This window comes from Mycobacterium asiaticum, from assembly GCF_001673365.1.
GTDB lineage: Bacteria > Actinomycetota > Actinomycetes > Mycobacteriales > Mycobacteriaceae > Mycobacterium > Mycobacterium asiaticum_A.
In genome coordinates this window covers 55,813-111,928 of sequence record NZ_LZLS01000086.1, presented here as the reverse complement: position 1 = coordinate 111,928, position 56,116 = coordinate 55,813, and the positions used below count along the sequence as shown (strand labels likewise).

Sequence of the window (56,116 nt, the reverse complement as noted above, 5' to 3'; positions counted from 1 at the left end):
GGCGATCACCAAACCTTCATAGGGGTGCAGCGCCTGGTGGATGATCTCCTCGCACACGTAGGGACCGTAGGAATCCGCTGTGTCGATGAAGTTCACGCCGAGCTCGACCGCACGACGCAGCACCCGCACGCATTCTTCGCGGTCCGCGGGCGGACCCCAGACCCCTTTTCCGGTGAGGCGCATCGCGCCGAATCCGAGCCGGTTGACCGGCAGGTCACCACCGAGCGCGAAGCTTCCGGATTTTTCTGCAACCATGGCTCGAACCCTACGCGTGGCAAGCTGGCTTTGTGGACCTCAAAGCGCTGGCCGACCAACAGCTGACCTATGACGAGGTGGGTGCGACGGCAGCCGCGCAGTTGCCGTCGGGTTACGGCCACATGAGCGCCTCGGCTCAGATCGGAACCGGCCGGGAACGTTTCGAACAGGCGGCCGACGCCGTCATGCACTGGGGCATGCAGCGCGGGGCCGGTCTGCGCGTGACCGCTAGCTCTGAGACGGTCGCGGTTTCGACGGTGGTGGTGGTCAAAATGCTGGGTGTGCTGCGTGCGCCGTGCCGGGTGGTCTACGTGCTCGACGAGCCCGACGTGCGCGGCTTCGCCTACGGCACCCTGCCGGGTCACCCCGAGTCAGGCGAGGAACGTTTTGCCGTCCGTTACGACCCGAACACCTCCGCGGTGTACGCGGAGGTGTCGGCGTTCTCCCGCCCTGCGACCTGGTGGAGCAGGCTTGGCGGGCCGTTTGTCGCGGTGGCTCAGCGGGTGATCGCCAAGCGGTATCTGCGTGGCGTCTGACGGCTTAGACGTGAATCCGTCCCGCGTGCACGCCCTGCGCCAGCCTCGCTAGCGCGAGTGCGCCGACCAGCAAACCGAAGTCACGCAGTGCGACGTCGTAGAACCCTGGGCCGGTGACCAGGTCGAGGATGATCCCGGCCAACCAAGCCGCGACCACCCAGGCCCCGAACCGCGGCGCGACCGCGACCAGAATGCCTGCCACGATCTCGATGGCCCCGACCAGATACATCGCCTGATCTGCCGTACCGGGGATCAGATTGTCGATCCAGCCGGCCAGATACATGCTCCAGCGATGCGGATGGGTGAGCACGTTGAAGAACTTGTCCAGGCCGAACAGGATGGGCGCCACCGTGAACACCGTGCGAAGCAGCAGATAGGCGGAGTAGGCCGGGTCCTTCAACTGGTCGGTGAACGCGCCCGGACGGGCGCTTTGCTGAGTACTCATGGTGCCTCCCATTTCTAACGGATAATAATTAGAACGTTAGAAGCTGTAGACTGTAGCGTCAAGGGTTTTATCCGTTAGATTTGAGCTCAGCTATGAACATCGAACGCGACGCCGCCGGTATCGGCACACTCACGGATCCGGTACGCCATCAGCTCTACGAATACGTCTGCTCGCAGCCGGCGCCGGTGAGCCGCGACCAAGCTGCCGAAGCCGTGGGCATACCCCACCACCAGGCCAAATTCCATCTCGACCGGCTCGAGGAGCAGGGTCTACTGGAGTGCGAATACGCCCGAGTCACCGGACGGTCGGGCCCGGGGGCCGGACGCACGGCAAAGCTCTACCGCCGGGTCGGTCGCGACATTGCCGTCAGTCTGCCGCAGCGCGAGTACGAACTGGCCGGACGGCTGATGGCCACCGCCATCGCGCGCGCAGCCACCACCGGGGAGCCCGTTGTGGAGGTACTCAACGATGTCGCACGCGAATGCGGACAGAGCATCGGTGCTGCCATCGACAAGCCGGCAGACGGCGCCGCCGCGCTCGAGCTGACGCTGGGTGTGCTGCGCAAGTACGGCTACGAGCCGCGCACCTGCGACGGTGAGGTCGAACTGGCGAACTGCCCGTTCCACGCCCTGGCCCAGGATCAGACCGAACTGGCCTGCAACATGAACCACGCGCTCATTACCGGCGTCGCCGATGCACTGGCTCCCTACGGGCCCGACGCACGCCTGGAGCCGCGGCCGGCGCGTTGCTGCGTCGTGCTCACGTCCACCAGCGCTGCAGCAAACTCTGCGCACCCGTGCACATCGCGTCGATGACCTCACGCACCGAGGCGTCGTCGCGGATCATCCCGACACCCTGACCAGCGTCCACGCCGGCACCCGACACCTCGGCGCCCAGCGAGGCGGTCAACACACGCGAGGGAAACCGTTCCGGCCACGGCAGACCCGCGGCGATGTCGTATTCCCGGGTGATCCGGGTGTCTGTTTCCGCCGCGTCGATCAGCGCGCGCCGGCTGGCTTCGTCGGTCAGCGCCTCGGGGCAGGCGGCCAGCCGGGTGCCCACCCATGCACCGCTGGCACCGGCGGCCAGCACCGCGGCCAGGCTGCGGGCCGAGGCGATCCCGCCGCCGGCCAGCACCGGGACGGAATCCGAAACGGCTTCCAGTACCGCGTCCAACAGCGGCAGCGTCGCGACCCGAACTTCGCCATGGCCGCCCCCTTCGGCCCCGCGCGCGACGAGCATGTCGACACCGGCATCGGCAGCGCGGCGGGCTGCTGCGGCGTCGTAAACCTGCGTGATGGTGGGGATTCCGGCATCATGTGCCGCAGCGACCCAGGACCAGTCGGTGCCGAAACTGACCGATAACAGCGTCGGCCCGGCGGCGAGCGCGTCGTCGAGCAACCCCGGTTGGCCGCGCATGACCCAGTCGACCAGGCCGATCCCGAACCGGCCGCGCACGTGCTGCAGCTCGGCCGCCAGCGATGCTCTGGTAGCCATGCTGCCCATGCCGACCATGCCCAGCCCTCCGGCTGCGCTGACCGCGGCGGCCAACCGCCCACCGGCCACTCCGCCCATGGGCGCGTTGACGATCGGTACCCGCAGGCCGAAGTCTCGCGACCAGGGCGTAGCGAGCACAGCTAGTGCGAGGCGCCGGGCTGCGACTTCAGCACGGTCAGCATCACCACGGAATCCTCGACCGCGTGCAGCGCATGGCGCACCGGCGGAATGGCAAGGTAATCGCCGGATTTTCCGTCCCACGCGTCGTCGCCAGCGGTGAGGCGCACATGGCCCTGCAACACCTGCAGGGTTGCTTCGCCGGGACTGTCGTGCTCACCGAGGTCGTGGTCGGCCAGCAGGGCCAACACGGTCTGGCGGAGTTCGTGGGTGTGGCCGCCGTGGATGGTGTGGGCGGCGCGGCCGCTGTGCGACTTGCGTGCCTCGGCCAGCTTCTCCGATGCCAGACCGGTCAGCGAAATGGATTCCATTGCAATCACCTTTCAGCCATTCAGGATGAGTATCCCTGCCACGAGCAACGCCACCACTTTGATCGCCTCCAGACCGATGTAGACGTAGTGAGCGCGTGATCGCGGCGCATCCAACCCGGCGAGCACCTCGTCGGAACGGCGGGTCAGGCGCGGCCGCACTGCCACTAATTGGATGGCCAGGACGACAGCGGCAATGGTAAACGCCACGACGATCCGCGCAGGTGTCGGCCCGGCGACGACGATCGCGCCGATGACCAAGGCGAAAATGACTTCCACGGTGTTCAGTGCACGGAATACCAGGCGGCCGATACCCAACCCGATCTGCAGTGTCACGTTGGGCGCCCGGAACTTCAGCGGAGCTTCCAGGAACGAGATGGCCAGCACCATGCCGAGCCAGACGAACGTGACCGCCACCTCGATGGCAGGCCCGGCGTTCACTGTCCCGCTTCCGCCGGCGCGAGGTGGACCAGACACAGATCGGCTTGGACGAACGCTTCGAGGCGCTCGACGGTGACCGGCGCGTCCCACGTTTCCAACGCTCCGCGCATCAGCCCCAAGTGGATCGGGCACACCACTCCGGGCTGCTTCTCGGCGAGTTCGAGGAACGGGCAATGCCGCAGTCCGACTTGCTGACTGCCGTGTCGTTCGGGTTCGAAACCGATCTCGTCGAGCGCGCCCACCAGATGCTCGATCGATTCGTCGACTCCCGGGTTACCGGCGGGTGGCTCGAGTTGCTCGCCCCATGCCCGTCCGGCGGCGATCGCGCTGGCACCCGAATCATCTTGCGCCGCAAGGCCAACAGCGAGGATCCCGGCGAGCATTCGGTACTGCCGGGTGCCGCCGCGGTCCATCTGTGGCACCGCCCGGAACATCAGCGGCGGACGCCCCGGCCCGCGACGATCCGGCTTCACGTGCTCCACTTGGCCGTCTGCGATAAGGCCGTCCAGATGGAATCGGACGGTATTGGGGTGCACAGCAAGCTTTTCCGCGATAGCGACGATGCTCAGCGGCGTGCGGGACGCGCGCAGAATTCGCAGCACCGACCGGCGGCGACCAGTCGATTCCTGGTCTGAAGCGACCACGTGACTCACCCCTTTTCCCGAACGTCCGACAGCAGCAGTTTACACAATCTGGTTGTAATAATTGCTGGGCTGCCCAATAACCTCGACGGGCGCCGGGTAAGGTCGACCTAACCCGAATCTTACGGAGAGGCGCCTCATGGCTAGCAGGGAAAAAGAAGATGCCCTACCACTGTCCAACCGGGACGACGAGCACGTCCAGGGCCACTGGCTGCTGGCCCGGTTGGGTAAACGGGTACTGCGCCCCGGCGGCATCGAACTGACCCGCACCCTGCTGGCGCGCGCCGAGGTCGCCGACGCCGACGTGCTCGAATTGGCCCCCGGACTGGGCCGGACCGCCACCGAGATCATCGCTCGCGGCCCGCGTTCCTACCTCGGCGCGGAAGCCGACCCGGACGCGGCCAACATGGTCCGCGGAGTCGTTGCCGGCCACGGCGACGTCAAAGTCACGGACGCCGCCGAAACCGGCCTTCCCGACGCCAGTGCAGACGTGGTGATCGGCGAAGCGATGTTGACCATGCAGGGCGATGCGGCCAAGCACGCGATCGTCGCCGAGGCGGCTCGGGTACTTCGACCGGGGGGACGCTATGCGATCCACGAACTCGCACTGACACCCGACGACATTCCCGAAGAGATCACCACCGACGTCCGCCAATCGCTGGCTCGATCGATCAAAGTCAACGCCCGCCCCCTGACGATCGCGGAATGGTCGGCGCTGTTGGCCGGTCATGGGCTGGTTGTCGACCATGTTGCCAAGGCACCGATGGCGCTGTTGCAGCCGCGGCGGGTAATCTCCGACGAAGGCTTGCTAGGAGCGCTGCGCTTCGCCAAAAACGTCCTCACTCAACCGGATGCGCGCAAGCGGGTCTTGGGCATGCGCGCCACTTTCCGCAAGCACCGGGACCGGCTGACCGCGGTCGCGATCATCGCCCAAAAGCCGGCCCAAGCCGCCTAGCCCGCCAGAGTCCGCTGGGCGCGCGCCAGACTTTCTTCGATCAACACCTCGGCCGCCCCGAATTGCTGCTTATCGGGAATATCCGCAGCCTCCAGATTGCGCGCCATGCGCGCCCGGTGCACCTGCAGACCGGACAGCAGTTCGCCGCATTGCGATCCGGCGACAATGGTGTGTCGGGCCAAGGTGCGCAGGGTGTCCCATTCCGCGTGCCAGGCGCCGTCGGGGCGCTCGTCGTTGGCCAGTGCGGCGGCGGTGTGCAGCGTGGCGGCCAGCGGCGGTGCGGCTATGGCAGCACGTCGAATCAGGATGGACAGCACCGGATTACGCTTGTGCGGCATCGAGGACGAGCCACCGCGGCCCGCAGCGGCCGGCTCGCTGAGTTCGCCGATCTCCGGGCGCGTCATGGTGACGACGTCCGAGGCGATGCGGCCCCAACTGTCCGTGCACCCGACCAACGCATCGGCGGCCGCGGTGACCGGCGTGCGGATCGTGTGCCAGGGCGGGCGAAAATCGAGACCCAAAGCGGTTGCGGCATTTAGCGCTACCCGCTCGGCAAGTCGCGCCGGATCTGTCGCACCGCCGGCTTGCGAGGCCAATTCGACTGTGGCCGAATAAATCCCGACCGCACCGCCGAACTGGGCCGGCGTGGACAGTCGGCTGATCCGCTGATAGGCGTCGACGACGCCGTCCAGCCAGCCAGCAACCTTGGCGCCGAACGTGATTGGTGCGGCGTGCTGGGTCAGCGTCCGGGCGATCATCGGCGTGGCTCGGTGCGTCATCGCCAGTGCGGACAGCGTGGCAATCTGCGTGTCCAATTCCGCGGTGAGGTGGTCGATGACGGCGCGCAATGCCAGCATCAGCGCGGTGTCGACGACGTCCTGACTGGTGAGACCGCGGTGAATCCACGGACTGAGCACCGGCGTCGCCCGTTCACGCAGCAACGCCACCAATCCGATTACCGGGTTCCCGCCGTCCTCGGCGCCGAGGGCGAGCAACTCACAATCCGGCTCCCCCACCAGGTGTTGCAGTTCGGCGTTCTTAGAGGGCGCCAGTCCGGCGGCACTCAGCGCGCCCAGCCATGCCGACTCCACCGCCACCATCGAGGCCAACAACGTCTGGTCGGTCATGTGCGCTCCAGCGCGCTCGTCTCCGGGCCACAATAGGTTGGTCATCGCTGCCCGTCCTCGTATGCCAGGAACACCGTTTCGGCGGGCCCTTGCAGGTGGATGTCGAACCGGTAACGCGTTCGGCCCGAATCGTTTTCGGCGATACAAAACAAGGTCGGGCGGCGCTGCGGTTCCACGACATCCAACACCGGATCGGTGTCGCCGCCCGGCAGATAAGCGCGGGTGAACAGGCGGTGCAACAGACCCCGGGCGAAGATGGCGACAGCGAAAAACGGCGGCCGACCGGCGCTCGTCGCCCCGGGTATCACCGTGGTAAACGCATAGCGCCCGTCCGCGTCGGTCGCCGCCCGCCCCCAACCGGTGAAGGTCCACCCGTCGCGCCGCAACGAGCCCGAAGCCCGCGGGATCCGACCGGCGCTGTCGGGCTGCCAGATCTCGACCAGCGCATCGGGTACCGCCTCGCCGAGACCGTCGTACACGGTGCCGTACAACTCGACGGCACCCGGAAAGTCCGCGCACACCAGTTCACCGCCGCGGCTGAACGGCAGCCCGATGGCGAAGAAAGGCCCAATCGTTTGCCCTGGCGTGCAACCGAATTCGCTCATAGCCCGCCGCCACGCGACAGGACCAGATCCCACCGGTAGCCGGTCGCATACTCCGGTTCGGTGACATTGTGGTCATAGTCGGCGATAAGCCGTTGGCGTGCAACGGGATCGACGATCGATTGAAAGATCGGGTCCAGCTCGAACAGCGGGTCAGCGGGAAAGTACATCTGGGTGACCAGCCGCTGGGTGAAAGCGGTTCCGAACACCGAGAAGTGGATGTGCGCGGGCCGCCACGCATTGTGGTGGTTGCGCCACGGGTAGGGGCCGGGCTTGATCGTCTTGAATCGGTACGACCCATCCGGTCCGGTCAGGCACCGTCCGGCACCCGTGAAATTCGGGTCGAGCGGAGCTGGGTGCTGATCGAGCTGATGGCAATAACGACCACTGGCGTTGGCTTGCCAAATCTCCAGCAGCTGACCGGGCACCGGGCGACCGGATTCGTCGAGCACCCGTCCGGTGACGATGATGCGCTCCCCCAGCGGTTCGCCGGCATGCCCGGCGGTCAGGTCGGCATCCATCGGGTCGACGTCCTGGTGGCCGAAGCATGGTGCCCAGCGCTCGATCTCGTCGGGATCCACCGCGAGCAGTGGATTCTTCGGATGACGCAAGACGCTGCTGCGATACGGCGGGTAGTCCAGCCTCGGCTGAGTCTGTTCCCCACCCCGCCGCGCATAGTCGAGCGCGATGTCGGCGATCTCCGCCGAGATCTCGCCCTGCGACACGACACGCTTCGATGCGGCCCTCACGAAACCAAACGCTACTAGCTCGCCCTCCTTCCGCGAGCCGAACCTGGCTGCCATTCTGGCCGCGGAAATTCGCAGTGCCGTTCGGCTCGCGAACATGGGGTAGTACCTCCCCTCTACTGAGCGGAGATATCCTCTGTATAGCAGAACCAAGGATTGCGGAGGCCCGGTGACCAATCAGCTCTTGGAGAATGTTCGCCGCGGCCTGATCCCGGCCCACATCTACAACGACAAGGACCTGTTCGCGCAGGAAAAGGAACGGCTGTTCAGCCGGTCCTGGGTATTCGTCGCGCACGAGTCCGAAGTCCCGCACGACGGTGATTACGTCGTGCGGCGCGTGCTCGACGATTCGTTCATCATCACCCGCGACTCCGAGGGCGACGTGCGGGCGTTCTTCAATATGTGCCTGCACCGCGGCATGCAGGTGTGCCGCGCGGAGATGGGCAATGCCTCCAATTTCCGCTGTCCCTATCACGGCTGGACCTACCGCAACGACGGTCGACTGACCGGATTGCCGTTCCACCGCGAGGCATACGGCGGCGACGATGGCTTCGCCAAAGGCCAAACCCTTTTGCCCGCACCGAATCTCGATACCTACAACGGACTCATCTTCGTCAACCTGGACCCGCACGCCCAACCGCTGACCGAATTCCTCGGCGACTTCGCTTTCTATCTGGACTTCTACACCAAACAGAGCGCATCAGGCGTGGAAGTGCGTGGCCCACAACGCTGGCGGATCAAGGCGAATTGGAAGATAGGCGCGGAGAATTTCGCCGGCGACATGTACCACACCCCACACACGCACGCCTCTATCGTCGACATCGGCCTCTTCCGAGAACCGAAGGCGCAGAAACGCAAGGACGGCGCCACCTACTGGACGCAGCACGGCGGCGGAACCACCTACAAGTTGCCGCCGGGCACCTTCGACGAGCGGATGCGCTACGTCGGCTACCCCGAGGAGATGATTGCGCGGATCAAGCAGGTCTGGTCGGCACGACAGCAGCAGGTCGTCGCCGATGACGGCTTCATGTTCTCGGCCGCCACCTGTTTTCCCAATCTCAGCTTCGTGCACAACTGGCCCAAGCTACCGGGCAGCGAACAGGTGCTGCCGTTCATCTCCATCCGGCAGTGGCAGCCGATCAGTGAAAACGAAACCGAGGTGTGCTCCTGGTTTGCCGTGAACGCGGCGGCGCCCGAGCAGTTCAAGAAGGACTCCTACAAGGCGTACCTGATGTGTTTCGGGTCGACGGGCATGTTCGAGCAGGACGACGTGGAGAACTGGGTTTCGTTGACCACGACGGCGGGCGGTTCGATGGCGCGACGGCTGCTGCTGAACAGCCGGATGGGGCTGCTCTCCGACGACAGCCCGGTGATCGAGGCGTTGGCACCGGAGTCCTTCCACGGGCCGGGACGCGCCCAGGTCGGCTACAACGAATACAACCAGCGCGAGTTGCTCAAGTTATGGGCGGAGCATCTGGCATGAGAAAACCCCTCCCTTTCAATGACATTCGCCATCTACAGGCGCATCAGTTCCTGGTGGACGAGGCCTATCTGCTCGACGCCCAACACTACGAGGCGTGGCTGGACACCATGACCGACGACATCCGCTACGTGATGCCGGTGCGCGTCACCACGGCCCGCGGCGCCGGCTTCGACACCGCTCCCGGCATGGCTCACTTCGACGAGGACAAGTACTCGTTGAGCCAGCGCGTGGCACGGATGGGCACCGAGCACGTCTGGGCCGAGGATCCCCCGTCGCGGCTGCGCCACTTCATCACCAACGTGCGCACATTCGAATGCGACGAGCCGGGACAGCTGCGCGCCGAGTCCGCAGAACTGCTGTTCCGCAGCCGCGGCGACGTCAACGACAGCGCCTTATTGTCCTGTGGGCGCGACGACCTACTGCGCTGGGATGCCAGCACTGAGGCGTGGAAGTTGGCGCACCGCAACATATTTGTCGACGAGTCGGTGCTGCGGATGCAGAATTTGGCGGTGTTCCTGTGAACCCCGTCGGTGAGCCCATCACCTTCGCCAACGAATTCACCGAGGTGGTGGTGCAACGGGTGGAAACCCGCAACGGATCACGGTTGCTGATCAGCGCACCCAGGACGGGGCAGTCGATCACCCTGGACGCGCTCGAGGTGGAGGCACTCACCTGGCAGAACACCCGTACGCTGACGGCCATGGTCGGAAAAGCCGGAGACCCGCTGCTGCCCGACGAGCCGGAGAGCCACGATGACCGGATGGCTTGAGGGTAAGCGCGCGCTGGTGGTGGGCGCCGGCTCGGGTATCGGCCGGGCAGTTGTCGACGCGTTTCGCGCTGAAGGTGCGAAAGTCGCCGTCCTGGAACGTGATCCGGACAAGTGCAGCCGGCTGCGCGACGAGCTTCCCGAGGTCCCGGTGGTCGACGGCGACGCCACCACTCCCGAGGCCGACGACCGGGCGGTTGCGGCGGCAGTGGATGCCTTCGGCGGCCTGGACACCCTGGTCAACTGCGTCGGGGTGTTCGACTTCTACCGCGGCCTCGTCGATGTCGACGCGACCGATCTGGCACCGGCGTTCGACGAGATGTTCCGCACCAACGTGCTGAGCCAATTGCAGTCGGTCAAAGCCGCGTTGCCGGCACTGCAGGCACAGGCGGGATCTTCGATCGTGTTGACCGAGTCCACGTCCGCGTACTATCCCGGACGCGGCGGTGTGTTGTACGTGTCATCGAAGTTCGCGGTACGGGGACTAGTGACCGCCTTGGCACACGAACTGGCACCAGACATTCGGGTCAACGGCGTTGCCCCGGGCGGAACGCTAAATACCGACCTGCGGGGGCTGGCCAGCCTCGGCCTGGACGGCATCCGCCTCGACGACTCCCCCAACCGCGCAACCGATTTGGCCGCCCGCACTCCGCTCAACGTCGCCCTGTCCGGCGAGGACCATGCGTGGAGTTACGTGTACCTGGCTTCGGAACGGTCCCGCGGGATCACCGGCGAGACCATTCATCCCGACGGTGGATTCCGACTGGGTACGACAAGATGAACTGGCTACCCGAGCGCACTCTGGTGGCCCAAGGCTGCCGCGTCGCGGCGGCCCGCGGTCTAGTTGACGGCATTCTCGGCCACCTGAGTCTGCGAATCGACGAGGACCGCATGCTCATCCGCTGCCGTAGCGATACCGATACCGGACTTGCTTTCACCAAACCCAGCGACATCCGGCTGATCACTTTCGACGGAAAGGCCGGAGCCGCAGGCGAACTCGACGGCTACCGAGTACCCAACGAGTTGCCGATCCACGCCGAGACGATGCTAGCCAGCGCGCGGCACCGGGCCGTGGCGCACCTACACCCCCCGGACGTCGTTGCCGCGGACCTCGCCGGCATCACCATCCGACCCATCTACGGCGCGTACGACATTCCCGGCTCATGGCTGGCCCGCGCCGGTGTACCCGTCTACCGACGCGCCGTGCTGATCCGAAACTCACAGCTGGGCAAGGAGATGGTGGCCGCGATGGGCAATGCGCCGGTGGTGATCTGCCGCGGGCACGGCATCACCAGCACCGCCGACAGCGTGCAGCAAGCCATCCTCCAGGCGATCAGCCTCAACGAGTTGGCCCGCATGTCTCTTCGGGTGCGCATGGCCGGCGGCACGCTGCACGTGATCGACGACGCCGACTGGGATGAGCTGCCGGACTTGGGATCTGGTTTCAACGTCGAGTCGACATGGCGGCATGAGATTGCCCGACTGAGCCGGGATCAGCCCAGCTGATCACCAATCTGCTTGGCTGCCTCGACGAGCGCGGCAGCAACTGACCCATACTTCGAGCTCGGCAAGCGGTTCTGCGGGGCAGCGGCGTTCAGCGCGAGCCGCAGTCCGGGCGCGCGAGTCGGTATCGGCACCGCCACCGAGGCGACACCTTCCTCGCTCTCTTCGCGATTGGTGGCGTATCCGCGCTCCCTGATGCGGGACAATTCTGATTCCAGTTTGGCGCGGCTGATAATCGACCGGGCGGTGACGGATTCCAGGGTTTCATGCGGAAATAGTTGCCGCAGTTCGGGTTTCGACAGCTGAGCAAGCAAGACCTTGCCGGTCGACGTGCAGTGCGCCGGCATCGTGCGCCCCAACCGGGAGGCCACCCGTACCGCCTTCGGTCCCTCGACGGCGGCGATGAAACGGACGCTGGCACCGTCGAGAATCCCGGCGTGAATCGATTCGCCGAGTTGTTCGCTGAGCCCACGCATTATTGGCATCGCGGTGCGCTGAATGTCGATGCGCCCGAAGATCGCAAACGCCACGCTGGTCAACGCCGGACCGGGCAGATATGCCTTGGTTTCCGGGTCCTGGCGCACGAAGCCGCGGTAGGTCAACATCGCCAGCAGCCGGTGGGCGGTCGATGATGCCACGCCGAGGTACCGGGTGGCTTCGCTTAGTCGGATCTGCGGTTGCTCGCCCAACAGCAGCAACAACTTCAGCGCATTGTCGACCGACTCGATCGGGTACTGCGGCGCCTCATTCCGCATCTGGCGAGACTATCCCGTGCTGCCGGCACACCGAGAACGCAACTGCCGGCGCGCCCGCTCCACGCCGTCTACCAGCAATTTCGGCCCCGACGCTGTTCCGCCGAAAGTGCTGGCAACAAATGCTCCAACGACAAATTTCTTCGGAAACGCACATACAACGCCTTCGTTTTCTGTACCTTTCTCCCAGCGTCGCGTTGTTGAAGGGTCGGGGAGTCGAGCTGGTAGACAGCGCGGCGCGCCATTCGAGAGGACCGCGCCATGAGTTTTTTCTCCCTCCCCCCTGAGATCAATTCGCTGCGTATGTTCGTCGGCGCGGGATCCGCACCGATGCTGGAAGCAGCGACGGCCTGGACAGGTCTGGCGGAAGAGCTGAGCACCGCCGCGTCGTCGTTCGCTACCGTGACTTCGGATTTGGCCGCTCAGGCGTGGCAGGGTCCTGCAGCAGCGGCGATGACGGCTGCCGCGGCACCTTATGCCGGTTGGCTCAACGCGGCGTCGGCCAGTGCGGCCAGTGCTGCCTCTCAGGCCAGCGCGGTGGCGAGCGCATTCGAAGCGGCGCGAGCAGCGATCGTCCACCCACTGGCGATCGCGGCTAACCGCAACGCCTTCGTGCAGTTGGTGGTCTCCAACCTGTTCGGGCAGAACGCGCCCGCGATCGCGGCCGCCGAAAGCATCTACGAGGAATTCTGGGCCGCCGACGTGGCCGCGCTGCTCGGCTACCACGGTGGGGCATCGGTCGCGGCCGCGGGACTGTCGCCCTGGCAGGGACCCCTGGCAGGTCTGGCCGATTTGAACACCAGCATCGGCAACACCGGCTCATGGAACCTGGGCATCGGAAACCTCGGGAACACCAACTTCGGCAGCGGTAACTGGGGCAACACCAACTTCGGCAGCGGCAACGACGGCAATGCGAACCTGGGCAGCGGAAATCTCGGGAACGCCAACCTGGGCAGCGGCAACTGGGGCAACGGCAATTTCGGTAGTGGGAACGTCGGCTATACCAACTTCGGCATGGGCAATTTCGGCAATCTCAACTTCGGCAGCGGGAACGGCGTCGGCTTCAACGGCCCCTACCAAAACGCCAGCGGTAATTTCGGTAGCGGGAATGTCGGCGACGGAAACCGCGGCTTCGGAAACTGGGGCAGCAGCAACTTCGGCAGCGGCAATTTCGGCTCCTTCAACTTCGGTAGCGGAAACATCGGCGACTCCAACCTCGGCTTCGGCAACAAAGGCAGCTTCAACTTCGGCTTCGGCAACACCGGCAGCAACAACGTCGGCTTCGGCCTCACCGGTGACAACCAAGTCGGCATCGGCGCACTGAACACCGGCCTGGGGAACACCGGCTTCGGGAACACAGGCAACAACAACATCGGCTTTTTCAACTCGGGTGACAACAACATCGGGTTCTTCAACTCGGGCAACGGCAACCTCGGATTCGGCAATGCCGGTAGCACCAATACCGGCTTCTGGAACGCAGGCTCGGTCAACACCGGTTTCACCAATGGTGGGAACCACAACTTCGGCAACGGCAACTCCGGCGAAGGCAACATGGGCTTCGGCAACGTCTTTTACGACAATGTCGGCTTCGCCAACGCGAGTTCCGGAAATACCGGGGCGTTCAACAGCGGCTACTTCCCCGACTTCGCGCCCTATGACACCGGCTTCGGAACCAACACGGGATTCTTCAACTCCGGCTACTTCAACACCGGCATGTTCAACGCCGGGAGTGTCAACACCGGCATGTTCAACTCGGCCAACTTCATCACCGGCCTGGGCGCTTCCGTCACCCCGATCGGCGCCGTCAACTCCGGGTTCAACACCGCCGGCACCTACGTATCCGGCTTCTTCAATACGGGTAGTGCCACGTCCGGTTTCCAGAACGTGTCGGCGGATTCGTTCGGTATGACATCGGGTGGGCACAACGCGGGATCCCCTGGGAATGTGGGGTTCTACAACACCGGCTACGGCAACGCCGGGTTCTTCAACAGCGGCGATCACACCGCGGGGATCGGCAACTCGGGCATCTACAGTTCCGGCGTGAACGTCTCCGGCACCGGCAGCTCCGGTGGCTGGAATACCCGGGACGACGAGTCAGGCTTCTTCAAATAGCCTGCATCGCTTGATCTTTGGCCCAGCGATAGTCGGCTTTGCCGGAAGGTGACCGCTGCAGCTGCGCGCGGAAGATCACCTGCTTGGGCAGTTTGTAGCGGGCGATATGGCGCGAAGCCTCGGCGATGATGCCCGCGGCGTCCGCCGTTGCGCCCTCGGCTAATTGCACCAGCGCGACGACCTCGTTGCCCCATCGCGAGCTCGGACGCCCGGTGACGATGACGTCGTAGACCGCGGGATGTGCACTGATCGCGGCTTCGACCTCTTCGGCGAAAATCTTCTCCCCGCCGGAGTTGATGGTCACCGAGTCCCGACCCAGCAGCTCGATCTGGCCATTGGCGTGCCAGCGTGCCCGGTCGCCAGGTACGGAGTGTCGGATCCCTTCGATGACTGGGAAGGTTCGCGCAGTCTTGACCGGATCGCCGAGGTATCCCAACGGAATTGGGCCCTGCTGGGCCAGCCAGCCGATCTCGTCGTCGCCCGGCGACAAAATCCGAGTCAGGTCTTCGCTGACCACAACCGCCCCCGGGTTCGGCGCGAACAAACCCGACGCCGCCTGTAGACGGCTGGACACCTGGCCCATTTGCGATCCCGACTCCGAAGAACCGCCCGCATCCAGAATTGTCAAGTGCGGCAACAACTCCACCAAGCGTTGCTTGAGTGGCGCACTCAACGCGGCACCACCGGTGACGAGGACGAACAGCCCGGACAAGTCGTAGTCACCGGCCTCGAGCTCTTCGATCAGCGGCCGCCCGAAAGCGTCTCCGACGATCGACAACGACGCCACCCGTTCCCTACTCGCGATCGTGAGGAGTTCGGCCGGATCGAAGTGGGTGGTGGTCGGCGCCATGACGAAAGGCCTTCCGGCGCATAGGTTTATCAGCGCCGCCCATTGCGCCGCACCGTGCATCAGCGGCGCGGCCGTCATCGAACCGGGCCCGTCCGGGAGCGACCGTTCGACTATCTGCTCCAGGCTGCTCACCACTTCGCCGGTGCCGAAGGTCCGCCCGCCGATCGCGTTGACGTAGATATCATGTTGGCGCCACAGCACCGCCTTGGGCATTCCGGTGGTGCCGCCGGTGTAGAGCATGTAGAGATCGTCCGGCGACGGAACGAGCGACAGCGGCTCGCCCATAGCCGAGGCAAGCAGCTCCTCGTAGCGCACAGCCCCCGGTAGTGGCTGGTTCGAGGACTCGTCGTCAACATGGATCAGCCGGATCGGACGCGGCACCCGCGCCAGCGCCTCCCGTAGTACCGGCGCGAACCGCGCCTGGTACACCAGCGCGTCCGCGTGCGCGTTGTCGATCAGGTACACCAACTCGTCGGCAACATAGCGGTAATTGACGTTGAACGGGGCGACCCGGGCCAGGTACGAGCCCATCATCGCCTCGAGGAACTCGTTGCAGTTGGCCAGGTACAGACCGAGGTGGCTCTGGCCGGATTCGTGCGGGGCCAACTCCGATCGCTCACGCCGGACGCCCAGCCCCCAGTCGTGCAGCGCCCGGGCGAAGCGACGGGCGCGTTGCTCGACTTGCGCGAAACTCAATCGCCGGTCGCCGAACACGATGGCTTCGCGGTCCGGGTTGGCCGCGGCCACTGCCGAGAACACCTGGGCAAGGTTGAATTCCACGGGCACTCCTGCGCTGTCGTCCGCCACGACAGTATCGAGCCCGATCTAGCGCGTAACCGGCGCCGGTCAGGCATCCTTTATCCATGGATGTCGCGTCCCTGCTGCAGTCAATCCCGCCCCTCGCGGTGTATCTGGTGGTCGGCGGTGTCGTCGGACTCGAAAGCCTCGGCATCCCGCTACCCGGTGAGATCGTGCTGTTCAGTGCCGCGTTGATGTCGTCGCATCACGAACTGGCGGTGAACCCGGTGGGCGTCGGAGCGGCAGCCGTCATCGGTGCGGTAGTGGGCGACTCGATCGGTTACTCGATCGGTCGCCGGTTCGGGATGCCGCTGTTCGACCGGCTCGGCCGCCGATTCCCGAAGCACTTCGGCCCCGGCCACGTCATGCTTGCCGAACGCACCTTCAACCGCTGGGGTGTGCGCGCGGTTTTCTTCGGCCGCTTCATCGCCTTGTTGCGCATTTTCGCCGGGCCGCTGGCCGGAGCGTTGAAGATGCCGTACCCACGGTTCTTGGTGGCCAACATCTCCGGCGGCATCTGCTGGGCCGGCGGGACCACCGCGTTGGTGTACTACGCCGGCGTGGCCGCCGAACGGTGGATGTCGCGGTTTTCCTGGGTCGGACTCCTCGTCGCGGTCATCTTCGGCATTACGGCCGCGATACTGCTGCGCGAACGAACCTCCCGCGCGATCGCCGAACTCGAGGAAGAACACCACCTCAAGGCGGGCACCGCGGAACCGGAAAAAGCCGTTTGAAGTAGCAGTCAATTCGCGGTCATCGCGGCCGATGTTGCTCGATGAGGCTGCGCGCCATCTCCTTGGCGTGCTGAGCGGCATTCATGTCCCCGACGGCCGCCAGAATCATGGCGCCTTTCATCAGGATGTGCCAGGACGACGCGAACGTCTCGACGTCACGCAACCCGGCGGCCAGAGCGCGATGCCGGACGATGTCGCGGACGTGGTCGATGTGGGCGATGCTGGCCTGGCCTGCGGGATGATCGGCGCCCAATTCGAGCAGCACGTTAATGAACGAGCAGCCCTCGTAGCCGTCGCGGTTCTGGAACCACTCGTGCAGGACGTCGAAGATCGCCAGCAACTGTTCTTCCGGAGTGCTCCCGCGGGAGGCGGACTGCTGCTCGATCAACCCGTGCGTCCACAGCTGTTCCCGCCGCTCCAACACGGCCAGCACCAGCTGGTTTTTGGTCGCGAAGTGCCGATACAGCGTCGCCCTGGCCACCTGGGCACGCTCGATCACCTCGTCGGTGCCTACGGCCCGGATTCCTCGCCTGCTGAACAACTCGTAGGCCGCGCCGAGTATCCGTTCACGGGCGGGCACGGCCGGCTTACCAGGATCCATGACCTCGGGCGATGGCATAGCGATCCTCACCATACTCATATATCGATCGTGTAGACAGACCGCCCTGTCTTGTTATAGAACTGATACTCACAAGGCGATTAATCTGTCTGTCTTCAGACGCGAAGGGCGGGCATCCATCGCGGCGTTGTCCCCAACGCCGGCCGATTAGGAGCGCACGATGAGCCTGGTCATTGCAGAATCAGTTTCCACACACCTGACCCTCAGTACCCGTCTGGTCAACGAACTCGGCGACGCGTGCAGCACGCTGCGCGCGATAACCAACCGCAGCGGCGAGGCGGTGATCATCCACGCCGGCGGTGAGGTCGACGCCTGCAATGAGCACACCTGGCGCAAGTTGGTGACCGAAGCGGCCGCCACCGCCTCCGCACCGGGGCCCTTCGTAGTCGACGTCACCGACGTCGACTTCCTGGGCTGCTGCGCGTACGCCGTGTTGGCCGAGACGGCCGAGCAGTGCCGGGAGCGCGGCGTGGAGTTCAGGCTGGTGACCAACACACAAATCGTTGCGCGCGTCGTGCAAGCCTGCGGGCTGGGTGCGCACCTGCCGATCTATGCGACCGTGGACGACGCTCTAGCCGCGGCCGGGCCCAGTGATCTGAAGCTGACCTGATCGCTGCTATGCCGCGCCGTCGCGGCGAGCGCCGCTGGTAGCGAGTTCGCGGGCCGATCCCGCCGGGGGTGGTCCGACCTCCAGCACGGAGCGCACCGCCGCACGCAGGTAGTCACGCAAGATCGGCAGGCTGTACCGGTCGCCACGCAGTGCGATCCATTTCGGCAGGTCCACGATGCAGGTTGCGATCAAGTCGACCGCGCAGTCGTCACTGCGGCCCCAGAGGCTGTCGGCAAGCTGTGCCATCACCCCGGCCAGTTCAGCCTGCAGCGCTTGGAGTTGCTCGGCGATCTCGTCGGGCATCGGCTGGCTCACCACATCTTCGCGACGCACCGTCATCAGGCAGGCCGACGACCCCGGATACATCCCGGGATAGATCAGCGACGTCTCCGCCGCCGCATACACCGCATCCAGCGGTTCATTGCCGGGCTGCGCTTTGGCCTCCTCGATCAGGCTGGTCAGCTGGTCGAGGAAACGGCGTTCGGCACGGATCCAGACGCGGCCGAGCAATCCGCCGCGCGACTCGAAGGTCCGGTAGATCGCGCCGTTGGAAACGCCGGTGGCCTTGGTGAGGGCACGAATCGTCACCGCTTCGATGCCGTCTTGGGCGACCAGGTCTTCGGTGGAATCGAGAACGTAATCGTGCTCCTGCAACCGTGGACTCAACACTGCTAGAACGCTCCTTCATACCGACGCACCTCAACTGGTACGTACCCGAGGAGATGCCCGAATGCGCGGCCTCTCGACGAGGCCATTGTCCCCAACTGTTCCGGTTCCTACAGCAAAATCGCCGACATGGTCAAACTCTTAGACACGTTTGTCGTGCACCCGCGCGGGTAGGTTGCGGGCATGGGCACGCGGCGCTCGGGTAGCGACGTTCCGACCGTCGGGGTGGAAGAGGAATTTCTGCTCGTCGACCCGGATACCGGTGAGCCTGCCGCCGCCAACCGCGAGGTAGCCGCCGAGGCCGAACGGCGCGGCGTCAAGCTGGACCTGGAGCTGGCCAGCTGTCAGGTAGAGACCACCTCGAGCGTTGCGTCGAGGAGCACTGAATTGCGCGACGAACTCATGCGGTTGCGGACGGTCGCGGCCGAGGCAGCGCAGGCGGTCGGCTATCGACTGCTGGCTCTCGGGCTGCCGCCGGTGACACCGCACGAGTTCCCGGTCACCGACACCGCCCGCTATCGGCAGATCGGCGAGCAGTTCGGCATGGTGGCCCACGAGCAGGGCATCTGCGGTGCTCACGTGCACGTGCAAGTACCCGACCGGGCGGCCGCCATCCACGCCAGCAATTGGCTGCGGCCGTGGCTGCCGATTTTGCTGGCGTTGTCGGCCAACTCGGCGGTGTATCGCAACAGCGACACGGGTTACGCGAGTTGGCGCAGCGTGCTCTGGCGACGCTGGCCGGTCGCGGGGGCGCCGCCGTTCTTTACCTCGATCGAGGAGTACGACCGCACGGTGCGCATGCTTGTCGATACCGGCGTGATCCTGGACGACGGGATGGTCTATTGGGATGTGCGGCCGTCGGCCGATTTTCCGACGGTGGAGGTGCGGGTGGCCGACGTGCCGGCGACGGTCGCCGACACCGTGCTGCTGGCGACGCTGATCAGGGCGGCCGTGATGACGGCAATCGACGAGGGTGAGCAAAGTGCCGATCGGCTACCACCGGCCGCGTTACGGGCGGCGTATTGGAAGTCCGCCCACGACGGGCTGGCGGGCAACACGCTGGATCTGGTCAATGGCCGTGGGGCTGTATCGGCACGCGAGCAGTTGAGCGCGCTGGTGCACCGCGTGCGCCCGGCCTTGGACGCGCTCGGCGAATACCACCACGTGGTCGACGAACTCGATCGCGTCACCACGCTGGGCAATGGCGCCATGTTGCAGTTGCGGGCCTGGGGTGAGCGCGGCGAGGCTAGCGACGTCATCGAGGCAGCAGCCGCAACCACGCTCAGCGGCTGAACGGCCAGGTCTTTACACGGTCAATAGGCGATACAAGCCGATCAGCCCGACCACAACGATGGTGGTGCGCAGCGCTTTCGACGACAGCCGCCGACCGTAGCGCGCCCCGAGCCAGCCACCGATCAGCGAACCCCCCGCGATCAGGCCGACAACCGGCCAACTGATCCGGTGCCATGCCACCAACGTAAAGGCAACGGCTGCAACAACATTGACCATTAGGGTGAGCAGGTTCTTGGCAGCGTTCATACGCTGCACGGATTCTGGCAGCAGCGCGCCCATCACACCGACCAGCAGAATGCCTTGCGCGGCGGTGAAGTAACCGCCGTAGACGCCAACGGTGAACGTACCCAACACAAGTGCCGTCATGCGCCTCGGCGTGATGTGATCGGCGGCGCGTCCCGCTGCCTCGGCCCGTCCCCGCGCCCACGACTGGATTCGCGGTCCGATTACCACCAGGATCAGTGCCAGCACCAGCAGCACCGGCACGATCATGGTGAACACCGTTTCGGGCAGATGCAGCAACAGATACGCGCCCACCGCCGCGCCGAACACCGATGCCGGGATCTGCCAACGCAACCGGGCCCACTGGCCGCGCAGCTCGCGTCGATAGCCCCAGGTGCCCGACACGCTGCCCGCCACCAGGCCCACCGCGTTGGACATGGTCGAGGTGACCGCCGGGTAGCCCAGCGCGACGAGCGTCGGGAAGGTGATCAGGGTGCCCGAACCAACCAGCGCGTTGATCGTGCCGGCGGCCAGACCCGCAAGTCCGATCAAGAACATGTGGGAAATCGACACCCGAAAACCTTAGGGGGCGCGGGCACATGATGACGATCGAACCCGGGTGACCTTCTGAATCTGCCACAAAGCCGAAATCAGCGGGTGCCCGGAATCGACCCGGGCACCCGCTAATTCGAAGCTAACTACCCGTGTAGGGCAGGTTCGGGATGTTCGGCAGGTTGGGAATGTTGTTCAGCGACGGCATGGGGCCACCCTGCTGGAACAGCTGGACCGCAGCGTCCTGCCCGTTGGCGTTGGCAACCCAGTCACGGACCATGAAGTACAGGTTGGTGCTGGCCCGGGTGGCCAGTTGGGCCGCGACGTCGTATTCGTTCAGGTTCGTTCCCGGGACGGGCGTGCTACCGCGGGGGGTGTGTGGGCCGTCCTTGTTCAGCACGGAGTGGCACTCCTGGAATCCGGGCGGGGGGCCGCCGGCCGGGCAACCCTCGAGCGGGAACTGCTGCGCGAAGTCGATGTTGTAGTAGCCGGTGTGCAGGTCAGCGGGGAAATCGGCCGGGTTGCACACCGGGAAGATAGCTGGTGCGAGCCGGTCCAACTGACCAATGGCGATGTTGTCCTCGACCCAGTTGGAGTGCGCGTAGAGGTCCTGCTGGGTGTGCAGCAAAGCTCCGAATGCGGCGCGGGCGCCGGGCCCGTCTGCTTCCACGTTGCCGTTAAGCACTGAGCCGCTCAGGATCACCGGCGAGAAGACATCCCAGGCCTGGCGCGCCCGGTTGCAGATGTCGACAGGATTGATCGAGTTGTCCAGGTGCCGGAACTCGTCGGTGGCGAAGGCGTCACTGCCCATTGCGCCACCGCCGGGCGGCGGCCCGATCAGGATCTGGTTGATGGCCAACTGGCTGACTTGGTCGGCCGGCAGAGCGTTACGCGTGATCGTCTCGTGGTACTTGACGTAGAACGCGTGCGCCGTTGGCGGGCCGAAGGATACGACGGCCGCCATGGCTGCCAGTATCGCCACGAAAACCCCCAGCGGGTGTTTGCGGGTTAGCGTCATGAGAACTCCGTGCTAGTAGGGACCTAGTAGGAACTGATGTCGTGCGCTTTCGTAGACGTTTCCTCATGTACCTTACGAAATCAATAAGAACTACAGGTACGGCAGCGTCGCCGTCCGGTTGGTCTCGACCGTGTCCGCGAGTAACTCGGCGAACTTTGCCTGCAGTGCCGCGGTGGCGTCGCCCACGGGCTTGTCGCAGAAGCGGCAGCGCGCCGTGAAGGTGACCTGCTCGCCGTCCTCCGGCCAGAACCGTCGCGGCCCGACCGATGCGCCCGGGTCGTACTGGACCGACTGGTACGCGCTCTCGCGCAGGATTCGGCCGACCGGATGGGTCTGCGGGCATTCGAGTTTCAGCGTGCCGATGCCTTCGGAGAAACTCACGCCGCCCGCCTATACGTCAGAAGTGGTGTAGCGGGTCTTAACCGGGGGCGCGGCCAACAACGGCGGTAGCTCCGTCACCTTGCCCTCGCCGGCGCGGAAAGCCCGGTAGGCCTCGTCGTGCTCGACGGACTCCCACAACTCGTAGATCAACCAGTGCGCCTCGTCGTCGGTGTCGACCCACACGTCGGTCTGCAGATTCCCGTCGAACGCGCGGGTGACCTCCAGCGTCTTGTGCATCAGTTCCTGCCCGGCGGCCACCGAGTCTGGTTTGAATCTGAGCTCGAGAATCACCGTGATCGGCATCGTCGCTTCCCTTTCGGCCGGCTGAGCAACATCGCGATAGTACTTCGCGCAGCTCGGCTAGCCGTGGTTGCCTGGGTGGCCGTCGCTGCCCGCGGCTCCGTTGGCGCCTATCGCTGCGCCAGCACCGTTCCCGCCAGCGCCACCGATTCCGCGCGCACCTCCGGCGCCTCCGGCCCCGCCCGCTCCGCCCGTGCCGGTGCTGCCGAAATTGCCTGCGCCACCGAACATTCCGCCTTGACCCGGCGCTCCGCCCGTCGACCCGCCAGCGCCGCCGTCGCCGCCGTTGCTACCTGCGCCGCCGGTCCCGCCGGTGCCGCCGGTGCTGCCGATCGGGCCGTTGAACACACCGGCGCCACCCTGGCCGCCCGCGCCGCCCTCGCCACCGGCGGCGCCGGCACCCCCGAGGCCACCTACGCCGGCGTCGCCGCCGTTACCTCCGGTACCGAAGAACTTCGCCCCGTTTCCGCCCTGGCCGCCCGCGCCGCCATTGCCGCCGTGACCGGCGGTACCTCCGGCGCCGCCGTTACCTCCGCCGCCACCGGAGATACCGGTGCCGCCCTGGGGATAGCCCTGCGAGCGTTGGTAGCCGAACCCGTCGCCACCTGCGCCGCCGCTTCCGCCTGCTCCGCCCGGCGCTGCCGCCCCACCGACGCCGCCGGTTCCGCCGATGCCGCCGTGTCCGCCGTTACCGAAGATCAGGCCGGCGCTGCCGCCGTTTCCGCCCGCGCCGCCATTTCCGGCATTGCCCCCGGATGCTCCCGCGGCGCCGTTTCCGCCGTGCCCGCCAAGACCTCCGTAACCGGTGCTGCCCATTTTGGATGCCTGGCCATAGCCGCCCGCGCCGCCGTTACCGCCAACCCCGCCCGGCGCCAGCGCGTTGCCGCCGTTCCCGCCGGAGCCGCCATGTGCGATGCCAACATCCGGGTACACGTTGCGGGCAAAGGCACCGGCACCGCCGTTGCCGCCATTCGCACCGTTGCCGCCGTTGCCGCCGTTGCCGCCGATCGCGCCAGACGCCGAGTCGACGCGGGCGTACACGGTGCCGCCTGCCCCACCGTCGCTTCCGTTGACCGTGACGCTGCCATTGGCACCTTGTCCGCCGTTTCCGCCTGCGGCAGGCGAGTTGGTGACGGGAAAGTCGCCGGTGCCAAGTGAAGTTCCCAGCGTCCCAGTCCCATTCGGGTTCACGGCCGTGACGTTCGGGTTGACCCCGTTCGCCCCGTTCCAACCTGTGCCGCCTTGGCCGCCATTCCCGCCGTTGCCGAAGAGGTAGGAGTTGCCGCCGCTGCCGCCTTGACCAGGGTCGATACTGCTCACTGTGTTGCCCGTGTAGCGGCCGGCACCACCCTGACCGCCACCGCCGCCGTCACCGTAGAACTGGCCGCCGTTGCCGCCGCTGCCGCCGTTCATGCCGTCGCCACCGAGCCCTCCGGCACCGCCGTGCCCGACCAGGCCGGCCGAGCCGCCGTTTCCTCCCAAGCCGCCGCGGCCCGACAGCGCGCCGGCTCCGCCGGCGCCTCCTGCCCCGCCGTTGCCGTAGAGCCATCCGCCAGCGCCGCCGGTACCGCCCGCAGCTGGGCTGGCGGTGGCCGTGCCGGTTCCGCCTGCGCCGCCCGCGCCGCCGTTGCCGATGAAACCTCCGGCACCGCCGTTGCCGCCGGTCTGGCCGGCTGCGCCCGCGGCGCCTCTGCCGCCGTCGCCGCAGAGCCAGCCGCCGTCACCGCCATTGGTGCCAGGAGCAACGGCATCGACACCGTCGCCGATCAAGGCACGTCCGGTCATAGCGATAGCGGGAGCGTTGATCGCATCCAGCACAGGCTGCAGCCCGAAGACGTTGACGGACTCGGCGGCGGCATAGGAGTTTCCGGCCGCGCCCAACGCCACGACGAATTCACGCTGAAGTTCCGCCACTTGCGCGCTGATCGCCTGATACTCGCGGGCATGGGAACCGAACAGCGTCGCAATGGCCGCCGACACCTCGTCGGCGCCGGCGGGGACCAATGCCGTCGTCGCCGCCGACGCCACCTCGCCCGCGGTGTTGATATCTGACCCGACTCCCGCCAAATCGGCCGCTGCCGCCGCGAACGCCTCGGGCAGCGCAATCAGGTACGCCATGCTTCAACCTCCGCCGGAAGTGCAGGGCCATCCAGCGCGGTCTACGACCGCAACCCTCTAACGCACCGACGGTGCCGAGCCGAGATTGAGCAAATATTGGGACAGCATTGAATGCACTGGTTGAGCTGTCATTTGGGGCGGCGACGTCTGCTTCGATGCCCTGCTGCGGGTGATTCAGGAGTGGTCCCGGCTGGGATCGAACCAGCGACCTTCCGCGTGTGAAGCGGACGCTCTTCCACTGAGCCACGGGACCGGCGCCGAGAGGCGAACGACGTCGAACACTAGCACGACAGAGGTGTCGGTCTCGTGGGCCAGGTGCGCTTGAGGGCGCTTCGGACTAGTCTCGACACGGCGCGGACCTAGGAATTTGTGTGGGCGCGCTCACGTGGACTATCGTCGTGCTTCGCACCGGGCGACGATCTCGTCCGTTGCGCGCGGATGTAGCGCAGTTGGTAGCGCATCACCTTGCCAAGGTGAGGGTCGCGGGTTCGAATCCCGTCATCCGCTCGAAGGTGCAAATGGCATCAATCCCAGCGGTGGAGTGGCCGAGTGGTGAGGCAACGGCCTGCAAAGCCGTGCACACGGGTTCGATTCCCGTCTCCACCTCCAATTTCTATCCCCCAGCGCGATTAGCTCAGCGGGAGAGCGCTTCCCTGACACGGAAGAGGTCACTGGTTCAATCCCAGTATCGCGCACCATGTTTCACCTGCGGTTTCATCCGCAAAATCGGCCCGCGTGAACTCAATGTGAACTGCTCGGCGCAAACCCGAAAGGTTTCGCCTTGTCCACTACCCTGCCGATACGGCGCTGAGTGACCACCTGCACGACGCCCGTAAGCATCTGCACGCCTATGTCGCGTCGTTGAGTCCCACCGCGATGTTGTCGGCGCCCTCATCAACGACGTTGACCGGGTGTTGGCCGACGTGACTGCGGGCCCGCGCCGCGATCGTTCTCGCCGGCGTGGGCCGGCCTGGTCGACGCCTATCTCGCGGTCGAGGCGCGGCACCCGACGCGGTTTGGTCGGCTGCGATCGCCGGCGCGGATTCACGCGTCCGGCTGATGCCACGACAGGTCCTCAGGGCCTGGGCTGTTCGTACAAACGGCAACGCCCGATGAGGATCTCTGCCAGCCGTTGAGGTTCGCTCACCATCAGTATGTGGCAGGTATCGATCTCAATGAGGGTCTGCACTCCGCCAAGCGCGGCGATGCACTCGCGTTGAATCTTCATCGAGACGGCGCGATCACGCCGAGTGAGTATCCACGTACGTGGCACCTCGTCGGGCATACCACTGCGGTCAACTTTTTCAATCATTATTGAGGGTGATTCCTGACAGGACCCAGCCAGCGTGAACCTGCGCTGTGCAGGAGTCATTCCGTTGCAGAATACAAACCTCGCCAACGCAGTAGGCAAACCTCCCGGGCGTAATGAACGGGATTTCTGCACATTACGTTTCGCGGTGCGACGTGCGTACCAGCTCAGCGCCCCGGGTAACGTGTCCACCAGGGCGCTGCCGTTGGTTGGTACTTGCGCGGTGGCCAAGATCATCTCCCGCACGCGCGCCGAGCCAAGCTTGGTGACAACACCGGGGACGATCACCCCCGCCAGCGAATGGCCGACGATCACGAGGTCGTCGAGCGCAGCATTCTTGATGTCCGACACCACCGAATCGACCCACACATCGATACAAGCCGTGATGAGGTCACCGCCTTTATTTCCCCGACCCGGCAAATCAACGGTGAGCAACTTTATTTCTGGCTCCAGGATGCGGAGCACGTCGATGGTGGGCTCCCAACAATCAGCGGTGAACCCGCCTCCGTGCACGAGAACCAACGCGGGCAATCCCATCGCCAGGTCCTCCTTCAGCGTCGTGAGCCCAGGACCGCATCGTAAAGCGTTGCCACGACGGAGCGGTATACCGCGGTCGACAACGACGAGATTCGGGCCGCGGCGTTGTCTGCGCTCTAGGCGGCGATGGTCAGCTTCGCCACGCGCGCGTTGTGCATGACCTTCCAGCCCAGGCGCCATGTCACCCGAACGGCGATCGCGTCACTGGAAAAGAGGCGTCTTCGCTTCTCGCGACCCGGACTGCCGACTGCGCCCCGATCACCGCGGACCTGTCGACGACCAGCAGCGCGCCGGCGGGCATGGCCGGCGTGACCAGCACCGGCAGACCGAGCAACGCGCGTTCTCCGGCCGCGGTGCCGGCGCCGAGCAACGCTTCGTTGGAGTCGGTGCCGCGCTTAAGCTTTGACAGCGCCGCCCACGCATCCGGCGCTGCGATGATGTGCGTTGCCGTGCCGCTGTCGGACTCGATGAAGGACACCGCGTCGACCAGCTGATCGAGGTCACCCCGATCGGCGTCTTGAAGTCGATGATGCCCGTCGTGTTGAGTAGCCCGGTCGGACCGGGCGCTGCTTCGACGTTGCCGAGGTAGGCGGCGTTCGCCTTTCTGACGACGCTGCGCGACAGCGAATCGACAACCATCCGCGCCGCCTCGAGCTGCGCCAGCGTCTCGAAGCTGTACTTGCCGAGCGCGGCGACCTTGCCGGTCAGTACGACCACTTCGTCGAACTCCTGGTTCGCGTCGGGAATCTCGGCGCCTTCGGCGACGAACCCGACGACGCCATCCTCGGCGACGAAAGGGACCCGGATGGCCGGCTCATCGCCTTCGATCTGCCCGACGACGGTCGCCGTGTTCAGGTCAGAGCGTCGGGCACGACGTCGGTGGGCACGAACGCGGTCAGGTCAGGAGCCCACGCCTTGGGCGATGTGGGTGTGGTCTTGGTTGCCATGATGAACCTCGCAGGAGAGTAGCACAGTCGGTTAAGTTCCGCTGGCCTGCAAGGCTTTTCGCGGTTGCCCTCCTGGGGCTGCGCTGCAGCCGGGGCGTCCCGCGGGGATCACCACCCGGCCACAGCACCCTATTCTATCGGTCGTCGGCGTCACGGCCCATGACGACGCTGACCATCGCGGACTTCCCCGATGGTTTGGCGGGACGTCCGGGGCTGCGGCCCTCGTTCGGCACCCGCGGGCCGACGGGCGGCGCCGCGATCCCCAACTGCTACCGCGCGCTCGCGATCGCCACGGACACCTTCGCCGCGTCGACCGTGCCGTCGTCGTCTTCGTCGTCCTGGTCCTCGGCGACTTCGGAGGCGTCCTCGCTGTCGCTGTCCGGGGTCTGGGCGTTCTCCGGGTCGTCGGTTGCCCTCGCTTCGCTCGGTTGCCACGTAAATCCTGCTGGTCGCTTTCCGTGGACTGTCCGCTTGCCGCCGCGTTCGTTGTTCGACGGAAAGGTTCGGCTTGTCGCGGTGGACGAGTGCGGCATCGGCAGGCAACCTCCGCCAACGACATCATCAAGCAGGCGGTAACTGATTACCTGAAAATCCATGCACGGACCGACATGGTTGCGCCGCCTTCGAAGACGTTCTGAAGCAACACTCGGTCGCGTTCGAAAAGCTGGAGAACCTCTGAGATGACGATCTGGTTGAGCACTGACGACGTGCAGCAATTCAACGCGCGGTTCGTAGGTGCCGACATGCTTCGGGACTTGGACTCCTCGAGTCCGCAGTCCTGCGGCCCCAAGCCACCACCTTCGGCGACGACGCCTACCCAACGACCCACGAGAAAGCGGCAGCTCTACTTCACAGCCTCACTCGCAATCACCCATTCGTTGATGGCAACAAGCGCACCGCGTGGCTGCCACCGCAGCCTTCTATCAGGTCAACGGGTACGTCATCGCCTACGATCTTGACCCCGGCCGAGTGGTCGAACTCGTCGTTTACGTCGCAGAGGGACTAGTGGACGTGCCGAACATCGCCGCCACCCTCAAAGGGTGGGCAAAAACGTTCCCGCCACCGGCGGAATGGATTGACGACGACCACGACAACACGGGCGGCCGCCACCACCGTGGTGACTGATCGGCGCGTCCAGAGGGTCCAACCCGCGCTGTAGTTGGACGTCCACCGTGGACCGCAAGTGGCGAATGATAAGGCTCACCAAGACACGAAAAACGTTGGCGGCGGCCAACCACCTGTTGCAGCTATGACGTTGGCAGACTTGGCAATCCAAGGGTCGCGATAGTCTCCGCCTCCGCGGATCGCTACCTAATGCACGCAGCAGCAATCTTCGATGGGCGGCATGATCGCTCAGTCCCTCGCGGCCCACTGGCCTAACCGTATGGCCACCTTGACCTCAATCTTTTCCACCACCGGCGCGCCTCAAGTCGGTCAGCCCGCACTCTCAACGCGCCTACGAATGGCGTTGCCGCCAGCCAGAACTCGCAGTCAAGCGGTGAACAGACGCCTAACCATGATGCGCCACAACGCAGGCACATCGATGCCGTTAGACGAAGCCGCGGCCGCGACCTACGCAGCAACTGCATGGGACCGCCCCGGAAGGCGCTGCGAATCACCGCCCCTACATTGGTGATTCACGGCGACACCGATCGGATGGTCCATCCGAGCGGGGGAAAGCCACCGCCGATGCGATCCCCGACGCATGGTTGATCACCGTCAACGCGATGGGCCACGACATCGCTCTGGGCACAATCCAAACCTTCGTCCACCTCAATCACGAAACACAGCTACGCGGAGAAATCGAGCCTGCGATGACCGCAGAAGATCAGTCCCGACGCGGGCCGGCTCCCATCGCCGGTGCGACCATTGGCGCCCCGGGATCAAAACCCATCAGCCACAGGGACTTACCCCCTATTCGCCCAGAAGGTTCGGAGATCACAAGGAGTTCGCGATTGTTTGCGCCTAGTAGCGTTTTCCTTCGTCCGTGCGGTTGCGAACCTGCCTTCTGCTGGCAGCATTCTGCACACGCGGCCCCAGGGGTGATTGGTAGTCTGCTGTGCCGATGCTGCGCTAGTGACAGGAGGACAAGCCGTGAGCACCGTGCTGGAGTTGCAGCTGGAGGCGTTGGGGAGATTGCGGCCCCTGCTGGGACAACTCGGTGGGCTGCTACGCGCATCTGCGCAGGGTCCGCACGCGGGAGCTACGCCGGACCCCGGAGCCGATTCGCCCTCGTTGGTAGCGGCGCGGGGTGTCAGCGGGGAGACTATCCCGGGTCTGCAGAACACCATTGCGGATCGGTTCATCGAGGTCGGAAATTTGATAGAGGTGGCTCGCACACAGTTCGCCCGGGCCGAGAGTGACCTCACCTCGGTGATCACCAGCGCGGGCTCTCTATTGCCAAGCGGCTGAATGGGACACACGACAGCACTACGAACATTGAACAATCGGGAGATGTTGCGCACGCGACTGCCGTCGGGTTTGCATGCTGAAATCGAGGTGGCGATGAGGTTGGCGTTGGTGCGATGGTGACGCGCCGCCAGATTGATGCCGCAAACCCGCAGGCTGTGCTGGGCATGATCGATTCGTGGAAGAGGTCGGCCACGGATATGCTCGACAACGCCACGACCTACCGAGGCGCAGTGACGATGCCAGGTGGCCAGCCGTGGTCGGGACAGACCCGCGATGCCGTCGTGGCGATGGCGGGGAAGGACTACACCGCTATCGATGGACTTCATGAGTCCGTCAACCGGATGAGCGACGCAGCGGCCCATGGGATTAATGACAGCGTTATTCCCAGTTTGAACGACGTTCGCGCCAAGATCGCTGCTGCAGAGCACGAGGGTTTTCGCGTGAACGACGACCTGTCCGTGGCCCAGCCGCAAGCGCCGATAGCCGATATCATCGATCCCAAAAAGAAAGAACAGGGCGAACGCTACGAGCGGGAGATCAAAGCCGCCGCGCAGAAGTGGTGGGACGCTGAGCAGGCAGTAGCCAGACAGATCGACAACGACAAGAACGGCCTGGCCGCTGCGTTAAATGCCGTCGGAGCGCTCAACGCGAACGAAGGCGGCGGCGACGGGACCAATCTGGTCAATAATCACTTCTTGTCCTCACAGGAACAGCAGCGACTCCTAGCCGCCGGGACCCTCACCCCTGATCAGCTGGCCCGGTTGGCCAGAGGCGAACGAGTTGAGGTCGGAGCAGGCCGAATGGCCTACCTCTATCAAATGTCGCAAGCGCTAAACGGCAAAAGCCCAGCCGAGATCAAAGCGCTCATGGACGGGTTGTCGCCCCAATCGCGGGCCGCCCTATCGCAGGGGTTGGCCATCGTGTCCAACCACCACGCCCTGTCCGGTGTGCACAACCCGCAGGGTGTCACCGACGCGACCCGCGAGGACTTCATCCCGGCCGCCGGCAGCCTCGCCAACTTGCCTAAAGGCATCGTCTCCGAACTCACGCGCACCGATCGAATCACCAAGGGCATCAACGCTGACGGACTCCTGGTCGGGACGACCAACCTGCACGGCGTGGCCGGGCTGCAGGACCTCGCCGAGGTGTTCCGACCGGCAGGCACCGCCTACCTCAATGGCAGCGAGGCCACCCAGTCGATGTTGGCCGCGGCCAGCCAGTATGCGGCCGCCGATGCAGGAGTACGCGGAGATCCGCATGCTGCGATATTTAGCGATCAGCATGGCGCCAGCCCCGCCATGCCCTCAGACCCCAGAGGCGCACTCGCCGGTGTCATCGCCGTCGCAGGCAACGACCATGTGGGCATGCACGACCTCGCCACCGGAGCGAACAGTCATGAATTCCTGCAGGGACTCTTGCAAGAGAATTGGGGCAGCCACTCCGATCAAGTCGGCAATGCATTCCGCTGGATGGGTGATGACCCGCACAATCCCATCAACTCCGGCACCGCCGACGCCGTCTCGCACTACATCAGCGACCCCGCCAACGACTTCAAGCACATGCCCGGCGGTGGCAACTTTGGTGCAGACAACCCGGCGCTGGCCCAGGCACTCGCCAAGGGAATCGGGCCGTATCTCGCCTCACTAGCCGGGGCGGACGCGTCACTGTTCGACACGCCAGGAATACACCCCTTCGACAACCAAGGCCAAATGGCCAACCTGTTCGCGGTACTCGACCAAGACCATATCGCCGGTGCAACGATCAACAACGCCGCCGCCCAACTACAGCAATACCTCGAAGTCAACGCCGCACAAACCGGTCACTACTACGGGGCGGAGATCGCCGAACGGCTGCACGCAGCCATGAACCAAGGCGGCCACGACTACAGTAACTTCAGCCAACTCAGCCAGGTATACGCCGCCAACCAAGCCAACGCCGCTAGAGGCGCCCTGTGGGACACCGGCTACGGAGCCCTAGCCGGCGTCGCCGGATTCGTACCCGAAGCTAAACTCCCCGCCGCCATGGCCGCCGTCATGAACCCAGAGATGAAACTCGGAATGCTCAACCCCGTGGTAGACCCCACCACGATCGCAGGCGACCACTACATCACCAACTGGCTCGACACCCACGGCCCCAACAACCCGAACAACCAGCACCTAGCAATATTGCAGGGCCTCATTAACGGCAACCCCATAGCCGCCCACGACCCGGCCTTGACCCCCTACCTCACCCACGACGACAACGGCCTACCCACCATCGACCACGGTAAGGTCTTCTACGACTTCCGTAACAATCCGCAGAGCATGGACGACTGGTACAACAGCGTAGCGGCGCGGTATGGCTTTAACCCTGGCTTATGGGCAAGTGAACACGACGCCGGCGGCCGCACTGACTGGGGTCCACCCCGATGAGCTGGGTACGGCCGTCACAGCGCGTTCTGGCATTTGGCGCGGTGGTAATTGCGTCCATGGCGACGGCAGGTTGCGGCACTACTCGTGCGCCGGGGCCAGAATCGTCACCCAATCCGGCACAAGAACACAATCACGTCAGCCAACGCTGGATCGACAACCCTAGCGTTAACCTCATGTCGCCCGAGGGCACTTTTGTGCGTGCCTGGCTGGAATCAATACATCGCCTCGGCAACGGCGGCGGACACGGGCAAACATTGCTGGCCGACGGTTACCCGGGTTTCATCCGCGCATTCAATAACGTTCGGGATTACACCAGTGCCGGCAGTGGCGGCCCACTCATTCCTGGTACAACTCTGGTTGGTACGGAATACCAGGAGATTGTGTCGTTTCGCCGCGACGGCAACCAATTCACGGCGGCAGTCTGCACTTACAGTTCGGTGGTTGCAATAAAGCGGGGCGACGAGTTCACCACGAGTGGAACAAGCCCTTCATACCATGGTGAATCATTAAGTTTCGGACCCGATCCCGCCTTGGCCCCGACAGACCAACGTGTGCCGAAAGCCAACCAACAGGGCCCCGCCGCGGCGCCTACCGACAACGTATTCGGCACCTGGATTGCCACGCACTATACCCACGGCGTTGACGAATCCGGCATCGACCTCAACGCCCCCTGCAACAAACTCGCACCCGGCACCCCGCCCGACTGGCCGAACGGACGCTACGTGACGTCAACGCCGCCCCCCGTTCTGCCGCCGAGCCCCGGCTGGCCAGAAGGTGGCTCTGCCTAGCTGCCTAGTTGCCCGCCAGCTACCGCGATGTGGTGGGCCGTCTGACCCGTACCACATCCGCGCGCCGCGATATTGCTGCCGGACGACAGTTGGATACCGATCCACTCATCCGAGTCCCCGGCGACGACGAAGTCGATTGACATCCTCCGCAATTAGCCCGTCGATACGCCCACCCAGCTTCACCTGAGACAGCGGCTCCGCATAGTTGAAATCGGCATCGTAGACGTAGTCGCCGTCGCCTGTAATCCTTACCCAGACAAGGAACTTACTGTCCCAATCCACACCCCACGCGCGCGCGGGCCGGCAATGCGACTGAACGGTCGCTAACGCCGCCACATCGGCGCTCGGTACCCTGCGAACCGCCGAGACTGCCACTGGAATCTGCACGGACATCGCATAGTCGTCTTCAAGTCCGGTGGCGGGTCCAGTGAAGTAGCCGACATATTCCGGGATAGCAATCCGGTTGCGCGAACCAGGATTCGACAGCTCCACCAAGTCGGCGATTGCCGGACCTAATCCATATGCCGATAGCTCATACACATCGACAACGTCAGCCTCAGGCCGTTGAGTTGCCACAAAGCCCGTGTCGCCGACGCGGCACGCCATAATGCGGGCGTCTGGTCGTTCCTCTTGACCGTAATGAACCCGGCACTCGACCCAGATGTCGGCATCCACATACGCCGACATCCAAGGGCCGAAGGTGCGAAATTCTCCGGTGTTGAATCGATCTAAAAAGGTTGTCGCAACGGATGACTCGGGTTGGACGATCGCGGCGGAGTGTTCAGTGAGAGCGAACGGATACGGTAGCTCACGTCCTTCCAATTCACAGATTGCAGCCAAATCCATGACAGTGATGCTGCCAATCACGTCGCGATTCCCATTGTTCACAGAGGCGCGTCCTTCGAATCTCGTAGTCCCTAAATACGGCGCGTGCAGCACCCTAGTCCACATCCTCACCAGGACTGACTCCCAGACATTCTGGGCCGGTTTTGTGCAGCGTCATCCCGTCACAGTCGGTCAAGAGCGATCCCAACGATCGACCGCCGCCACCTCGTCAAGCGGTTTGCGCCGCACCTCGTGATGGGCGCCCTTGGGCCAGCCGACCGTGAGCAGAGTCGCGATCAGCCAGTCGTCAGGAATTCCGACCATGGACCGCAGTTGGTCTTCACAAGACCCGTGCCACAGCGTGATTGCCGCGCCGAGGCCTTGTGCCCGAGCGGCCAGCAGGAAGTTCTGCACAGCAGGAAAGATCGACCCGCCTTGCTGAAGCTCGGTGGTTCCTCGCTGCGGTTGGACACAGAACAGCACCAGCACCGGCGCTGCGCCGCCAACCCCATGTGCTCGGCCATCGTTCGCAAAACGCGCGATTTGGGATCGTTATCCTCGTCCGCGGGCATCGCAAACCGATAGAACTGCGTCATCACTTCCCAGGTCTGATGGGCCGCGGCCGTGACCACGTCGCGCAAATCACTTGATTTGAGTACGACGAATTTCCATGGCTGCTGATTGCCACCTGATGGAGCCCAACTTGCCGCGCGCAGGCAGATGTCGATGGCCTCGTCGGAGACAGGTTCGTCGCGATAGCGCCGCACGGCCGACGCGGTGCGCATGACCTCCCAAAGATCGGCGGACGGCCGTGGATCGCTCACGGCTTTGCCGTCGCGGGCAGCACTCCCCGCCAGCTTCCGCCGCGCATGGGACCGGTGATCAGTGGCAGATCGAGCGTAGAGAGCAATCCGGGCGGGGCGGCCATCACGGCGGGTATGGCGTTGAGTTCGCGCATCACGGTCGCATAGGTGAGGCCACGCATGTTGTTTCCGCGGCCATGCATTTCGATGTCGACGGTGTAGGTGGGCATGCCGTCGATGATGACCCGGTAACCACCATGCGGCGATGGGTGCCGGGGCCACTCCGGTGCGGAACCCTCCCCCATGCGAGTGATGTGTTCCAAGACAATTCGTTCTTCTCCGCCGACCATCCCGGCGAGCTTGAACCGCATGCCGCCCATGGTTCCAGGCTCGATCGGCCCCGATGCCACTTCGTAACGCTTTGTGACCAGCCACTTTTCGATCGTCGTTTCGACCTGGTCCAGTGGAAGTCCGACGCCGTCGGCGACCAGGTGGACGATGGGAGCCCACAATGCGGCCAGTCGCTCGGGGTCGAACAACGGCGCGGGATGATCCGGCGGATGTCCGAATCCCATGAAGTCGAACATGATGTCGGGCTGGTTGATCGGGCCGTAGTCGAGTATTTCGAGCATGGTGATTTTGTCGACGCGACTGCTGAACCCTGTCATGGTCAGCGCGATCACGTCGTTCGCCCAACCGGGGTCGACCCCGCTGTTGAAGAAGCTGGTGCCGCCCTCCGCGCAAGCCGCCGCGAGCATTTCGACGGTTTCCTTGTCGGCGGCGGGCGGGTAGCACATCGGCACCAGCGAGGTACACACCACATCCTTGCCTGCGCGCAGACAGCGCGCGATGTCTTGCGCCGCTTCGTGATAGCGATAGTCACCAGATGCGAAGTAAGCCACCACGTCAGCGTCCACGGCCAGTGCGGCATCGATGTCGCGGGTGGCGATGACGCCGGTCGCGGGCATCCCGCACAGGTCGCCGGCGTCCTTGCCGTCCTTGGCTTCGGCGTGCACGACTACCCCGGCAAGCTCCAGGCCGGGGTGCGCGATGAGTGCCCGCAAGGCACCGACTCCAACCTGGCCAGGGCCCCACAAAATGACGCGCGGCTTAAGTGGATCGTCCGCCATCTGCACCCCTTCCGACCGTCACCGATCGATCGTGAGAACATATCCTCTCGTCTAGAGATAACACGATTCCCGGACGGGGACGAGACGGTGGAGTCCTACCGCGTTAGCTTCTCTGCGCCGTACGGCTCCGACTAGCGGAGGCAGTGCGAGAGGCCGTCTTGCGCACGGGCTTGGCCTTGGCGGCGGTGACAGGTGGTGTGACAGCCTGTTTGCACCACGCCCACAACTGGTCCTCGGTGAGCCGGGAACCCTTGCCGCCCAAATGGAAAACCCCGATTTGAGCGAGGGCGGTCAGCGTGCTGTTCAGCAATGTGGTCAGTTGCGCGGGGGTCAGATCCGTCCGCACCAGACCCGCCCGAGCACACGAGGTGATGATCTTCGTCAGCAGCTTCAGATGAGGCTCCCACGCCTTGGCGAAGTCGTCCGGCCGCTCGATTTCAAGGCTCAGGTTGTAGATCGTCACGATCCGGCCGCCCACGGCTTCCGATGACTCCGCGCGGGAAAGCACACCGCGACAGAAGGCTTCGAGCTGCTCCATCGGGCCGTCGGCCGCCGCGACGTCCTGCCGGATAGCCTCGGTGAACTGACTCGTGACGTTCTCATAAAGCGCCAACATCAGTTCTTCCTTGCCCGCGAAGTGTTGGTAGAACGCGCGCAGGCTCAGATTCGACCGGTCGATGAGGTTCTGGATCGTGAAGTCGGCCTTACCCGACTCCTCTACCAACTCCAGCGCGGTAGCCAGAAAGCGCGAACTGCGCGCGAGAGCACGCGCTCTCGCCGTGCTCAAGCGCCGCTCGATCGTGCGCTGCTGCCACGTGCTCGACCGCTCGATGTCGGGGTCGACCAATTCCAAGCCGGTTTCAGATTCGGGACCGGTGGGCTTCTTCGCAGACATAGTGCCGTTCAGAATACGCGCCAGACGTGAGAAATCAGCAATCTACCTACACGCGTATGTTGATTGTCACTCTGCGCAAGTACTGATTTGCGAGAACGTCCGTGCGCTGACTACGCAGTCACGGTCATCAGCAACGGAACGGATGCGGTACCGTGAAAATGGCGATTCTCTTTTACCAAAAACAGTACCGGTCGAAGGAGTGCAGGGTTGAGTGCAGACATTCTGATCGTCTCGCCGGATGACCACTTGGTGGAACCGGCCGATCTCTGGACCAGCCGGCTGCCGGAGCGCTACCAAGACGTCGGGCCGCGCATCGTTCGCACCCGGGGGCGCATGGACCCGAGCGTCACTTCCGATGTCGCCTTCGTGGAGGACGACGAGGGCCGCGACGCCGACATTTGGCACTACGAAGATGCGATCATCCCCATCCCGCTCATCAGCGCAGCCGCGGGCTACTCAATCGACGAGCTCACCACCGACCCGATCACCTACGACGAGATGCGCCCGGGCTGCTACCGTCCGGCGGATCGGCTTGCCGACATGGATATCGCCGGCATCGAGGCTTCTGCCTGTTTTCCCAATACCCTCGTCCGCTTCTGCGGTCAGCGCTTCTTGTATGGCAAAGACAAAGAACTCGCCAAGCTCTGCGTCGAGGCTTACAACGACTTTCAAATCGACGAGTGGGGCGGCAGTTCGAACGGCCGGTTGATCCCTTTGGGCATCATTCCGCTGTGGGACGTCGAGCTCGCCGCGAAGGAAGTCGAACGGGTGGCCGCCCGCGGTATGCGCGCGGTGTGCTTCTCCGAGTTGCCCTCTCGCTTGGACTTGCCATCCATCCACAGCGGCTACTGGGACCCGTTTTTTGCCGCCTGCGAGCGAAACCAGGTGGGCATCATGCTGCACATCGGCTCGAGTTCTTCGCTCACCAAGTCCTCTCCGGACTCACCGCATGTTGTGACCAGCGCGCTGATGGCGGTCAACTGCACCATCGCCTTGGTCGATTGGCTGTTCTCCGGCAAGCTCATTCAGTTTCCTAATCTCAAGCTCGCGTTCGCCGAGGCGCAGGCGGGCTGGATCCCCTACTACCTGCAACGAGTCGACGAGGTTTGGGAGGACCGTCGGGCCTGGGGCGGTATTCATCCGCTGCTCACCGATCCGCCAAGCAGCCAGGTGCCCGGACGCGTTTACTTCTCTACGTTCGGCGATCCGGTCGCGTTCCGCATCCTAGATCTCGTTGGGCTCGACCAGCTCATGTTCGAGACCGACTACCCGCACAATGACACCAATTGGCCCAGGAGCCTGGAAGTCGCCAACAAAGCGACAGAGGGCCTGGACGAGGAGACCAAACGAAAAGTGCTGTCCACCAATGCGAAGAGATTCTTCGGCATGGTCTAAGCCGCGCGTCCCACCATGCGCTACAGCGCTTTCCAATCCGGCTTGCGCTTCTCGAGGAAGGCACGCGGCCCCTCGATGGCGTCCTTGGTCAGGGCAACCTTCATGCGGTAGTTCTCGGCGAGCAGTTCGGCCTCGTAGATGGGCAGCGTCAGGCCCTTGCGCACCGCCATCCGTGAACCCCGCACCGCCAGCGGCGCATTGGAATTCACAATCTCGGCGATTTCCCACGCTCGCGGCATCAATGCGTCGTGCGCTACCACCTCGGTGAACACACCCAGGTCGTAGGCGCGCTGCGCGTCGAGTTGTTCGTGCTTGCCCATCAGGATCAGTCTCATCGCCACGGGCAGCGGCAGGATCCGCGCGAGCCTGACCCCTTCGCGCCCGGAAGTCACGCCGATGCTGACATGTGGATCCATCAACGTCGCGCGTTCGGAGGCGATAGTGATGTCGGCGGTAGTCACCAGATCCATCCCGGCACCGCAGGCAATGCCGTTGACTGCACAGATGATTGGCTTGGTCATCTGCAGCCAGGGTGGCGTCGCCTCCTGCGGTGCATCCCACTGTCGCATCGAGCTGAGGATCGGCTCGCCCTGATTGTCGATCCCAGCCGCGTTCTCCATGTCGTGGTCGGCCGCTTTCTTGACGTCGGCTCCGACGCACAAAGCACGACCCGACCCGGTGATGATGACCGTCCAGATTTCTTGTGAACGTTCAATTTTCGCGTATGCCACGGCCAATTCGGCGATCATGTCGTCATTGATCGCGTTGAGCACCTCGGGACGGTTCAGGGTCACACACGCTGTGTGCCCTCGGGTTTCGACCTCGATCGTGTCGTATTGCGTCACTTGGCGTGACCCCCGTTCTCCAAAAGCGTTGCGGCGTTAGGACGAAACCCGACAATTTCATCGAACCTGTCGCAGTAGCGCGGCCACACATCGGGATTCAGCAACCGCGTGGGCATACCGCCACCGAAGATCTTCTGCCACTGCGTGGCAGTGGCAACGGCAAGGTCGCGTGCAGCCTCGACAGTGATCCCGGCGGTATGGGGCGTCGCGACCACGTTATCGAGATGCAGCAGCGGGTTGTCCTGGCGAGGCGGTTCCTCGTGGAACACATCAAGGGCCGCTCCCGCGATGCTTCCACTATTGAGCGCTTCCAGTAGGGCCGCTTCGTCGTGGACAAGTCCGCGCGCTGTGCTGATGAAGAATGCGGTCGGCTTCATCGCGGCGAACTGCGGCTTGCCGATCAGCCCCTCGGTCTCACTGGTCAATGGGCAGGCCACCTGTACGAAGTCCGAACGCTCGAGCAGCTCGAGCAACGGGACGACTCGCACTCCGCGCGCGTGCGCACTGACCTCGTCGAGGTAGGGGTCGAAGACCAGGACCTCCATGCCGAAAGGGCCACACAGCTCGACGAGTCGGCCTCCGATGGCTCCGAGCCCGATCACGCCGAGCGTCTTCCCCAGTAGCTGACTCCCCCGCAGTACCAACCGGTCCCGAAGCGGGCCGGCCCGCAGCATCCGGTCGGCGGCCGTGATTTTCTTGGCCAGGTCGAGCATGAAACCCAGCGCGTGCTCGGCGACGGCCTCCGCGCCGGGACCGGAGTTGTTGCACACCGCGATTCCGGCGCGCGTGCACGCGTCAACGTCGATGACGTCATAGCCGGCGCCGGCCGAGCACACGGCAAGCAGCTTTTCACAACGCTGCACCAGCGCCTGTCCCACGAGCCACTGGGCACCATTCGCGCATCCGGCTACGTCGGTCCGGGTGGCCACTTGGTATCCGTGTGCGGATTCCAATGCGGCCCAGCTGATCTCGTCATCCGCATTCAGGTCGAGCTTGACCAGGTCGATATCACCGCGTTCGAGCATGTCCCCGGCGACGGGATCCGTCCACCGTTCGTAGACCAGACGCGGACGGATGCTCACGTGTTCTTGGCTTTGGGTTTCACCTGCGCCGCCTTGAACATCTCGGCCAGTTCGACGTTGACGTTCTTGTAATCGTTGCGCGCGATGGCGCCGTCGCGGCCCTCGACCACGTCGTACCCCAGCCGCAGATCCTTGTTCTCCATATGGAAGTACTCCCGACCGATCGGCAGCCGTCGGTCCTCACGCGGCACCTCCATCCACGCTCGCAAAAAGCAGCGCGCCTTCTTCGGATCGTTACTGCTGACGAAGTCCGACCGTGAGTGGCACATCGCGAAGTTGTTGGCGACCGCCGCCTCACCGGATTCCAGACGGAACTCGACCTGTTGGTCGACCAGGATGTTGCGCAGCAGCTCAATTGCTTCCGTCTCCTCTGGCGTGAACTCCCGGCCGAGCGCATGCATGGCGGGAAGGATGCTGCTGTAGGTGAAGTTGATGCAGATCCTTCCGTTGATCTGGGAGAAGACTGGAACATCGTAGGGCGTCACGTCAGGCTGGTCGTCGGGCTGTTCACTGCGGCGATGATGAGGAAAGCCTCGGTAGAGCACGTCGAGCAGGTCCGGTCGTTCAGCCAGAACCCTGTTGTGCGCCGCGGGTCCGCTGGCGAACTGACTCTCCCCTCCCTGAGCCGCAGGATAGACACACAGCAGCGACAAGATGTCCGCGGCGTCGTTGTGCATGGCCAGTTCCGCGCGGGATTTGGTTCCGCGTGCGGGTTGCACACCGCCGGGCAGGATTTCCTCCTGAACTCGCACCATCCGGTGCCCGAAAGAGTTGTTCGACACCAGGTAACCGAGATGGGTGCAAAACGCCCAGTAGATGCGTTCGAGATCCTCGATCGAGTGCTGTTCGACGGGAAAGCCCCGCACGCATGCCAGGCCTTTACCGAACATCAGATCCTGGTAGAGCCGGGCCAGATCGTCATCCAGATCAGGATGCCGAGCATCCTGCGGGGTGATGTCATCCCGGTCCTTGTTCGCCGTCTTGGCCAGGATCGATTGGAGCGCAGCAACATTGCGGGCCGACAGGTCGAATGCGAAGTCTTCCTTGCTGGTGAAGTCAGCGCCTGTCCACGCCATTGAGTCGACGACGGGCTCGGTGTAGATGGCTGTCGGCATCGGTCCTCCTGATGTGTCGGCGTCACTCGTCGCGGCGACCCGCCAGGCCGCGGAGTGCTTGCGCACGGCTGGTAGCCGCCTCGGTCATCATCCCGATGTCAGTTCCCGCCGAGATGAATCGCAATCCCAGTCCCACGAACCGATTCAGCAGTTCAAGGGACCGTATTCCGGCCATGCCGAGCGCCACGCCATGACTACGACAAGCCGCCGCCACAGATTCTACTGCACTGTGGAAATGATCATTCTCATACTGCCCATGGATGCCCATTCCGGCGGTCAGATCGCTCGCGCCGACGAGGATCATGTCGATGCCTTCGACCGAGGCGATGGATTCGACGGATTCGACGGCCTGCGGGGTTTCGATCATCACAGCCACCACCGTGCGCTGTTCGAGCACCTCCACGAGTTGCGGTGCGCTACGCGGTTGGAATCCACTGACCGCGTTGGGGCCGGAAATAGACCGATGGCCGATCGGCGGGAACCGGGCGGCCTGAACCACACGCTGCGACTCATGCCGCGAATTTATGTGCGGCACAATAACTCCTACTGCGCCGCCATCTAATATTCTGCCAATGCTGCTGGGGTCGTGGGACGGCACCCGGACCAAGCCGGAGATCCCCGCGCCCAGTGCGCTCACACACAGCATCTGCGCCGTTTCCAAAGACGTCGGTGTGTGTTCGAGATCGACGTAAACGGCGTCATACCCACATGCCGCTGCGATTGCGGGGACGTCGGGGGTACGTGAGTTCTGCAGTGCCAGGCACAGCACGAGCTCATCTCCACGCAGCGCTTCCCGCAGCCCCGTCGTCATAGGCTCACGGTAGCGGACCGAGAATACGCAATCCAAGATTGCGCGAACGGCCATTATCAGTACTGATGGTGATGTGATAACCATTAGCTATGCCGTCGAATCGCGTCGCCATCGTCGGTGCCGCCTTATCCGACTGCGGGCGAGTTCCCGACAAGACCGCCATGGCGCTGATGGCCCAGTCCTCGCGACGGGCGGTGGCCGATGCCGGCCTGACGAAAGAGGATATCGAGGGTTTCGGCGGGCACGGAACATTGCTTCCACCATCGGAAGTCAGCGAATACCTGGGCCTACGGCCGGACTGGGTGGATGCGACCAATGTCGGCGGATCGTCGTGGGAAGTGATGGCCGCGCACGCCGCGGCCGCGATTGCCGCGGGCGACATCGAGGTCGCACTGTTGACCTACGGATCCACCGCACGCTCCGACGTCAAGCGCCGGATGCGAGCGTCGGCCGCCGTGCTGGGTACTGGCGGCGCACTGCAGTACGAGGCGCCCTACGGAGCGACGTTGATCGCGAAGTACGCCATGGCCGCCAGGCGTCACATGATCGAATTCGGTACCACCGTCGACCAACTCGCTGAAGTCGCCGTCGCCGCCCATCAGTGGGCGTCCATGAACGAGAACGCATTTGAGCGCGACCCCATCACCGTGGCCGACGTCGCGGCCGCCCCGATGCTGGCCGACCCGTTCACCGCCAAGCATGTGTGCCTGCGTACCGACGGTGGTGGGGCCATCGTGCTGGCCAGCGAAGGGGTGGCCAAGGATTGTGCGAAGGAACCGATTTGGATTCTCGGCGCAGCCGATGCGACGTCTCACGTCAGCATGAGCCACTGGCCCGACTTCACGACATCGGCGGCAGCACGTTCGGGTCCGCGGGCGTTCGCGCAGGCCGGCGTCGGCCCCGCTGACATCGATGTGTGCCAGCTGTACGACTCCTTCACCTCCACCGTGCTGCTCACCGTCGAAGACCTCGGCTTCTGCGAAAAGGGCGAAGGCGGTTCGTTCGTCGAATCCGGAGCGCTTCGCCCGGGCGGATCGCTGCCGACCAACACCGACGGCGGGGGCCTGGCCTCGTGCCACCCCGGGATGCGGGGAATGTTCCTGATGGTCGAGGCGGTTCGGCAGTTGCGCGGGGAATGCGGACCCCGGCAGGTCAGCGACGCGAGGCTGGCTTGCGTGCACGCGATGGGCGGTTTCTTCACGCACAGCGCCACGATGATCCTGGGGAGGCAGTGATGGAGATTCCGACCGGCCCGCACCGCCCCTCCGTTGACGCCGACAGCCAGGCGTGGTGGTCGGCCGTGCAGGACCGCAGGCTGATGGTCAATGCCTGTCGCTTTTGCCTGCAGAAGTCGTTGTACGCGCGGCCGTTCTGTCCGCATTGTTGGGGCGAGGACGTGGATTTGGTTCCGGCGACCGGGCGCGCGCGGCTCTACACGTGGACCGTCGTTCACCAGAACGCCACACCCTTTGACGCACGCACACCGTACGTGTTGGCGATGGTGGATCTCGAGGAAGGACCGCGGCTGATGACGGTCGTGGCGGATTGCCGCGCGGAAGACCTGCGCGCAGACATGCAACTGGTGATCGCCTTCCGCGACGACGAAGACGGCTTCGTCGTCCCGGTTTTCCGTCCCGCTCCCGGCGAGACTGCGGCGAGACCGCTTACCCGGTAAGGCGGTCGGCTAACAGGCGCCGGCGTCCGGCCGATCGTGCGTCGAGTTCGGTGCGGTCGATCTTGCCGTTTGCGTTGACCGGAAGCGGCTGATCCCAGAACACCAATTCTTCGGGCACTTTGTATTTCGGCAGTCCCGCCGCGACAAGAGCGCGGGCAATCTCGCCCAGCGACAGCTCGACGTCTGATTCGAGCACGACGGCCATGGCCAAGCGCTCACCGGTGGCGTCGTCAGCGACGGAATAGGCGGCACATTCGCGGACGCCCGCAATCCGCGAAACCGCTTCCTGCACTTCGGCAGCCGCAATCTTCAGACCGTTGCGAATCACGATGTCCTTGATTCGACCGACGATCCGTACTCGCCCCTTGACGACCTCGGCCACGTCACCGGTGCGGAACCACTGACCGTCGAAACCCTGCTCGTCATGGTCGGCATCGGTGTACCCGAGAAAAGCGTGCGGGCCCTTCACGCAGCACTCGGTGGGTTCGGCCGCGGATCCGATCCGTACCTCGACATCGCCGAGCGCAACTCCGTCGTCGGCGTGGCGCACCTCCCGGGATTCGGTACGCAGGCCGGACGTGCTGACCGGAATTTCTGAGGATCCGTAGGCGCGCATGACGATGATGCCGAATTCATCTTCGATGCGCTCGACGATGCGCCGGTCCAGCATCGTGCCACCCAGGTACACCGCGCGCAGCGGCACGGCGATATCGCGCGCCACCGCCTCATCGAGCATGCGGGCGAGCAGGCGGTCCGGGCCGCCGTACCAGGTGGCACCGGAGCTGACCAGCAGCTCACACGTTCCGGCCGGGTCCCAACGATCTTCCAGAATCACCGGCGCCGCCAGTATCGGCCCGATGAAAAGCGCCTGCAGAACCCCGGTGACCGATGCCAGCGGACTGATCAGGAAGATCCGGTCGTCCGAATCGAGGCCAGCCGCGGCGATGTAATTGCTCGACGCCTTGACCAGGGTGCTCAGGGAGTGGATCACACCCTTGGGCCCAGAGGTCGTTCCCGAGGTGTAGAGCACGACGGACGGCTCGTCGGCCGGCCGGACCGGATGAATTGGCGCGGCGGCACGCGCCCGGTCCCCATCGGCTAGTTCGATCCAACGACAGCGCTCGGACAGCCCCGGCTCCCAGTTCGGGGCCGCGCCGAACCGAGCGCCGGTGTCGTCAAGGATGTCGGCGAGTTGCTTGGCGCCGGCGCTGCGTGGCACGAGCAGCACCACGGCGTCGACTCGCAGTGCTGCGTGAACGGCGACCATGGAGTCCACATCGTTGCCGATCACCAGGACGATCGAGTTGCCCGGAACCAAGCCGGCTTCGGCCATCGCCAGAGCCGCGGCGTCGATGCGCTCGTCCAGTTCGCCGTAGGTCAGTTCGGCGCCTCGCTCGGCCGCGGCGAGCCCGGTGGCGTGTCGAGCCGCGGCGATTCGCACCACATCGAGCGGCTCGGCGGACCAGAAACCCGCCGCGCGGTAATGGGGCCGCAGCTGTTCGGCTCGGCGGTGCGCGCGTCGTAACAACTCGGTCGGGCCAGTCATGGGAATGTCCTCCGATGCAAATGACTGCTCTCGATTAAGCAAATGTAACCTCTCACCCATGCAGTCAATGACTTTCGACAACCAGGTCGCCATCGTCACCGGCGCCGGCCGCGGACTTGGCCGCTGCCATGCCGTGGAGCTCGCCGGGCGTGGTGCTCGTGTCGTGGTCAATGATGTGGGCAGTTCGGTGGACGGCAGCGGCACATCGATATCGGCAGCCCAAGCCGTCGTCGACCAGATCACCGCTGCCGGGGGCATCGCCATTGCCAACGGCGACTCGGTTGCCGATGAGGAGGGCGGCGCAGCGATCGTCGCGGCGGCCATGGACGCCTTCGGCCAGGTGGACGTCCTGGTCAACAACGCGGGGATCCTGCGCGACGCCGCGTTCAAGAACATGACCGCCGAACAGGTCGACGCCGTCATCGGGGTGCACCTGTCTGGTGCGTTCAACGTGACGCGGGCGGTGTGGCCGCTCATGCGGACACAGAATTATGGCCGAATCGTCCAGACAACTTCGGGCACAGGACTTTTCGGAAACTTCGGCCAAGCCAACTATGGTGCCGCCAAAATGGGTCTCGTGGGCATGATGCACGTTCTGGCCATCGAGGGCGCCCGCAACGGCATCGCGGTCAACGCCATCGCCCCCATTGCGCGGACCCGGATGACCGAGACCATCATGGGCGATGCCGGCAAAGCCTTGGATCCCGAGCTCGTCACCCCCGTCGTGGTCTATCTCTGCCATCGGTCCTGCGACCGTACGGCGCACATCTACTCGGTGGGCGGGGGGAAGGTGTCACGGGTGTTCGTCGGTGTCACCAAAGGAATTGCCGATACGTCGTTGACCGCCGAGTCGGTCGCATCGTCGATCGACGAGATCGACGACAGTGCCACATTCACCATTCGCGGCGGGCCGGCCCCGGGCTGAGGCGCAGGGGGTCAGCGGCCGAGGAACTTGGGGTTTCGCCGTTCGGCGAAAGATGCGAGGCCTTCCTGAAGGTCGGCAGTGCGCGACACGACCTCCTGCGCCCAGGCCTCCTGCTCGAAGGCGCGGTACCGATCCGATTCCGACGACACCGACAACAGTCGCTTGGTCAGCGTCAGCATCACCGTTGGGCCTGCCGCCAGGCGCTTCGCGAGTTCCTCGGCGACCGGTTGGGTCTGCGCCGAAGCAACCACGCGATTGACCAGTCCGAGCCTTTCGCAGGTAGCCGCGTCGACCGGCTCGCCGAGCATCAGCAGTTCGGTTGCCTTGCGCAGACCCACGATTCGCGTCAGCAGGTGGACAGCGCCCGAATCGGGGAGGATCCCGCGGTGCACGAACGACTCGACAAGCTTTGCCTCCGTGGACATGACGACCAGATCGCACGCCAGCATCAGGCTCGCCCCGGCACCGGCGGCGGTACCGTCGACCGCGCCCACGACGGGCTTGTCGCATTCCAATATCGACGCGACCAACCGCTGCCAGCCGTGCTGGAGCATGCGGGCGATGTCGCCGGGCCGCTTGTCCGCGACGGGTTTCGGGTCCGACTGCTGCGGCGCTAAGCCCGCCCCGGCACAGAAATGCCGGCCACCGGTCGCGCTCAACAGCACGGCGCGAACATCGGGTAGGTCGTTCGCCCGCGTGAATGCCTCGGTGAGTGTGTCACGCGCCAAGGGCGACAACGAGTTTCCGACGTCAGGTCGGTCGATGGTGATTCGTTGCACGCCGTCGTCACCGAGTGTGACAACGATGCCCGATGCTTCTTCACTCACGTTCACTCACCTGTCCCAATCGCTGCGTTAACGACGTTTCCACTTTTCGGGTATCTTAATTTCCATGCCCGAAACCGGTCAGATTACCGAGGAGGGACTGGCCCGGTTGCGCGCCACTATCGGTATCGCCGTTCCGCATCCGGCGCCGCCGCACTATCTTCGCCCCAACGAAGACAGCTTCCGCCATGTCGCGCAGAGCTATGGTGACGACAATCCGCTGTGGTGCGATCCGGAGTACGCCGCCAAAACCGTATGGGGCGAGCCGATCGCACCGCCTTCGCTCGTCGGTGGCGACACCTTGATCGGCGAGGACGAGGTGACCACGCTCTCCGACGATGACCGCGCGCTCACCAAGGGTGACCCGCTGCGGGGTGTCCATGCTTTCTACGCCTCGTCGTCGCGGGAATGGTGGGCACCGCTGCGGGCGAATCATCGAGTATTTCGCCGCAATGCATTGGTTGCGGCGCTGGACAAGAGCAGCGAATTCGCCGACCGCGCCGTCCACGAATGGTCGGCACAGGTGTTCCGCGACGACGAAGGTGTCATCCTTGGCGGCCAGTACCGCAACATGATTCGCACCGAGCGCAGCAAAGCGCGTGACCGCAAAAAGTACGACACCGTCGAACTGAAGTCGTGGACGCCGGAGGAGATCGCCGAACTCGATGGGCGATACGCGCGCGAATCACCGCGCGGCGGCGAACCGCGGTGGTGGGAAGACGTCAACGAGGGCGACGATATCGGTTCATTGACCAAAGGCCCGCTGACGGTCACCGACATGGTCTGCTGGCACGTCGGCATGGGGATGGGGATGTATGGCGTGCGGCCGCTGCGGCTCGCCGCGCGCAACCGGCAGCGCATTCCCCGTTTCTACACTCCCAATGAGCACGGTGTCCCCGATGTCCAGCAGCGCGTGCACTGGGAGCCCGACGCGGCCCGCAACGCGGGCAATCCCACCACCTTTGACTACGGCCGGATGCGCGAGACGTGGCTCATCCACCTGTGCACCGACTGGATGGGCGACGACGGCTGGCTATGGAAGCTCGACTGCGAGTTCCGGCTGTTCAACTACGTCGGCGATCTACACACCATCACCGGGACGGTGGTGCGCAAATATCTTGCCGAGGACGACCGGCCCGCCGTCGACCTCGAACTGACGGCGACCAACCACCGCGACCAGGTCACCGCACCCGGACACGCCTCGATCCTGTTGCCCAGTCGCCAACGGGGACCCGTCCGTCTACCCGATCCACCCGGCGGGGCCAGGAATCTCGAAGACCTGCTTAAAGCCGTGTCGGCGCAATTCGCCGGACGCTGATGAGTTACGACAGCGTGTCCGGTCTGCGCGCCGAACAAAACGGTCCGGTCCTGCACCTGACATTCGATCGCGCCGATCGCCGCAATGCGGTCAACGACGTGATGCTCGACGCGATGATCGCCCACCTAGCCGCTGCGGGCGTCGACGAGTCGGTGCGCGTCATCCGGATCGACGCCGAAGGGCCGGACTTCTGCGCCGGGTCCGACCTCATCGCCAATAACACTCGCTCCGAACGCAAACCGAGAGTAGGCAGCACACAACGCCGGCTGCCGAACAAGGCCAACCGGCTCATCCCGTTGCTGCTCGAAACACAGGTGCCCATCGTCGCCGTGGTCCGCGGCTGGGCGGCGGGTCTTGGCTTTCACATCGCGTTGGCGGCGGACTTCTGCGTCGCCGCCGACGACACCCGGTTCTGGGAGCCTTTCATGGCACGGGGTTTCACCCCCGACAGCGGCGCGACGTGGCTGCTGCCCCGGCTCATCGGATTGGTGCGAACCAGACAACTGGTGATGCTGGGCCAGGAGATCACCGGGGCGACCGCGGCCGACTGGGGCATCATCCACAGTGCCTGTGCGCCTGACCAATTGGACTCGGTCGCAGCGCAACTTGTAGGGCAACTTGCCGAGGCGCCAACGGTGTCGCTCGGGCTCGCCAAGTGGCTGCTACACAGCGGCAACGGACTCGACCTCGACCGCCACCTGCAAAACGAGGCTTTGGCACTCGAATTGGCCAGCCGCAGTGACGATTTCAAAGAGGGACTGGCCGCATTCCGCGACAAGCGCGACGCAAAGTTCGAAGGTAGATGACCGCGCTTCCGATAACCGACGCCACCAGCACCGCCGAAGCCATCGCGACGGTGCAGCGATGGGTCGACACCGAGGTGCCCGCCACCTGGCGCACGGCTGCCGCCGAGAGCCCGGCCGCGCTGCGGTCGGTTCGCAGCCCCGCGGACTACCGGCAGTGGTATCCGGTCTTCGCCGCCTCCGGTCTTGTGGCACCGACGTGGGCGCGCGAATACGGCGGGCTGGGCGTCGGCAACGAAGTCGCGCAGGCGATCGATCAGGTGCTGCGACCGCTTCGGCTACCTCGGCTAAACCCGTTGGGACTCAACAATGCCGCCGCGGCACTCTTCAGCCATGGCACCGAAGAACAGCGGCTGCGCTTCCTGCCGCCGATCGTGCGCAAAGAGGAGAGCTGGTGCCAGCTATTCAGTGAGCCAGGCGCGGGCTCAGATCTCGCGTCGTTGGCCACCCGCGCGGTGCGAGAAGGCGATTCCTGGGTGATCTCCGGGCAGAAGGTCTGGACGACATGGGCTGACGTGGCGGATTTCGCGATCCTGCTTGCACGAACCGATCCGGAAGCACCCAAACATCAGGGCATCACGTACTTCCTGCTCGATATGCATCAATCCGGTGTCCAGGTCAGACCGCTGCGCCAGATCACCGGTGAGGCCGAGTTCAACGAGGTCTTTATCGACAACGCGCGGGTTCCCGATCGATACCGGGTGGGAGAGGTCAACGACGGATGGCGTGTCAGCGCATCGACGCTATCCAGTGAGCGACAGATGGTATCGGGTTCCGGGTCCGGAGGCATGGGTCGACTCGGTGGCTCCGGCGCCCAGCGTCTGATCGCTCTGGCAAAGGAGACCGGCCGCTGGGACGACCCCGTGGTCCGCCATAAAGTCATGCGGGTGTGGGCACAGGAACAGGTCCGAGGCTGGACGAATGCTCGTGTCAAGCAAGCTCTTTCAAGCGGCCAGTCGCCGGGTGCCGCATCCTCGATCGGCAAGGTGCACCAGGCGACGCTCAACCAGCAGATCCAAGATCTGATGGTTGATCTGCTCGGCACCAACGCGATCGCCTGGCCGCCCACCGACGACCCAGATGCCCTGCCACGCGACGTCCACGGCATGCTGCGCAGCCTCGCCAACGCCACGGAGGGCGGCACCACCGACATCAACAAGAACATCCTGGGCGAACGGGTGCTTGGGTTGCCCAAGGAACCGGACCCGTGGAAGGGCAAGCCCTGGAAGGACATCCCACGCTCGTGAGCGACTATCAGCGCCTGGTGGTGGAGAAGTTCGACGGCATCGGCTGGCTCATCCTGAACAGGCCGGACGCGGGGAACGCCTTCGACTCGTTGATGCTCGACGAACTGGAATCCGCTTGGACCGAACTTGACGCCGATCCGGACGTCCGCGTGATCGTCAACACCGCCAACGGTAAGGCCTTCTGCACCGGAATGGACGTGGTTCAGGTGGCACGCGACAAGGAAGCGATGCGCCGGCATTCGCGCCGGACCAGAGATGCCGAGCTGAGGATCTCGTCGTGGCACTGCCAGGTGTGGAAGCCGGTAATCGCGGCGGTCAACGGGATTTGCGCGGGCGGCGGTCTGCACCTGGTGGCTGACGCCGACATCGTTATCGCCGCAGAGGAGGCCTCGTTCGTCGACCCGCACGTGTCGGTGGGCCAGGCGGTCGCCTACGAGGCGATCACGCTGCTGCGCAAGTCCCCGATGGGGGCGATCACCCGAATGGCCCTGAGCGGCAACGGTGAACGCGTTTCGGCGCAGCGGGCCCACCAGTTGGGCCTGCTGTCACAGGTGGTGCCCCCCGGCCAGCTGCGCACAGCCGCACGGCGGCTGGCCGCCGCGATCGCGACGAACTCGCCGACCGCGATGCGAGCGACGAAGAAAGCGTTATGGCACTCCCTGGAAGTCGGGTTGACCCAGGCCCGCAACGATGCCGCCGATGAAATCTGGCGGCTGCGCAATCATCCCGACCACGGTGAGGGTGCCCGGGCCTGGCTTGACAAGCGCCCGCCGCAATGGCAACCGCTCTCGGACGCAGCGGAGGTTTCGTGACGTATCAGAGGCTGGTAGTCGAACGGCGCGGACCGGTCGGCTGGATCGTCAACAACCGGCCGGACCGGCTCAACGCCTACGACAGCGTCATGCGTTCGGAATTCCCCAGAGCCTGGGCGGAATTGAACACCGACCCCGATGTCCGCGTCATCGTGCACACCGGAAACGGACGGGCGTTCCAAGTTGGTGCCGACATGGAGTCGTTGGACGGTGAGGCGGTGCTGCAATTCCAGGAAACGATGCGCACGTTGGACCTCAAGTTGACGGCGTGGCACTGCAACGTCGAGAAACCGGTCATCACCGCAGTCAACGGGGTGTGCGCGGGGGGCGGATTGCACTGGGTGGCCGACGCCGACATCGTCATCGCGTCGTCGGATGCGAGCTTCGTCGATCCACACGTGTCCATCGGTCAGGTCAGCGCATTGGAAACCATTGCGCTGATGCGCAAGATGCCGGCCGAGGCCGTGCTGCGAATGGCGTTGGTGGGCAGTCACGAACGGCTGAGCGCCCAGCGAGCGTACGAACTCGGGATGATCAGCCAGGTCGTCGACCCGCCCGACCGACTACGCGAAGTTGCCCAGGAACTCGCCGAGAAAATCGCCAAGAACTCCCCCGCGGCGATGCGAGCAACCAAACGAGCGCTGTGGGGCGCACTCGAGTACGGGCTGACCGACGCATGCCGCGAAGGCGCCAAGCATCTGACGTCGATGTGGGGGCATCCGGACCAGAACGAGGGCCCGCATGCCTTCGCGGACAAACGAACTGCGAACTGGGCTCCTTTGGAGGCTGATTCGTGAACCTCGCGGGGCTGCTGGACGGCCTGCCCAACGTCGCCGTACACATGCTCGGCGGCGACGTGTCGCGCGACGAACTGGCTTCCAGCGCCGAAGAACTCGGCATGCTGCTTTCCGAGAACGGCCTGAAGACCGGACAGGTGATCGCCGCGATGCTGCCAAATGACGCCACCACCGTCGCCGCGCTGTTCGGCACGTGGCGCGCCGGTGGCGTGTACACGCCGCTGAACCCGAGAGCGGCCCAGGCCGAGGTCGTTACCCAGCTGGAAGCGCTGCGGCCCGTCGCCGTTGTCACGACTCCCTTACTAGCGCACCGATTCTCGACGTTCGACCTGCCGGTATTCGCCGGAGACGCACTGCGCTGGGCGCCGGCTAACTCGACAACGCAGCGCCCGGGCGCGCGGTACTACGACGACGACGTTGCGCTGCTGCAGTTCACTTCCGGTACCACCGGCCCGCCGAAGCCAGTGCCCCTTCGTCACAGCACGGTGCTCGACCTCATCGACCGACTGCTGGCCAAACTCCGTGGCGCGAAACCTGCTACAGGCAAATCACCGATGCCGAACCTGGTGCCGTTGTCGCTGTCGCTGTGGGCCGGCATTTATCAAGTGCTTTTCGCATTCCGCGCAGGTTCGGGCGTCGTGCTCATGGACCGATTCACACCGGCGGACTTCGCGGCGCTGGTCAAGCGGCACCAGCTGCGCTCGACGGTGCTGCCGCCCGCAGCGCTCACCATGGTGCTGCACGACGACTCGGTCACCGATCTCTCGCCGCTGAAGATCGTGCGGTCGATCACCGCTCCCCTGTCGCCCGTTCAGGCGGCCCGGTTCCGGGACCGGTTCGGGATAATCGTGCTGAACTCTTATGGCCAAACCGAACTCGGCGGCGAGGTGGTGGGTTGGTCGGCCGCGGACGCCCGCGAATGGGGTGAAAGCAAACTCGGCTCCGTCGGACGCCCACTGCCCGGAATCGACGTCAAGATCGCCGCAGACGAGGTAATGGTTCGCACACCGACCACCGCCGCGCGCAAGATCGATCCGGCCTTTCTGGACCGACTCACCGACGACGGCTGGTTTCACACCGGCGACCTCGGCTGGTTCGACGACGACGGTTTCCTGTGGCTCGACGGCCGGGTATCGGACATGATCAATCGCGGCGGCCTCAAGGTTTTTCCGGGGACCGTCGAGGACGTCCTGCTCAGCGCCGACGGTGTCCGCGAAGCCGCAGTAGTAGGAATTCGCGACGAGCGACTCGGCGAAGTCCCGTGGGCATTCGTCGCGAGCAGCGGTGTCCAGCTGTCCGAGGACGGATTGATCGCCTGGTGCCGGGAGCGCCTGACACCGTATCGGGTGCCCGTGCGCGTCGTGTTCGTAGAGCGGTTGCCGCGCAACGATGTCGGCAAGGTGGTCAAGCGCGATCTGGCAGCACTCGCCGACGACTGAGGCGTGCTTATCGACGGCGAATACCGCCGTTCGCTATAGTGAGAATCAAAATTCTCACCCCGTGGTGGAGGTGCTGGTGGACGACGGCGACGCGATGCAAGTGTGGGACGCGGACAATCACATGTACGAAACGATCGACGCCTACACGCGGTATCTGCCGGAGCAGTACTGCGAAGCGCTGAAATTCATCGACGTCAATGGCCGCAAGAAGCTACAAATCCTCGGCGTGGTCACCGAGTGCATTCCCAACCCCACCTACGAAGTCATCCCCACCCCCGGCGCCTGGGCCGACTACTACCGGGGGATCAACCCGGAAGGTAAGTCGCTGCGGGAACTCGCCGACCCGATCCGCTGCCCCGACGAATTCCGGCGACCCGACCTGCGCCTGGTGTTGATGGATCGCCAAGGCGTCGACGGGGCGCTGATGTTTCCGACCACCGCGGGCATGCTCGAAGAGCGCACGAAGTCCGATACCGAGCTCACCCACGCGGTCACCCACGCCTTCAACCGCTGGCTGCTCGACGACTGGACGTTCAACTACCAGAACCGCATCTTCCCGGTCCCGGCAATTTCGCTGAACGATCCGGCGAAGGGCGTCACGGAGCTTGAGTGGTGCCTGAACAACGGCGCGAAGACGGTACTGATCCGTCCCGCACCGGTGCCGCGTGGTGACGGCACCTCACGGTCGCCTGCCCTACCCGAATTCGACGACTTCTGGCGGCTGGTCGAGTCGTCGGGCATTTCGGTCCAGATGCACAATTCGGACGCCGGATACGATCGCTACCTCTCCGACTGGGAAGGCGGCGACGAGTTCCAGGGCTTCCAGCTGACGAAGTTTCGTGGCTTTGTCTACGAGGAGAGCCGCCACATCTTCGACACACTGGCGGCATTCATCGCCCACGGCGTGTTCGAGCGGTTCCCCGGCCTGCGCATCGGCGTGGTGGAGAACGGCGGGGCGTGGGCGCAGCGCCTGATGGACGCCTTCGATCGGGTATATCGAAAGAAGCCAAAGGAATTCAGTGAACACCCCTGCGATACCTTTCGCAGACATGTGTGGGTCAACCCCTTCCACGAAGAGGACATGTCCCACCTCCTCGACATTCTCGGCGCTAACCGGGTGATGTTCGGGTCGGACTACCCGCATCCCGAGGGGCTGGCCGAGCCCGCGGACTTCGTCAAGGAACTCGAAAACATTCCGGCCGCCACGACGCAACGGGTGATGGGCGGCAACCTCAAGGAGCTGATCGGCCTCTAGCTCTACCCACTTCTGAATCGGGTCCGCAAGGCATTCTTCAGTACCTTCCCGGTTGCGTTGCGTGGGAGCACGTCAACGATCTCGAGCCGTTCGGGCGTCTTGTGCTTGCTGAGACCTCGAGCTTGACAGTGTTCGAACACCGACGAGAGGGTGACCGCAGCGCCTTGGTGCGCGACGACGACAGCGCAGACGCGCTCGCCGGTGCGTTCATCAGGCACACCGATGACCGCGACGTCAGCCACCGCCGGATGGCTGGCCAGCACGCCCTCGATCTCCAACGCCGAAATGTTCTCCGCGTTGCGGATGATGGCGTCCTTGATTCGTCCGGTGACGAAGACGTTGCCCTCGTGGTCGACGCGGCCCAGATCGCCTGTGCGGAACCAGCCTTCGGCGTCGAACGCCTGGGTATCCAAGGATTCGTCGACGTAGCCGAGGAAGCATTGCGGGCCCTTGACCCGCAGTTCCCCCTCCATCCCCGGGTCGACCTCGCGCTCCGTGGCATCGACGACTCGCACCGCAACACCCGGCACCGGTTTGCCGACGGTGTGATCCAGCAGCGCGGCGGGGCCGTTCGGGGCCTGGGAAGTGGCGACCGGAAATTCTGTCAGACCCCACGCATTGGCTACACCGTCGACTGAAAGTGTCTGCCGCACTTGGCGACCGAGCTCGGGGGTAATCGGTGCACCCCCACCGACGCAGCCACGCAGGTCGGGAAACAGCGGCTCGGGACCATGCGCGCACTGCGCCGCCATAAAGGCGACGAAGAACGGGGTGGCGCTGCCCAACAGTGTCGGGCGGTGCGCCGCGATCGCGACGGGGGTCTGAACCGGGTCGAAGGCGTCGAACAGCACCAGGCGCATGCCGGTACGCAGAGCCGCGGCCAGCATTGCGGCCCCGCCGATATGCGAGACGGGAAACGCGATCGGGTTGACGTCGCGGCTGGAAGCCCCGACGATCCCGACCACCCCCGCCGACCCGGCGATCACCGAACGGTCGCAGTGCCGCGCGCCTTTCGGTGCCGCCGTGGTGCCCGACGAATAGTAGATCCAGCGCGGCTCCTCACCGCTGGTTGGCGGCGGAGGCAGCAGCTTCGGGTCGCCAACGGGGAGCCGGAGGCCGTCGGTCACCGGGGCGTCGTGGTCGATCACCACAACAGACATCGGCCGCTCTCCCGCTTTTTGACCGGCGAGTTCACGCGCGAGGGCGGTGTGGTCGAAGTCGCGCCACACCCCGGGAACTATGAGCACTTCCGTCGCGAGTTGGGTTGTCACGAACCGCAGTTCGCTCTCACGCCAAATAGGAAGCACTGGATTCTGTACGGCGCCAAGGCGAGTCAGCGCCGCCATGACGACCATCGTTTCCAGCGTGGTGGGAAGTTGCCACGAGACCACCGTGCCCACGCCAATTCCCTTTTGCGCCAATGCCGCCGCACACGTCAGTGCGGACCGCCTTAGTTGCACGCTGGTCAGTTGGCGCCCGTAGTCATCGGCCAGGACGACCCGGTCGGGGTGCAGACGAGCCGCCTCTTCGAGCAGACCCCAAAACGTGTCGGCGATCAGCGACGTACTCATCGGCTAGCCGTACTCATCTGCTAGGCAAGAGCAGACGACGTTTCGCGAGGATGTTGCGCATCATCTCCGAGCTTCCACCCGATATCGTGTAG

Annotated in this window: 59 protein-coding genes, 4 tRNA genes and 2 pseudogenes (2 of these 65 running past the window's edge); 31 read left to right on the top strand and 34 right to left on the bottom strand. The window is 64.6% G+C overall.

Translation table 11 applies throughout. The features are described from left to right. Nucleotides 1-255, bottom strand: partial view of an aldo/keto reductase gene (locus A5634_RS09540; RefSeq protein WP_065143785.1) — the beginning only. The gene continues 609 nt to the left of window position 1, outside the view; 255 of the gene's 864 nt are visible here — the first part of the coding sequence; its start codon is at nt 253-255; the stop codon falls past the left edge of the window. 32 nt (nt 256-287) lie between these two features. Between A5634_RS09540 and A5634_RS09535 the strand changes: the two genes are divergently transcribed. Then, nucleotides 288-791 (top strand): DUF1990 family protein, encoded by a 504-nt coding sequence (locus A5634_RS09535; RefSeq protein WP_065143784.1) that lies wholly within the window; start codon nt 288-290, stop codon nt 789-791. Between the two features lie 4 nt (nt 792-795). On the opposite strand, the gene A5634_RS09530 is transcribed toward A5634_RS09535, so the two are convergent. After that, nucleotides 796-1,236, bottom strand: a complete 441-nt coding sequence (locus A5634_RS09530; protein WP_065143805.1) for a DoxX family membrane protein — start codon at nt 1,234-1,236, stop codon at nt 796-798. Nucleotides 1,237-1,328: 92 nt separating this feature from the next. On the opposite strand from A5634_RS09530, the gene A5634_RS09525 reads away from it, so the two are divergent. Further along, the gene (locus A5634_RS09525; protein WP_065143783.1) at nt 1,329-2,051 is read left to right on the top strand and encodes a helix-turn-helix transcriptional regulator; all 723 of its coding nucleotides are present in this window, start codon (nt 1,329-1,331) and stop codon (nt 2,049-2,051) included. Here A5634_RS09525 and A5634_RS09520 read toward each other — a convergent pair. Genes A5634_RS09520 through A5634_RS09505 form a run of 4 tightly spaced genes read right to left on the bottom strand, consistent with a single transcriptional unit; the run spans nt 1,996 to nt 4,312 of the window. After that, nucleotides 1,996-2,871 (bottom strand): NAD(P)H-dependent flavin oxidoreductase, encoded by an 876-nt coding sequence (locus A5634_RS09520; RefSeq protein WP_065143782.1) that lies wholly within the window; start codon nt 2,869-2,871, stop codon nt 1,996-1,998. The two genes, A5634_RS09525 and A5634_RS09520, sit on opposite strands and share 56 nt — an antisense overlap. A gap of 2 nt (nt 2,872-2,873) precedes the next feature. Next, a complete protein-coding gene (locus tag A5634_RS09515) occupies nt 2,874-3,221 on the bottom strand; it encodes a cupin domain-containing protein (protein WP_065143781.1) in 348 nt (115 codons plus the stop codon). Between the two features lie 12 nt (nt 3,222-3,233). Further along, nucleotides 3,234-3,659: a hypothetical protein gene (locus A5634_RS09510; RefSeq protein WP_065143780.1), complete on the bottom strand. Its 426-nt coding sequence runs from the start codon at nt 3,657-3,659 to the stop codon at nt 3,234-3,236. After that, complete coding sequence (locus A5634_RS09505) at nt 3,656-4,312, bottom strand: helix-turn-helix transcriptional regulator (RefSeq protein ID WP_065143779.1); 657 nt, start codon at nt 4,310-4,312, stop codon at nt 3,656-3,658. The genes A5634_RS09510 and A5634_RS09505 overlap by 4 nt, the downstream gene beginning before the upstream one ends. A gap of 127 nt (nt 4,313-4,439) precedes the next feature. Between A5634_RS09505 and A5634_RS09500 the strand changes: the two genes are divergently transcribed. Further along, a complete protein-coding gene (locus tag A5634_RS09500; protein WP_065143778.1) occupies nt 4,440-5,255 on the top strand; it encodes a class I SAM-dependent methyltransferase in 816 nt (271 codons plus the stop codon). On the opposite strand, the gene A5634_RS09495 is transcribed toward A5634_RS09500, so the two are convergent. Genes A5634_RS09495 through pcaH form a run of 3 tightly spaced genes read right to left on the bottom strand, consistent with a single transcriptional unit; the run spans nt 5,252 to nt 7,733 of the window. Further along, nucleotides 5,252-6,427, bottom strand: coding sequence for a lyase family protein (locus A5634_RS09495; protein WP_065143777.1), 1,176 nt, complete (start codon nt 6,425-6,427; stop codon nt 5,252-5,254). The two genes, A5634_RS09500 and A5634_RS09495, sit on opposite strands and share 4 nt — an antisense overlap. Continuing rightward, nucleotides 6,424-6,987 carry a protocatechuate 3,4-dioxygenase subunit alpha gene (gene pcaG / locus A5634_RS09490; protein WP_065143776.1) on the bottom strand — a complete coding sequence of 188 codons (564 nt, stop codon included), beginning with the start codon at nt 6,985-6,987 and terminating at the stop codon, nt 6,424-6,426. Before pcaG ends, A5634_RS09495 begins: the two co-directional genes overlap by 4 nt. Further along, nucleotides 6,984-7,733 (bottom strand): protocatechuate 3,4-dioxygenase subunit beta, encoded by a 750-nt coding sequence (gene pcaH, locus A5634_RS09485; RefSeq protein WP_065143804.1) that lies wholly within the window; start codon nt 7,731-7,733, stop codon nt 6,984-6,986. The genes pcaG and pcaH overlap by 4 nt, the downstream gene beginning before the upstream one ends. A gap of 166 nt (nt 7,734-7,899) precedes the next feature. On the opposite strand from pcaH, the gene A5634_RS09480 reads away from it, so the two are divergent. Genes A5634_RS09480 through A5634_RS09460 form a run of 5 tightly spaced genes read left to right on the top strand, consistent with a single transcriptional unit; the run spans nt 7,900 to nt 11,485 of the window. Continuing rightward, nucleotides 7,900-9,213 (top strand): Rieske 2Fe-2S domain-containing protein, encoded by a 1,314-nt coding sequence (locus tag A5634_RS09480; protein ID WP_081290308.1) that lies wholly within the window; start codon nt 7,900-7,902, stop codon nt 9,211-9,213. Next, a complete protein-coding gene (locus tag A5634_RS09475) occupies nt 9,210-9,734 on the top strand; it encodes a 3-phenylpropionate/cinnamic acid dioxygenase subunit beta (protein ID WP_065143774.1) in 525 nt (174 codons plus the stop codon). The genes A5634_RS09480 and A5634_RS09475 overlap by 4 nt, the downstream gene beginning before the upstream one ends. Beyond that, nucleotides 9,731-9,982, top strand: a complete 252-nt coding sequence (locus A5634_RS09470) for a dihydrodiol dehydrogenase (RefSeq protein ID WP_065143773.1) — start codon at nt 9,731-9,733, stop codon at nt 9,980-9,982. The genes A5634_RS09475 and A5634_RS09470 overlap by 4 nt, the downstream gene beginning before the upstream one ends. After that, nucleotides 9,966-10,760 (top strand): 3-(cis-5,6-dihydroxycyclohexa-1,3-dien-1-yl)propanoate dehydrogenase, encoded by a 795-nt coding sequence (hcaB, locus tag A5634_RS09465; protein ID WP_065143772.1) that lies wholly within the window; start codon nt 9,966-9,968, stop codon nt 10,758-10,760. The genes A5634_RS09470 and hcaB overlap by 17 nt, the downstream gene beginning before the upstream one ends. Next, entirely contained in the window at nt 10,757-11,485 is a 729-nt protein-coding gene (locus A5634_RS09460) for a class II aldolase/adducin family protein (protein ID WP_065143771.1), read from the top strand. The genes hcaB and A5634_RS09460 overlap by 4 nt, the downstream gene beginning before the upstream one ends. Here the strand turns inward: A5634_RS09460 and A5634_RS09455 are convergent. Further along, nucleotides 11,473-12,237 (bottom strand): IclR family transcriptional regulator, encoded by a 765-nt coding sequence (locus A5634_RS09455; RefSeq protein ID WP_065143770.1) that lies wholly within the window; start codon nt 12,235-12,237, stop codon nt 11,473-11,475. The genes A5634_RS09460 and A5634_RS09455 overlap by 13 nt on opposite strands. A gap of 258 nt (nt 12,238-12,495) precedes the next feature. Between A5634_RS09455 and A5634_RS09450 the strand changes: the two genes are divergently transcribed. Beyond that, nucleotides 12,496-14,346, top strand: coding sequence for a PPE family protein (locus A5634_RS09450; protein WP_065143769.1), 1,851 nt, complete (start codon nt 12,496-12,498; stop codon nt 14,344-14,346). Here A5634_RS09450 and A5634_RS09445 read toward each other — a convergent pair. Next, a complete protein-coding gene (locus A5634_RS09445) occupies nt 14,339-15,976 on the bottom strand; it encodes an acyl-CoA synthetase (RefSeq protein ID WP_065143768.1) in 1,638 nt (545 codons plus the stop codon). The genes A5634_RS09450 and A5634_RS09445 overlap by 8 nt on opposite strands. An 83-nt stretch (nt 15,977-16,059) precedes the next feature. On the opposite strand from A5634_RS09445, the gene A5634_RS09440 reads away from it, so the two are divergent. Beyond that, complete coding sequence (locus A5634_RS09440; protein WP_065143767.1) at nt 16,060-16,728, top strand: DedA family protein; 669 nt, start codon at nt 16,060-16,062, stop codon at nt 16,726-16,728. A 19-nt stretch (nt 16,729-16,747) separates the two neighbouring features. Here the strand turns inward: A5634_RS09440 and A5634_RS09435 are convergent, their stop codons facing one another. Next, on the bottom strand, nt 16,748-17,347 hold the full coding sequence (locus A5634_RS09435) for a TetR/AcrR family transcriptional regulator (RefSeq protein WP_065143766.1): 600 nt from the start codon (nt 17,345-17,347) through the stop codon (nt 16,748-16,750). A gap of 160 nt (nt 17,348-17,507) precedes the next feature. Here A5634_RS09435 and A5634_RS09430 point away from each other — a divergent pair, with 160 nt between their 5' ends. Then, the gene (locus A5634_RS09430) at nt 17,508-17,957 is read left to right on the top strand and encodes an anti-sigma factor antagonist (protein ID WP_065143765.1); all 450 of its coding nucleotides are present in this window, start codon (nt 17,508-17,510) and stop codon (nt 17,955-17,957) included. Between the two features lie 6 nt (nt 17,958-17,963). Here the strand turns inward: A5634_RS09430 and A5634_RS09425 are convergent, their stop codons facing one another. After that, nucleotides 17,964-18,626 (bottom strand): TetR/AcrR family transcriptional regulator, encoded by a 663-nt coding sequence (locus A5634_RS09425; RefSeq protein ID WP_065143764.1) that lies wholly within the window; start codon nt 18,624-18,626, stop codon nt 17,964-17,966. 180 nt (nt 18,627-18,806) lie between these two features. Here A5634_RS09425 and A5634_RS09420 point away from each other — a divergent pair, with 180 nt between their 5' ends. Next, nucleotides 18,807-19,916 (top strand): carboxylate-amine ligase, encoded by a 1,110-nt coding sequence (locus A5634_RS09420; protein ID WP_065143763.1) that lies wholly within the window; start codon nt 18,807-18,809, stop codon nt 19,914-19,916. Between the two features lie 12 nt (nt 19,917-19,928). On the opposite strand, the gene A5634_RS09415 is transcribed toward A5634_RS09420, so the two are convergent. The 6 genes from A5634_RS09415 to A5634_RS09390 form a co-directional block, all read right to left on the bottom strand. Continuing rightward, the gene (locus A5634_RS09415; protein WP_065143762.1) at nt 19,929-20,711 is read right to left on the bottom strand and encodes a sulfite exporter TauE/SafE family protein; all 783 of its coding nucleotides are present in this window, start codon (nt 20,709-20,711) and stop codon (nt 19,929-19,931) included. A gap of 121 nt (nt 20,712-20,832) precedes the next feature. Then, nucleotides 20,833-21,708 carry a hypothetical protein gene (locus tag A5634_RS09410; protein ID WP_065143761.1) on the bottom strand — a complete coding sequence of 292 codons (876 nt, stop codon included), beginning with the start codon at nt 21,706-21,708 and terminating at the stop codon, nt 20,833-20,835. Between the two features lie 90 nt (nt 21,709-21,798). After that, nucleotides 21,799-22,089: a hypothetical protein gene (locus A5634_RS09405; protein WP_065143760.1), complete on the bottom strand. Its 291-nt coding sequence runs from the start codon at nt 22,087-22,089 to the stop codon at nt 21,799-21,801. A gap of 9 nt (nt 22,090-22,098) precedes the next feature. After that, nucleotides 22,099-22,392: a putative quinol monooxygenase gene (locus A5634_RS09400; protein WP_065143759.1), complete on the bottom strand. Its 294-nt coding sequence runs from the start codon at nt 22,390-22,392 to the stop codon at nt 22,099-22,101. A gap of 57 nt (nt 22,393-22,449) precedes the next feature. Next, complete coding sequence (locus A5634_RS29885) at nt 22,450-24,507, bottom strand: PE family protein (RefSeq protein WP_065143758.1); 2,058 nt, start codon at nt 24,505-24,507, stop codon at nt 22,450-22,452. A 181-nt stretch (nt 24,508-24,688) separates the two neighbouring features. After that, nucleotides 24,689-24,760, bottom strand: a tRNA-Val gene (locus tag A5634_RS09390). Nucleotides 24,761-24,941: 181 nt separating this feature from the next. Between A5634_RS09390 and A5634_RS09385 the strand changes: the two genes are divergently transcribed. From A5634_RS09385 to A5634_RS09375, 3 genes are all read left to right on the top strand, one after another. Beyond that, nucleotides 24,942-25,014 (top strand) — tRNA-Gly (locus A5634_RS09385). Nucleotides 25,015-25,042: 28 nt separating this feature from the next. Further along, nucleotides 25,043-25,116 (top strand) — tRNA-Cys (locus A5634_RS09380). A gap of 14 nt (nt 25,117-25,130) precedes the next feature. Then, nucleotides 25,131-25,205 (top strand) — tRNA-Val (locus A5634_RS09375). Nucleotides 25,206-25,582: 377 nt separating this feature from the next. On the opposite strand, the gene A5634_RS09370 is transcribed toward A5634_RS09375, so the two are convergent. The 3 genes and pseudogenes from A5634_RS09370 to A5634_RS09360 all read right to left on the bottom strand — a co-directional run bounded on the left by A5634_RS09370 (nt 25,583) and on the right by A5634_RS09360 (nt 27,896). Further along, the gene (locus A5634_RS09370; protein ID WP_065143757.1) at nt 25,583-26,353 is read right to left on the bottom strand and encodes an alpha/beta fold hydrolase; all 771 of its coding nucleotides are present in this window, start codon (nt 26,351-26,353) and stop codon (nt 25,583-25,585) included. Between the two features lie 181 nt (nt 26,354-26,534). Beyond that, nucleotides 26,535-27,100: pseudogene (locus A5634_RS28135) on the bottom strand (phage major capsid protein). A 469-nt stretch (nt 27,101-27,569) separates the two neighbouring features. Then, entirely contained in the window at nt 27,570-27,896 is a 327-nt protein-coding gene (locus A5634_RS09360; RefSeq protein WP_155769445.1) for a hypothetical protein, read from the bottom strand. A 119-nt stretch (nt 27,897-28,015) separates the two neighbouring features. Between A5634_RS09360 and A5634_RS30310 the strand changes: the two genes are divergently transcribed. From A5634_RS30310 to A5634_RS09340, 5 genes are all read left to right on the top strand, one after another. Beyond that, nucleotides 28,016-28,306 (top strand): Fic family protein, encoded by a 291-nt coding sequence (locus A5634_RS30310; RefSeq protein WP_155769446.1) that lies wholly within the window; start codon nt 28,016-28,018, stop codon nt 28,304-28,306. Beyond that, nucleotides 28,201-28,425 carry a hypothetical protein gene (locus tag A5634_RS30305; RefSeq protein WP_065143755.1) on the top strand — a complete coding sequence of 75 codons (225 nt, stop codon included), beginning with the start codon at nt 28,201-28,203 and terminating at the stop codon, nt 28,423-28,425. Before A5634_RS30310 ends, A5634_RS30305 begins: the two co-directional genes overlap by 106 nt. 969 nt (nt 28,426-29,394) lie before the next feature. Continuing rightward, a complete protein-coding gene (locus A5634_RS09350) occupies nt 29,395-29,712 on the top strand; it encodes a hypothetical protein (RefSeq protein WP_065143754.1) in 318 nt (105 codons plus the stop codon). 113 nt (nt 29,713-29,825) lie between these two features. Continuing rightward, complete coding sequence (locus A5634_RS09345; RefSeq protein ID WP_065143753.1) at nt 29,826-32,123, top strand: hypothetical protein; 2,298 nt, start codon at nt 29,826-29,828, stop codon at nt 32,121-32,123. A 173-nt stretch (nt 32,124-32,296) separates the two neighbouring features. Beyond that, nucleotides 32,297-32,911: a hypothetical protein gene (locus A5634_RS09340; protein ID WP_065143752.1), complete on the top strand. Its 615-nt coding sequence runs from the start codon at nt 32,297-32,299 to the stop codon at nt 32,909-32,911. A 105-nt stretch (nt 32,912-33,016) separates the two neighbouring features. Here A5634_RS09340 and A5634_RS09335 read toward each other — a convergent pair whose 3' ends face one another. From A5634_RS09335 to A5634_RS09320, 4 genes and pseudogenes are all read right to left on the bottom strand, one after another. Continuing rightward, nucleotides 33,017-33,799: an ESX secretion-associated protein EspG gene (locus A5634_RS09335; protein WP_065143751.1), complete on the bottom strand. Its 783-nt coding sequence runs from the start codon at nt 33,797-33,799 to the stop codon at nt 33,017-33,019. A gap of 129 nt (nt 33,800-33,928) precedes the next feature. After that, nucleotides 33,929-34,521: pseudogene (locus tag A5634_RS09330) on the bottom strand (nitroreductase family protein). Between the two features lie 35 nt (nt 34,522-34,556). Further along, complete coding sequence (locus A5634_RS09325; RefSeq protein WP_065143750.1) at nt 34,557-35,669, bottom strand: NAD(P)H-dependent amine dehydrogenase family protein; 1,113 nt, start codon at nt 35,667-35,669, stop codon at nt 34,557-34,559. A 103-nt stretch (nt 35,670-35,772) separates the two neighbouring features. Next, on the bottom strand, nt 35,773-36,564 hold the full coding sequence (locus tag A5634_RS09320; protein WP_065143749.1) for a TetR/AcrR family transcriptional regulator: 792 nt from the start codon (nt 36,562-36,564) through the stop codon (nt 35,773-35,775). Nucleotides 36,565-36,771: 207 nt separating this feature from the next. On the opposite strand from A5634_RS09320, the gene A5634_RS09315 reads away from it, so the two are divergent. Then, nucleotides 36,772-37,959, top strand: coding sequence for an amidohydrolase family protein (locus A5634_RS09315; RefSeq protein ID WP_065143748.1), 1,188 nt, complete (start codon nt 36,772-36,774; stop codon nt 37,957-37,959). Nucleotides 37,960-37,979: 20 nt separating this feature from the next. Here A5634_RS09315 and A5634_RS09310 read toward each other — a convergent pair whose 3' ends face one another. Genes A5634_RS09310 through A5634_RS09295 form a run of 4 tightly spaced genes read right to left on the bottom strand, consistent with a single transcriptional unit; the run spans nt 37,980 to nt 41,812 of the window. Further along, entirely contained in the window at nt 37,980-38,804 is an 825-nt protein-coding gene (locus tag A5634_RS09310; RefSeq protein ID WP_065143747.1) for an enoyl-CoA hydratase/isomerase family protein, read from the bottom strand. Next, a complete protein-coding gene (locus A5634_RS09305; RefSeq protein WP_081290313.1) occupies nt 38,801-39,829 on the bottom strand; it encodes a hydroxyacid dehydrogenase in 1,029 nt (342 codons plus the stop codon). Before A5634_RS09305 ends, A5634_RS09310 begins: the two co-directional genes overlap by 4 nt. Before the next feature lie 53 nt (nt 39,830-39,882). After that, the gene (locus A5634_RS09300) at nt 39,883-41,001 is read right to left on the bottom strand and encodes a TauD/TfdA family dioxygenase (RefSeq protein WP_065143803.1); all 1,119 of its coding nucleotides are present in this window, start codon (nt 40,999-41,001) and stop codon (nt 39,883-39,885) included. A 22-nt stretch (nt 41,002-41,023) separates the two neighbouring features. Beyond that, entirely contained in the window at nt 41,024-41,812 is a 789-nt protein-coding gene (locus A5634_RS09295) for an HpcH/HpaI aldolase family protein (protein WP_437339958.1), read from the bottom strand. Between the two features lie 89 nt (nt 41,813-41,901). Here A5634_RS09295 and A5634_RS09290 point away from each other — a divergent pair, with 89 nt between their 5' ends. Beyond that, entirely contained in the window at nt 41,902-43,047 is a 1,146-nt protein-coding gene (locus tag A5634_RS09290; RefSeq protein WP_065143745.1) for an acetyl-CoA acetyltransferase, read from the top strand. Continuing rightward, entirely contained in the window at nt 43,047-43,487 is a 441-nt protein-coding gene (locus A5634_RS09285) for a Zn-ribbon domain-containing OB-fold protein (RefSeq protein ID WP_065143744.1), read from the top strand. Before A5634_RS09290 ends, A5634_RS09285 begins: the two co-directional genes overlap by 1 nt. Here the strand turns inward: A5634_RS09285 and A5634_RS09280 are convergent. After that, entirely contained in the window at nt 43,477-44,982 is a 1,506-nt protein-coding gene (locus A5634_RS09280; RefSeq protein ID WP_081290312.1) for a class I adenylate-forming enzyme family protein, read from the bottom strand. The two genes, A5634_RS09285 and A5634_RS09280, sit on opposite strands and share 11 nt — an antisense overlap. Before the next feature lie 109 nt (nt 44,983-45,091). Between A5634_RS09280 and A5634_RS09275 the strand changes: the two genes are divergently transcribed. Next, nucleotides 45,092-45,958 (top strand): SDR family NAD(P)-dependent oxidoreductase, encoded by an 867-nt coding sequence (locus A5634_RS09275; protein ID WP_065143742.1) that lies wholly within the window; start codon nt 45,092-45,094, stop codon nt 45,956-45,958. Between the two features lie 11 nt (nt 45,959-45,969). On the opposite strand, the gene A5634_RS09270 is transcribed toward A5634_RS09275, so the two are convergent. Beyond that, on the bottom strand, nt 45,970-46,785 hold the full coding sequence (locus A5634_RS09270) for an enoyl-CoA hydratase/isomerase family protein (RefSeq protein WP_253861528.1): 816 nt from the start codon (nt 46,783-46,785) through the stop codon (nt 45,970-45,972). 64 nt (nt 46,786-46,849) lie between these two features. Between A5634_RS09270 and A5634_RS09265 the strand changes: the two genes are divergently transcribed. The 7 genes from A5634_RS09265 (at nt 46,850) to A5634_RS09235 (ending at nt 54,453) form a co-directional block, all read left to right on the top strand. Continuing rightward, nucleotides 46,850-48,100 (top strand): hypothetical protein, encoded by a 1,251-nt coding sequence (locus tag A5634_RS09265; protein ID WP_065143740.1) that lies wholly within the window; start codon nt 46,850-46,852, stop codon nt 48,098-48,100. Further along, nucleotides 48,100-48,906: an enoyl-CoA hydratase/isomerase family protein gene (locus tag A5634_RS09260; protein ID WP_065143739.1), complete on the top strand. Its 807-nt coding sequence runs from the start codon at nt 48,100-48,102 to the stop codon at nt 48,904-48,906. Before A5634_RS09265 ends, A5634_RS09260 begins: the two co-directional genes overlap by 1 nt. Next, complete coding sequence (locus A5634_RS09255) at nt 48,903-50,150, top strand: acyl-CoA dehydrogenase family protein (protein ID WP_065143738.1); 1,248 nt, start codon at nt 48,903-48,905, stop codon at nt 50,148-50,150. The genes A5634_RS09260 and A5634_RS09255 overlap by 4 nt, the downstream gene beginning before the upstream one ends. Then, entirely contained in the window at nt 50,147-50,962 is an 816-nt protein-coding gene (locus tag A5634_RS09250) for an enoyl-CoA hydratase/isomerase family protein (RefSeq protein WP_065143801.1), read from the top strand. Before A5634_RS09255 ends, A5634_RS09250 begins: the two co-directional genes overlap by 4 nt. Further along, nucleotides 50,959-51,759, top strand: coding sequence for an enoyl-CoA hydratase/isomerase family protein (locus A5634_RS09245; protein ID WP_065143800.1), 801 nt, complete (start codon nt 50,959-50,961; stop codon nt 51,757-51,759). Before A5634_RS09250 ends, A5634_RS09245 begins: the two co-directional genes overlap by 4 nt. Continuing rightward, nucleotides 51,756-53,198, top strand: coding sequence for a class I adenylate-forming enzyme family protein (locus A5634_RS09240; RefSeq protein ID WP_065143737.1), 1,443 nt, complete (start codon nt 51,756-51,758; stop codon nt 53,196-53,198). Before A5634_RS09245 ends, A5634_RS09240 begins: the two co-directional genes overlap by 4 nt. Nucleotides 53,199-53,292: 94 nt before the next feature. After that, nucleotides 53,293-54,453 (top strand): amidohydrolase family protein, encoded by a 1,161-nt coding sequence (locus A5634_RS09235; protein ID WP_065143799.1) that lies wholly within the window; start codon nt 53,293-53,295, stop codon nt 54,451-54,453. Between the two features lie 2 nt (nt 54,454-54,455). Here the strand turns inward: A5634_RS09235 and A5634_RS09230 are convergent, their stop codons facing one another. Together A5634_RS09230 and A5634_RS09225 are read right to left on the bottom strand one after the other, a co-directional pair. Next, nucleotides 54,456-56,024 (bottom strand): class I adenylate-forming enzyme family protein, encoded by a 1,569-nt coding sequence (locus A5634_RS09230; RefSeq protein ID WP_065143736.1) that lies wholly within the window; start codon nt 56,022-56,024, stop codon nt 54,456-54,458. 13 nt (nt 56,025-56,037) lie between these two features. Next, nucleotides 56,038-56,116: the end of an acyl-CoA dehydrogenase family protein gene (locus tag A5634_RS09225; RefSeq protein ID WP_065143735.1), read on the bottom strand. The gene runs 1,124 nt beyond the window's last position; only the last 79 of its 1,203 coding nucleotides appear in the window; the start codon falls outside the window, past its right edge; it ends in the stop codon at nt 56,038-56,040.

Coding starts and splice junctions, on each gene's coding strand:
- A5634_RS29885 (WP_065143758.1), bottom strand. CDS start 24,507: ATGGCGTACCTGATTGCGCTGCCCGAGGCGTTCGCGGCGGCAGCGGCC.
- A5634_RS09420 (WP_065143763.1), top strand. CDS start 18,807: ATGGGCACGCGGCGCTCGGGTAGCGACGTTCCGACCGTCGGGGTGGAA.
- A5634_RS09460 (WP_065143771.1), top strand. CDS start 10,757: ATGAACTGGCTACCCGAGCGCACTCTGGTGGCCCAAGGCTGCCGCGTC.
- A5634_RS09525 (WP_065143783.1), top strand. CDS start 1,329: ATGAACATCGAACGCGACGCCGCCGGTATCGGCACACTCACGGATCCG.
- A5634_RS09515 (WP_065143781.1), bottom strand. CDS start 3,221: ATGGAATCCATTTCGCTGACCGGTCTGGCATCGGAGAAGCTGGCCGAG.
- A5634_RS09435 (WP_065143766.1), bottom strand. CDS start 17,347: ATGCCATCGCCCGAGGTCATGGATCCTGGTAAGCCGGCCGTGCCCGCC.
- A5634_RS09475 (WP_065143774.1), top strand. CDS start 9,210: ATGAGAAAACCCCTCCCTTTCAATGACATTCGCCATCTACAGGCGCAT.
- hcaB (WP_065143772.1), top strand. CDS start 9,966: ATGACCGGATGGCTTGAGGGTAAGCGCGCGCTGGTGGTGGGCGCCGGC.
- A5634_RS09255 (WP_065143738.1), top strand. CDS start 48,903: ATGACCGCGCTTCCGATAACCGACGCCACCAGCACCGCCGAAGCCATC.
- A5634_RS09235 (WP_065143799.1), top strand. CDS start 53,293: ATGCAAGTGTGGGACGCGGACAATCACATGTACGAAACGATCGACGCC.
- A5634_RS09295 (WP_437339958.1), bottom strand. CDS start 41,812: ATGACGACGGGGCTGCGGGAAGCGCTGCGTGGAGATGAGCTCGTGCTG.
- A5634_RS09305 (WP_081290313.1), bottom strand. CDS start 39,829: ATGCTCGAACGCGGTGATATCGACCTGGTCAAGCTCGACCTGAATGCG.
- A5634_RS09320 (WP_065143749.1), bottom strand. CDS start 36,564: ATGTCTGCGAAGAAGCCCACCGGTCCCGAATCTGAAACCGGCTTGGAA.
- A5634_RS09260 (WP_065143739.1), top strand. CDS start 48,100: ATGAGTTACGACAGCGTGTCCGGTCTGCGCGCCGAACAAAACGGTCCG.
- A5634_RS09325 (WP_065143750.1), bottom strand. CDS start 35,669: ATGGCGGACGATCCACTTAAGCCGCGCGTCATTTTGTGGGGCCCTGGC.
- A5634_RS09370 (WP_065143757.1), bottom strand. CDS start 26,353: ATGGGATTGCCCGCGTTGGTTCTCGTGCACGGAGGCGGGTTCACCGCT.
- A5634_RS09340 (WP_065143752.1), top strand. CDS start 32,297: ATGTCGCCCGAGGGCACTTTTGTGCGTGCCTGGCTGGAATCAATACAT.
- A5634_RS09530 (WP_065143805.1), bottom strand. CDS start 1,236: ATGAGTACTCAGCAAAGCGCCCGTCCGGGCGCGTTCACCGACCAGTTG.
- A5634_RS09230 (WP_065143736.1), bottom strand. CDS start 56,024: ATGAGTACGTCGCTGATCGCCGACACGTTTTGGGGTCTGCTCGAAGAG.
- A5634_RS09265 (WP_065143740.1), top strand. CDS start 46,850: ATGCCCGAAACCGGTCAGATTACCGAGGAGGGACTGGCCCGGTTGCGC.
- A5634_RS09410 (WP_065143761.1), bottom strand. CDS start 21,708: ATGACGCTAACCCGCAAACACCCGCTGGGGGTTTTCGTGGCGATACTG.
- A5634_RS09275 (WP_065143742.1), top strand. CDS start 45,092: ATGCAGTCAATGACTTTCGACAACCAGGTCGCCATCGTCACCGGCGCC.
- A5634_RS09300 (WP_065143803.1), bottom strand. CDS start 41,001: ATGCCGACAGCCATCTACACCGAGCCCGTCGTCGACTCAATGGCGTGG.
- A5634_RS09450 (WP_065143769.1), top strand. CDS start 12,496: ATGAGTTTTTTCTCCCTCCCCCCTGAGATCAATTCGCTGCGTATGTTC.
- A5634_RS09500 (WP_065143778.1), top strand. CDS start 4,440: ATGGCTAGCAGGGAAAAAGAAGATGCCCTACCACTGTCCAACCGGGAC.
- A5634_RS09455 (WP_065143770.1), bottom strand. CDS start 12,237: ATGCGGAATGAGGCGCCGCAGTACCCGATCGAGTCGGTCGACAATGCG.
- A5634_RS09360 (WP_155769445.1), bottom strand. CDS start 27,896: ATGGATTTTCAGGTAATCAGTTACCGCCTGCTTGATGATGTCGTTGGC.
- A5634_RS09400 (WP_065143759.1), bottom strand. CDS start 22,392: ATGCCGATCACGGTGATTCTCGAGCTCAGATTCAAACCAGACTCGGTG.
- pcaG (WP_065143776.1), bottom strand. CDS start 6,987: ATGAGCGAATTCGGTTGCACGCCAGGGCAAACGATTGGGCCTTTCTTC.
- A5634_RS09345 (WP_065143753.1), top strand. CDS start 29,826: ATGGTGACGCGCCGCCAGATTGATGCCGCAAACCCGCAGGCTGTGCTG.
- A5634_RS09440 (WP_065143767.1), top strand. CDS start 16,060: ATGGATGTCGCGTCCCTGCTGCAGTCAATCCCGCCCCTCGCGGTGTAT.
- A5634_RS09430 (WP_065143765.1), top strand. CDS start 17,508: ATGAGCCTGGTCATTGCAGAATCAGTTTCCACACACCTGACCCTCAGT.
- A5634_RS09285 (WP_065143744.1), top strand. CDS start 43,047: ATGGAGATTCCGACCGGCCCGCACCGCCCCTCCGTTGACGCCGACAGC.
- A5634_RS09290 (WP_065143745.1), top strand. CDS start 41,902: ATGCCGTCGAATCGCGTCGCCATCGTCGGTGCCGCCTTATCCGACTGC.
- A5634_RS09495 (WP_065143777.1), bottom strand. CDS start 6,427: ATGACCAACCTATTGTGGCCCGGAGACGAGCGCGCTGGAGCGCACATG.